We start from the raw sequence: 56,087 nt of genomic DNA on the forward strand, positions 1-56,087 counted from the left end.
GACCGGCCACCGAACCGCGCAGGTTGTCTCACAACCCCACACGCTGCCCGTCCCGCAGATCCAGGACCAACCCGACGCACCGATCACCCCCAAAGATCCACATGTGCGGAAAACGGGGCTAGCGGACGCGTTCGCGCCACATGCGCAGGCCCAGCAGCCCGGCGCCGACGGCGGCTCCGCCGAGGAAGCCGCCGAGGACGGTGAGCGGGGACCCGTCCAGCGCGAGGAACGCCCACGCGACGGTGAGGAGGACGAGGAAGGCGATGTAGGACGCGATGAAGAGCTGGAAGCGCCCGCTCAGGAAGGTCCGCCGGGCGGGGGCCTCCGGCGGCAGGTCGACCTCCCCCTCCAGGCCGAGCATGACCGCCTTGGGCCGCTTGAAGTACTCGAAGTGGAACCAGGTGCCGCACGGCTCCCAGCCGTCCGGGGCGAGGCGCTCCGCGACGGCGGCGCGGGTGCGGGGCAGCGCGAGTTCCCGGCGGTACTCCCAGCGCAGCGGGTGGTCGCCGTCGCGGTGGCTGACGAAGCGGCCGACGGCGTCGACGCGCTCGACCTCCCACCCCTCGTCCCCGTAGCGGTTGAGCACCTCGCGCTCGTGGAAGGCGTCGGCCCGCCACGTCCACGTCTCGCCCGATTCCGGGGGGACGGCGCGCGGCCCGCTCCCGGGCTCCAGGTCGCCCTCGCCGGCCCGCGCGAGCTGCGCGGCGAACTCCTCCGGGGTGCCGAACTCGCGCACCGGATCGCTGCCGGACTCCGCGGTGAAGGCCGCCAGGTCGTCCACGGTCCTGGCGACCTCGGCCGCGGGGAGGCCGAGCCCGCGCAGCCGTTCCCGCAATGCGCCGAAGTAGGGGTTGTCGGGGTTGTCGGGGTTGTCGGGGTTCGTCATCGCTCGACTCCCTCGGTGAGCATCTTCCGGACTGATTCGTCGAACTCCAGCCACAGGCCGCCCTGCTCGGCGAGCGTCGCGCGCCCCGCGTCGGTGAGGTGGTAGTAGCGGCGGCCGGGGCCGCGGTCGGCGACGCGGAACTCCGCGGACACGAGCCCGGCCGCCTCCAGCCGGTTGAGGACGGGATACAGCGTGCCGCCCTTGATCTCGCCCAGGCCCGCCCCCGCGAGCGTCTTCGCGATCTCGTACCCGTAGCTCTCGCCCGCGGTGAGGCCGGCGAGCACCAGCAGGTCGAGCACGCCCTTGAGCCAGCTGGCACGGCGGTCGGCGGACATGGCGGTCATCCTCGTGGTCTCGTGGCCGGTGGGAGGGCCGGCACCGGCCCGAGAACCGAGAAGTCCGGCGAAATCTCCATGCCCGTCACACTCCGTCTGGTCAGCTCAACGGTCTAGACCGTAGAGCAATCTAGTTAGCATCACAACCTAGATAGCGGAGGCGGCGACGCCCGCGACCGGAACCGGACGCGGATAAACGGAACGATCACTCGGAATAGCGAGAAGGATCTTGCGGTTGCAACTACCGTGCGAACACCGGTGATCCGGGTAGCACCCATGTCCACGACCCATGGAGGTGAACCGTGCCGAGCAGCATCCCCCGCACCCGTCCGAACAACAGACGCCCGCACGTGAAGACCACGTCGCTGCGCGCCCTCGCGGTGGCGGCCCAGCTGGAACGCAACCACGCCCCGGAGGGTCCACCGGGCAAGGTGGACGGCCGGGAGGAGTCCAGCCCAGACCTGCTGGCGCCGACCCGGCCTGACCTCGACCCGGCCTGACCCCGGCCTCGCCCCATCCTCAGGACGCGAGCCCCCGCACGCACCCGCCCGGTGCGCACGGGGGCTTCGCCGTTCCCGGGCCGCCGTTCCCTGGCCGCCGGGCCTAACCGCCGGCCGTGTCGAAGAGCGCGTGGACGGCGGCACGCGCGCGTTCCCGCCCCACGCTCTCGACCATCGCGGTGAGGTGCTCCGCCCCGAGGACGGCGAGAAGCGCGTGCGCCGCGGCCTCGCCGTCCGGGACGGCCCCGCCCGTCCGGTCGAGGAGGATCATCAGGTGCCGGTGCCAGAACCCGTAGGCGCCGATGCGGTACCGCGCCCCGGGCGAGGCGGTCTCCGACATGCGCACAAGGGACATGTGGTCGAGCACGTAGTCCAGGTAGGCGTCGGCGAACGCGTGCAGACGGTCGGACGGCGGGACGGTCTCGTCCCCCTTGCCGGGGCCGAGCGGCGACGGGCCCGACAGGATCGCGTCCTGCAGGTCGCGTTCGCGCTGGTTCAGGAGGGCCGCCGCCAGCCCGGCCTTGTCGCCGAACCGGCGGAAGAGGGTTCCCTTGCCGACGCCCGCCGCGGCGGCGACGGCGTCCATCGAGACGGATTCGACCCCGTGCCGGGCGAAGAGGGCGGCGGCCGCGTCCAGCACCTTCGCGCGGTTGCGCGCGGCGTCGGCGCGCTCCTTGGGCGGCGGCGTCCGCATCAGCTCCAGGTCGACGCGCCGCCCGCCCGCGGCTCCCCGCTCCATCGGCGCCTCCCTGGCATCGGAACAAGCGGACTATAGTCCCGTTCAACTCCGGCCGCCAACCCGGCGGGAGGGCCTACCATCGTTTGCCCATAGCCTTGCTGGACGATCTTGGACACCGGAAGCGACGGGGAGCGAGTGGTGTGACGGACAGGACGATGCCGGACGCCCTTCCACTGCGGTCGGGCGACCCCACCGAACTGGGCGGATACGAGATCCTCGGCCGTCTCGGAGAGGGCGGGCAGGGCGCGGTCTTCCTGGGCAGGCGGGCCGGCGAGACCGGGACGGTCCGCACCGCCGACCACGTCGCGATCAAGCTGCTGCACGGCGGGCTCACCGGCGACGAGTCCGCCCGCGCGCGCTTCGTCCGCGAACTGGAGGTCGCCAAGCGCGTCGCGCGGTTCTGCACCGCGCAGGTGCTCGACGCCGACGTCGCGGGCGACCAGCCCTACATCGTCAGCGAGTACGTGCCCGGCCTGTCCTTGCACCACGTCGTCCGGACGGAGGGCCCGCGTACGGGCGGCGCGCTGGAACGGCTCGCGATCAGCACGCTGACCGCCCTCACGGCGATCCACCAGGCCGGGATCGTCCACCGCGACTTCAAGCCCCACAACGTGGTGCTGGGCCCGGACGGGCCGCGCGTCATCGACTTCGGCGTGGCGCGCGCGCTGGGCGCGGCGGGCGAGACGCAGAACGTCGGTACGCCCGCCTACATGTCGCCCGAGCACTTCACCGGCGGCGAGGTCGGCGCGGCGGCCGACATGTTCGCCTGGGGGACGACCATGGCGTTCGCCGCGACGGGACGTCCCGCGTTCGGCAACGACGAGATGGCCACGGTCATGCACCGCATCCTGACCGGCGAGCCCGACCTCGGCGACCTGCCCGACCCGATGCGCACGCTGGTCCTGACGTGCCTGTCCAAGGAGCCCGCGCGGCGCCCGACCGCACGCGAGGCCCAGGAGCGCCTGGTCGGCGCGGCCAGCGGCACGTCCCCAGCCGGGTCGCCGGTGCCGCCGCTGCCCGCCTTCCCCGGGCTGCCGGCCGACGCCGGCGCGTCCTGGCCTGCGGGTGCGCCGCGGAGCGCCACCGACCCGCACGCCTCCCCGCCGGTGATGGCGGGCGCCGTGCTGCCTCCCGACCACGCCACGGACCCGTCCGGCGTCCGGCACCGGACGGCGCCGCAGCCGCCGCCCTACGAGGCGGCGACGCCGCCTCCGGACGCCCCCGGCCAGACGCACGGCACGCCCCCGCCCGCGCCTCCCGGTCCGCCGCACGGCCAGGGGCCGGACGGCAGGAAGCGCGGACGGCTCCTCGTGCCCATCGCGGCGGCCGCGGCGGTCGCGATCGTCATCGGCGGCGGCGTGGCCTGGGCCGCGACCCGGGGCGGGGACGGGAAGGGCGGCGACCAGCACGTCGCCGCCGCCGACCAGGACCAGGGCGCGGAGGGCCCCGCCGGGACCGCGGACGGCGGCGCGGGCAGTGCCGCGCAGAACCCGGCCAGGAAGAAGCCAGGGCAGCCGCAGAGCGACAAGAGCGGGGACCCCTCGTCCCCGACCACGTCCAAGACGCCGGGGGCACCCCAGCAGCCGGGCGGGTCGAATCCCACGCAGGGCACAGGGGGCGGCGGTGGCGGCGGAGGCACCACGACCCGTCAGGAGCCGGCCAACAAGTACACCCCGCAGCAGGTGTGCAACAGCGGCGGCCACGCAGGCGGGTACTACGTGCAGCGCTCCCTGAGCGTCTCCGGCGGCGTGGCCTATCTGCTCTACAACAGCTCCGGCTACAACTGCGCGGTCACCATGAAGACGGCGAACGTCGGCCAGAAGTCCGCGGTGTCGACATGGATCCAGAAACAGGGCGGCAGTTCCATCGCCGACAGCGGATCGTTCGCGTGGTACGCGGGGCCGGTGTACGTGCAGGCGCCGGGGGCGTGCGTCCGGTTCGGCGGCAACGGCCGCAGCGCGCCCTACGGCAACTGCGGCTGACCCAGGCCGCCGCCGCTCCGGGGCGTCCGCGGCCGGAAACCGAAAGGCCACCCTCGCGCCGGGGTGGCCTCTGTCCTGTCCGGCGGTCGGGCCGACGCTCGGTGTGTCCGAAGCCGACCCGTCGCCGTCCTATCTGGTGGCGGTTTTCCTGGATGGATTCAGTTGCGGGAGGCGATGAGATGGTCGAAGTCGCCGTCCTTGGCTCCAAGGATCAGCGCCTCGATCTCAGGGCGGGTGTAGATCAGTGCGGGTCCGTCGGGATGACGGGAGTTGCGCATCGCCACCTGCCCGCCGGGCAGTTCGGCGATTTCCACACAGTTCCCCTGGGAGTTGCTTCGCCGGGACTTCAGCCACTGCGCCCCTTGCAGGTCGGCGGCCGGGGTCCCGTTGTCGTAATCGGTTTGGAGCATCATGTCTCTCTGAGAAGATCACCGAGAAGCTCGACGGTGCGTTCCGGGGTCGCACTGTCGACGCACAGGCGTTCCATCGCCTGCAGATAGGTGTCGACGTCGTCGCGCTTGTCCAGGTACATCGCGCCGGTGAGGTTCTCGACGTAAACCACGTCCGGCAGGTCCTGCTCGGGAAAGCGCAGGATGGTGAAGGCCCCTCCCTCGGCGGCGTGGCCGCCGAACCTGAACGGCATGATCTGGATGGTGACGTTGGGCAGCTTGGACATCTCGATGAGGTGCTCGAACTGGCCCCGCATCACCTCCGGACCACCGATGGGACGCTTGAGCGCCCCCTCGTCCACCACGGCCCACAGCCGCGGCGCGTCCGGGCCCGTCAGGCGTTCCTGTCGTTGCATGCGCAGTTCCACGCGCTGGTCGATCTCGTGTTCGGCGGCTCCGGCGTTGCCCAGGCGGATCACCGCTCGCGCATACCCCTCCGACTGCAGCAGTCCCGGGACGAACTGCAGTTCATACGTGCGGATCAGCGCCGCCGACTCCTCCAGGCCCACGTAGGTCTGGAACCAGCCGGGCAGCACGTCGTTGTACCGGTGCCACCAACCGGGGGTGTTGGCCTCCCGCGCAAGCTGTAGCAGCGCCTCGCGTTCCGTCTTGTCGCTGACGCCGTACAACGTGAGCAGGTCGTCCACGTCGCGTTCTTTGAAGCTGACCCGTCCGAGCTCAAGGCGGCTGATCTTCGACTCCGACGCACGGATGACGTAGCCGGCGTCCTGACGGGTCACGCCCTTCTGCTCGCGCAGACGGCGAAGCTGCGACCCGAGCAGGATCCGACGAACCGTCGACCCGCTTCCCGGCGTCTCTGGAGTCACGCCCAACCTCCCGGCTATTCGGCGGACAGCGAACCTAGTGTGCCACTGGCCTGAGTGTCCTGCGGTTACCTCCGTTCACCCGCGCGCAATCCGCGTCGCCCCACACCCTCACAACCCGGATGCACGTGCATTGGGCCTTGCATTCGCACGCTACGATGCGCAGGATAACGCACGAGACTTCCGAGCCACGGCTGCACAACGAGAACACTCTGCGGGGTCCGGTGGAATGACGTCACGCCACGCGCACGACGACACGCGGTGGGAGCTCGGCCCCGTCGCGGGGCCGGCCGACCCACGGGACCACGCTGGGCGTTCGACGCCCGTCCCCGAGTCGGTTGATCTGCCGCCGCGGCTGGACACGGCCGTCACGGCGCTGACCGAGATGCGGGGCTCCACGGTGTCGTTCACCGTCGACCCCGATCCGGAGTCGGTCACCGCGGCCCGGCACTTCGCCGTCAGCAGGCTCGCCGAATGGAGTCTCTCCGAGCTCACCGACGACGTCGCCCTCGTCGTCTCCGAACTCGTCACGAACGCGCTGCGGCACAGTGGAGGGGTGAACTCCGGCGGGCGGCCGGGCGTCGACGTGCACCGCGAGGGCGTGTACGGCGACCCGGCCGACCCGCTGGGCTCCGCGCCGGCCGCCATAAGGCTGCGCCTGGGGCACGAGGCCCCCTGGCTGCTCTGCGGGATCATCGACACCAGCCGCACCGCGCCCCGCCGCAAGGAACCCGACTACATCGCCGAGACGGGGCGCGGCCTGCACCTCGTGGAGTCGTTCAGCGTCCGGTGGGGGTGGCGGGCGCTGCACCACGGCAAGGTGGTGTGGGCGCTGTTCCGCGCCCCGTGAAGCCCGTGAACACGGCCTCCGTGCCCTCTGGGCGTAACGGCGCGCGACGGGGGTAGCTATCCATTTCCCCCGGCGGGCGCCCCCCGAGGCCCCGGCGAGACGAGCGCACGAGAGGAGCACCCGTGGACTTCGCCGTCGAGCATCGCGTCGAGAAGGGCCTCACGGTCGTCAAGATCAGCGGTGAGATCGACGTCTTCACCAGCCCCCGGCTGCGGGAGGCGCTGCTCGACATCATCGACAACGGCGGCACGCACCTCGTCATCGACCTCGGCGAAGTGACGTTCCTCGACTCCACGGGCCTCGGCGTGCTGGTCGGCATCTACCACCGGCTCCGCGCGCGCGACGGCTCGATGTCGTTCATGGGCGTGAACGACAGGGTGCGGCGGGTCTTCCACGTCACCCAGCTCACCAAGATCTTCATCCTGCACCGGTCGCTGGAAGACGCGATCGCGGCGCACGAGGCCGCCACCTCCTGACGCTCCCCCGCCCTCCCGCCCTGATGCTCCCCGCCCTCCCCTCCCGAGGCTCCCGCTCCCCGTTTCGCATCCTCTTCGCCCGCCCTCGTACCGCTTTGCGAAGCGGGTTATCCACAGGTTGGCGTGAAGGCGACCGCGGCCGGACGTAGCCGGTACGGTGAGAGCCGAGATCAAGCCCGCCGCACGGGCACGTCCCGCCGACGCGCGCGGTGCTGTCCGCAACTCCGAAACGGACGGGAGCGCTCCGTGGCAGAACAGCCGCTGCATGAGCACACGCTCGGCAATGGCCTGCGCGTGGTGGTCTGCGAGGACCACGTCGTACCTCTGGCCGCCGTGAACATCTGGTACGGGGTGGGCTCGCGGCACGAGCGGGCCGGCCGCACCGGGCTCGCCCACCTCTTCGAGCACCTGATGTTCCAGGGCTCCGCGAACGTCGCCGAGGGCGAGCACGCCGCCCTGCTGGAGAGCGCGGGCGCCGCGTTCAACGCCAGCACGTCGTTCGAGCGCACGAACTACTACGAGACGGTGCCGGTCAGCCACCTGGAGCTCGCGCTCTGGCTGGAGGCCGACCGGATGGGCACGCTGCCCGCCGCGCTCACCCAGGTCAACCTCGACAACCAGCGCGACGTCGTGAAGAACGAGCGCCGCCAGCGCTACGACAACCAGCCCTACGGGACGGCGTTCGAGCGGCTGTGCGCGCTGACGTTCCCCGAGGGCCACCCCTACGCGCACACGCCGATCGGCTCGATGGACGACCTCGACGCCACCACCCTCGAAGACTGCGCCGACTTCTTCGGCACCTGGTACGCGCCAGGCAACGCCGTCCTGTCCGTCGTCGGCGACGTCGACCCGGCCGCGACCATCGAGGCCGTGGAGCGCTACTTCGGCGGCCTTCCCCCCGGGCCGGAGAAGCCCGCGTCGCGTCCCGGCGAGCTCGGGCCGCTGACCGGCGTCCGCGACGAGACGCTGCGCGAGGACGTCCCCTCCCCCGCCTACTTCGCGATGTTCACGCTGCCGGCCGACGGCGGCGACGACATCGAGGCCGCCGAGCTGGCGGTCGAGATCCTCGGCGGCGGCTCCGGCTCCCGCCTCTACGACCGGATGGTCCGCCGCGACCAGATCGCCACCGAGGTGTGGGCCGGGGTGACGCGGCTCGCGTCCGGGCAGTCCCTGGCGATCGTCGACGCCATCGGGCCCGAGCCCGACAAGATCGCCGCCGTGCTGGACGAGGAGCTCGAACGGTTCGCCGCGCAGGGGCCCGACGCCGACGAGACCGCGCGCGCCACCGCGCAGGCCGAGCGCGGCTTCCTGGAGCAGACCGAGACGGTGACCGGCCTGGCCAACGCGCTGTCGCAGAACGCCACCCAGTTCGGCGACCCGGCCCGGGTCTTCACCGCCCCCGGCCGCGCCGCCGCCGTCACCGGCGACGCGATCAAGCAGATGGCGGGCCGCTGGCTCGCCCCGGGCGGCCGCACCGCCCTGACCTACGGAGGCGCCTCGTGAGCAGCGGACTGCAACTGCAGCCCCGTCCCGTCCCCGGCCCGGTCCCGGCCTGGGCATTCCCGGCCGGCACCGAGGGCCGCGTCCCGGCCGGCCCGGCCACGCTCCGCTGCGACCTGCCCGGACGCCGGCTCGCCGCGGTCCGGCTCGTGCTGCACGCGGGCGCGGGCCGCGAACCCGCCGGCCTCGACGGCGTCGCGACCCTCACCGCGCACACGCTGATGGAGGGCACCGAGCCCGGCGGCGGCACCGCGCTGACCGCCGCGTTCGAGCGGCTCGGCGCCAGCTTCTACGCCACGGCCGACCTGACCGCGCTGCGGATCGCGCTGGACGTCCCCACCTCCCGGCTCGGCGCCGCCCTGGAACTGTTCTCCGAGGTCGTGCGCCGTCCCGCGCTCGACGACGCGGACGTGCGGCGGCTCGTCCGCGAACGCCTCGAAGAGATCGCCCAGGAGGACGCCGACCCCGGCTCGCGCGCCATGCGCGAACTGCGCACGGTGATGTTCCCGGCCGAGGCCCGCGCGTCCCGTCCGACGGGCGGCGACCGCACCTCGGTCGGCGCGCTGCAGGGGTCCGACATCCGCGCGTTCTACGGCTCCGTCGTCCCCGCCGAGGCCACCGCGGTCGTCGCCGGCGACCTCTCCGGGACGAACGCCGACGCGGCCCTCGCGTCCGCCCTGGAGTCCTGGGCGGCCACCGGCGAGCCGCTGCCCACCGCCGACCGCGTGCTGCCCGAGTCAGCGGCCCGCATCGTGGTCGTCGACCGTCCCGGCTCCGTCCAGACCTACCTCAGCTTCGGGCACGGCGTCCCCGACCGCTCGCACCACGACTGGCCGTCCCTGACGGTCGCGGCGCACGTGCTCGGCGGCGGCCTCACCTCCCGGCTGAACGCGGTGCTGCGCGAGGAGAAGGGCTACACCTACGGCATGCGGGCCGGGCTGCTCCGCATGCGGCACTGCGGCCTGTTCATCGCCCAGGGCTCCGTGCACACCGAGGTCACCGCCGACGCGGTCGCCGACGCCCTGACGGAACTGCGCAGCGTCGTGTCCCGCGGCATCGACGCCGACGAGCACGGCCTGTCCGTCCGCGCCCTCGCCGACCGGGCCCCCGCCGAGTACGAGACGGCCCGCGCGGTCGCGGCCGAACTCGCCGACGCGTCCGCGAACGGCCTGGGCCACGGCTACCCGAGCGCCTACCTCGCCGCCGTGCGCGCCTCCACCCCCGACGGCGTGGCCCGCGCCTACCGCAAGCACGTCGACCCCGAAGCCCTCACCGTCATCGCCGTGGGCGACGCCGCCCAGATCCGCGAACCGCTGGAAGCCCTCGGCTACGCCACCGTGACCGTCACCTCCAAGGAGGACTGACCCCACCGGCCGGCCGCACTGACGAGACACCACCGTCCGAGCCGCTCAACTCCCGGACCGCCCGCCGCGCGACCAGGTGACCCGACGCGCGACCAGGTGACGCGGCGCTGCGCCCCGGCGGCCGGTTCGTCGGCGAACTCGGCGGCGCCGGGAACCGCGCCGAGCTGATGGGCGATCACGTGGCCCGGTGGGCGGTCGGACGGTCCGGTGCGCGATCGGACGGTCCGGTGCGGGAGCGGGTGCCAGTGGGTGATCGGGGGTCCGGTGGGTGGTTTTCGGTGATGGTAAGGAAATTGGGTCGGGTTTCCGCTTCGGAAGTGAACCGATGACATGGTGGAGTAGGTCTAACTTGCGTGGCCCAGGGCGCGCGGGCTGAGGAAGGCGGGGCGGACGTCCCCGCGGTCGGAAGAAGGGAACGGCCGGTGTCCTACGGGCAGATGGCGGGTGGCGGTCCGTCCGTCGACACAATCCTCGCGGAGCCGAACTGCAAACCCGGCGGCGTGGTCGCGGGCAAGGTTCATCTGCGCGGCGGTTCCGGGTCCGTGGAGATCCGGCACGTGACGCTGGCGCTGATGCCGCGCATGCAGAACGGCTACGGCGGCGAGACCGCGGGGCCCGAGGTGTACCGGGGCGCGCTGACCCGCGGCTTCCGGCTGGACGCGGCGCAGCAGCGCGACCTCTCGTTCTCGATCCCGCTGCCGTACGAACTGCCGTTCACGACCGTCCTCGGCCACGAGCTGCCCGGCTTCACGATCGGGATGTGCACCGAGATCGACGCCGTGGGGCAGCCCGACCCGGGCGACATCGACCCGATCTCGGTGGAGCCGCTGGAGTCCCAGCAGTGGGTGCTCGCCTCGATCGCGCAGCTCGGCTTCCAGGTCACGAACGTGACGTTCGAGGAGTCGAAGCTGCGCGGCGTCGCCCAGCAGCTGCCCTTCCACCAGGAGATCCACCTCAACCCGCCGGTCGCGTACCAGGGCCGGATCGACAAGGTCGGGCTGAGCTTCGTGGCCAGCCCGCGCAGCATGGCCTTCGTCCTGCGCGCCGAAGACCGCGAACCGCACCGCGACGAGTCGTTCGGCGTCTTCCAGGTCTCGCACGCGGAGGCCGCCGAGACCGACTGGAACACCAAGATCGGCGAATGGCTGGAGGCCGCCGCCGGGCTGCCCCGCGCCCAGGGTTCCGCGCAGGGCCAGGCGCCACTCCCGCCTCCCGGCGGCGCGTTCCCACCTCCGCCGCCGTCGCGGGGCGAGCCGCCCGCGTCCTACGGGCAGCAGGGCAACGCCCAGTTTCCGCCCCCGGCGCCGGGCCCCGGTGAGGCACCGAGCCCCGCCTACGCGGGAGCCGCCTACTCCACCCCGCCCATGCCCGGCCACGGCACCACCCCGCCACCGCCCCCCGGCGCACACAACCCACACAACCCACACAGCCCGCACGGGACGCCGCCCCCGCCCGGCGGCCCGACCCCGTACGGGACGCCCCCGCCGCCCCCCGGCGGCCAGGCCCCGCCCGGGATCACTCCCCCGCCCGGCGGGCCCTTCGCCCCCGGCCACGGCGGGCCGCCGCCCGCACCGGGCCATTACGGCACCACGCCGCCGCCCGCCCCCGGACACGCGGCCCATCACTCGGCCCATCACGCGGCACCGCCGCCGCCATTGCCCGGCGGGCCGCCGGTCCCCGGCCACGCGGGCCCGCCGCCCGCGCCGGGGCAGGTCCCGCACGGCGCACCGCCGCCCGCGCCCCCCGGGCCGGGCGGGATGGCCACTCCCGGCCACGCGGGCCCACCGCCGGCGCCCGGACAGGTTCCGCACGGCGCACCGCCGCCCGCACCGCCCGGGCCGGCGGGCTACCCGCCCGCGGCCTACGGTCACCCCGGGCCGCCGCCCGTGCACGTCCACCACGGCCCGCCCGGCTACCACGGGCATCGCGGGCACCACGGCGCCGTCGCCGCGGCCGGACTGGTCGGCGGCGCCGCGGCGGCCGGTGTCGCGGGCGCCATGGCCATCGGCGCCATGGGCGACGCGGCCGGGTACGCCGCGAACGCGGCGGGCTACGTCGCGGGCGCCCCGGTGGACGCGTTCGGCAACGCCGTCGCCGGATACGCCGGCAACGTCGCCGGCAACATGATCGCCGACGCGGCCGGCGGCGTCGCCGGGGACATCGCGGGCGACGTGGCCGGGGAACTCGCCGGCGGCGCCGCCGAGATCCTCGGCGGCCTCCTGGGCGGCCTCTTCGGCTGACCCTCCGAAAATTGCGGGACGTTTCGGACGAGATCCGCCGCCTCCTCGTCCAATCCGGCCACGCACGGTTATCGTCGAGAGCGCAGCCGCTTCCCGAGGAGTCACATGACCACCGTGATCCTGGTCCTGCTCTGCCTTGCGATCGCCGGACGCGAGCTCTACCTGGCCTCCGACAAACGACTCCCCCGCGCCCAGGCCGAGCTGCGCCAGCTCAGCCGGCAGCTGGACGACCTCGCCAGGGACCACCAGACCCTCAAGACGGTGGTCGACGAGGCGACGGAGCCGGCCGGCATCCCCATCCCGCCGCAGCCGGAGGGGCCGCCCGCCGAGGTCCTCGAAAGGCTCGACTCCGTCACCGGACGGGTGGAGCGGCTGGAGAAGCAGTTCGGCGACATCTCCGAGGAACTGGCCGGCACCGACCTCGACCGCGAAGCCCAGCGCGCCCTGGCCCGCTCCCTCGACGCGGTGGAGCAGAACGTCCTGGAACTGCACCGGGAGATGCTCGACCGGCTGGACCGCGAGGAGGGCGTCGTCACCGGCGTCCTGCTCAGCGAGGAGGGCGAGGGCGAGACGCTGCTCGCCGAGGCCTACGAGAAGTGCGCGACCGAGTGCGGGCTGCGCGTCCGCATCCGCGACCAGCGGTCCGCGCAGGCGACCGGCACCTACTGGGGCACCGTCTACCACATGTCGGGGCGGCGCCCCGACGTCCTCGCCGAGGACCTGTTCTCCTACGTCCGCGGCCTCTACGACCCGCAGGACGCGTCCGCCGTCAACGCGCTGCTCACCGAGCTGGCGTCGCTGCGCGGCGGCGGCATCGCGCAGTTCGGCCCGTTCGTCGCGGTGAGCACGCAGAGCGCGCTCCTGTGCGGTGTCCTCCCGGACGACGAGAGCACGCCGCCGACCGAGCCGTGGCAGCTCGTGGACCACATCCGCGAACTGCCCGCCGACCGGCAGCGCGACCTGTCCTGGCTGCGCTCCGACGACTGATCACGGCCGGACGAACCGCGGCGCGCCGCCCTCGTCCACTCCGAACGCCAGCAGGCACCGCGGGACCCGCGCAGCGTCGATCTGCAGGCACACCCCGAGCCGCAGTTCCGGATCGACGAGCACGACCCGCCGCAGCGCCCACAGCGCCCTCCGCGCACGCGCCCGCGTCTCGGGCCGCCCCGGTTCGCGCAGCGTCCCGGTGACGACGCGGCCCGCGTACCGCCACAGCGCCGCCGAGTCCAGGACCCGCACGCCCGCGTCTGTGAGGTTCGCGACGATCACGACCCCGCTGTCGTCCTCCTCGGCCCCGGACGGGACCCGCAGCGCACCCTCCCCCGGCAGGTCGCGCGGCGCCTGCGGCCCGCCCACCGCCCGGTGGTAGCGCAGCGGATCCAGCGTGTCGATGACGAAGGCCCCCGCGTAGGGCCTGGACGCGCGCGGCGGAACCGTCCGCCCCCGCCCCGGCCGCACCGTGCGGACGCCCAGCTGTGCGCTGAGATCGAACACCATGCCCGCTTCGTCCCGCCACGCGGGCACCCCGAGCTTCGCCGCCGCCTTCCGGTCGAGCACGTGCATCGCCACATCGCTGCGCCGCGAAAGCGCCGAGGCCATCCCCAGCCCCGGGAACGCGCTCTCCAGCACCGCGAGCATCGCGCGCCACGTCGTGCTGCCGGCGAACTCGTCCACGAACGCGTCCACCGACCCGCCGCGCCGCGCGGGGCCCGTCATCGCCGGCGCACCTTTCGGAGGCTCCGCCGACAACCCCTTCCGGGGCAGGAACGGCTCGTCCGCTCCCGACGTCTCGGGTCGGGCGGCTTCACCGGCGGCGGACGGCTCCGAAGATCCGGATCCATGCGGCGCCCACGACACTCCCTCGGCCCGGGACGCGGCCTCCTGCTCAGCACCGGGGTCGTACGGCGTCCAAGCCTCACCGGAGGCGGGCGATTCCTGCGACGGCGTCCGCGCGGGTGGTTCTTCGCCCTCACCCTCCTGCGACGCCCAAGACTGCGCGGCGGCAGGCGGCACGGCCCCCGCCGACTGCGACAACGACGGCTCACCGGACACGCTGCCGCCCTCTGCCCCGTGCGGCGTCCATGGCTGGGACGGGCCGGACGGCGCGGCACCTTCCGGGCGCGGTGCCCCCTGCGGGGCCCCCTGGGGTGACGGCTCGCTCGGCGGCATGCTCCCGGCCTCATACGGCGTCCACGGTGCCGATGGCTCGGTGTCCTGACGCGGCGTGCCGGTCGCCTGACCGCCAGCCGGGGGTGCCGGACGGCCACGCGAACCGCCGCCCGGCTCGCCCGGCGTCCACCGCTGCGCCTCGGACTGGGACGCGTCGCCGACCGCACCTGACGACGCGCCCAAGGACTCGGGGTCATGCGGCGCCCACGGAGCTGCCTCAGGCCGGGGCGCGGCCCCTTGCTCGGCAGTCGAGTCGTCGGGCGCCCAAGCCTGCGCGGGAGCGGGCGACGCCGCGTCCGTCGGTTGCGGCGACGGCGGCTCCCCGGACGCGCCTCCGCCCTCTGGCCCGTGCGGCGTCCATGGGTGGGACGAGGCGGACGGCGCGGCACTCGCCGGGGGCCGTGCCTCCTGTCGTGGCGGCTCGGTGGACGGTCCGCTGTCCGCCTCGTAGGGCGTCCAGGGCGTCGTCGATGGGTGGTCTTGCCGGCGCGGTGCGGCGGTCGGCCGGTGCCCGGTCGGGGTCACTGGGCCGCTGCCCGGCTCACTCGACGGCGGCTCGGGGCGGGGGGCCTCGCCGGATGCCGGCGCGGATGGGCCCGAGGAGCCGGATTCGTGTGGCGTCCACGGCGCGGTCTCCTGGTCGGCGCCGGGGGCGTACGGCGTCCACGACTGGGACGAGGCTGGCGGCGTGGGGGCCGGCGGGCGCGGCGGCTCCGGCGGCGGGGGCTGTTCGGAGGGGCCCCTCGCCTCCGTCCAGGGCTGGGCGGGCGGGGCGTTCTCCGGCTCGTAAGGGGTCCATGACGCGCCTGGGGGCCTCGGCCCGGGGACGGACGACGGGGGGCCGCCGGGTGAGTCGGGCGCCGTCCACGGTGGTGAGGGTTGGTCGCTCGGGGTCGGCTGGGCCTCGCCGCCTGGTTCGGGTGGCGTCCACTGCGGTGGCGGGTTGGGGGTGTGAGGGGTCCAGGGTTGCGTGGGGGGCGGCGGGTGCGGGGTCCAGTCGGTCGTGGTCTTGCCTGCTACGTGGATGTCTCCGGGATGGGGGACCTGGACGGGGGTCTCCGGGGGCGGAGGGTCGCCGGGGTCCTCGGGGCTGGGACGGTCACGCGGGCCGATTCTCACGGTCTCGATCCTGCGCTCTCATCAAGATCATCGGCAAGTTCGGCCGCCGAAGAGGGCGGCGCACAGGGTGTCGAGGCGGTCCGGTGCGGCGCCCGCGGTGAGGACGGGGCCCGGGTCCAGGCGGAGCCGGACGGAGACCTCGCGGCGCAGCGGCTCGTCGGTGCCCTGGGCGGCGGCGATGTCGCGCAGGCCGACGGTGACGGTCTCGGGGATGTCGACGGTCAGGGGCTGCTCACCGGCGGGCAGCGCGTCCAGCCACAGGTCGAGGACGCGGCGGGCGAGGCCGTTCAGGAGGCGGCCCCAGGGTTCGACCAGGTCGGGCGGGACGTTCTCGGTCTGCAGTTCGGGGAGGCCGAACCGGGCCAGGCCCTTGGTGGTGACGAAGAAGCCGTCCGCGGAGGACGTGTGCGGGAGGAGCATCCAGTCGGTGAGGCGCGGGGCGCCCTCCGGGCCGGGCAGTGAGCGGAGCAGGCGGGCCGGGGTCAGGACCTGCGGGGTGAAGACGTCGATCACCGGGGAGCCCGTGGCGGCTCCGAGGGCGCCGGCGACGGCGCGGGACGCCCATTCGTGGGCGGGCGGGCGGCCCGGCCGGTAGGCGGCGCGGACGGCGACGACGAAAGGGGCCGCCGCGATCGCCTCCAGGTCCGCCGCGGCGGCGCCGTAGGCGGCGAGGAGGTCGGCGGGCAGCGGGGGGAAGTCGGCGGCGGGACGCTGGTCGAGGGTCAGCATGGGGCTTCCGAGCATGCCGCGGACGAGGTCGCGGAGCGGCGGCGCGGTGTGCCGCGTCACGTGCTCGTGGGCGAGGGCCGCGGGGTCGGCGAGCGGTTCGGCCAGGGCCACGGCGTAGGTTCCGTAGAGGGTCTCCGGAACGGGCAGCGTCAGATTCTCACCCAAACTCGTCCCCCGGGGGTAGTCGGCACCCTTCGATCAGAGCCGATGGGGACGTCGGAAAGTATCTGGCGACAACGGGACATTTACCTCCCAAACCGGGGAGACAGGCCCACGATCAGCGCGGCAGCCGCTGCTCGACCCACACGATCTTGCCGGAGCCGGTGCGGTGCGTGCCCCAGCGGGCGGCGAGGTGGCTGACGAGCTGGAGGCCGCGGCCCGACTCCTCGGTGGCCTCGGTGTACCGGAGGTGCGGCAGGTCGGTGCCGTCGTCGTGCACCTCGCACAGCAGCGTCCGACTCTTGATCAGGCGGACGCCGAGCGACCCGGCGCCGTGCACGAGGGCGTTGGTGACGAGCTCGCTGACGAGCAGCTGCGCGGTGTCGATCAGGGCGTGCAGGTCCCAGCCGGCGAGCCGGGCGGCGACCTGCGCGCGGATCCACGGGACGCTGTTCGGCTCGGGTTCGAGCTCCCAGGTGACGACCTCGTCCTTGGGGATGCCGTCGAAGCCGACGGCGACGATGGCGATGTCGTCGGCGGGGGTGCCGGCGGCGAGCGTGTCGAGCAGGTCGTCGCAGGTGCCGTCGAGATCGGGGGACGCCCCGGCGAGCCGGGCGCGCAGCTCCTCCAGGCCCTCGTCGATGTCGCGGTCGCGGCGTTCGAGGAGCCCGTCGGTGCACAGGACGAGCTGCGAGCCGTCCTCGACGTCGACCGCCATCGTCCGGAACGGCTCGCCGCCCACCCCGATCGGCACGCCGGGCGGGACGGGCAGCACGCGGCTGGCGCCGTCCGCCGCGACGAGGACCGGCGGGACGTGGCCCGCGTTGGCGAGCGTGCAGCGCCGCTCGACCGGGTCGTACACCGCGTACAGGCAGGTGGCGAGGTAGTCCTCGCCGAGCCGGCGGGCGAGCCCGTCGAGCTGGCGCAGCAGCCGGTCGGGCCGCATGTCCTCGGCGGCGAGGGTGCGGACGGCGGTGCGCATCTGCCCCATGATCGCGGCGGAGGTGAGGCCGTGCCCCATCACGTCGCCGACGACGATGCCGAGCCGGCAGCCGGGCAGCGGGATGGCGTCGAACCAGTCGCCGCCGACCTGCGCGGCCTGCTCGGCGGGCCGGTAGCGGTAGCGGACGCGGGCCCCGGCGACGTCCGGCGGGTCGTCGGGGAGCATGCTGCGCTGCAGCTTCTCGGCGACCTGGACCTCGCGCCGGTACAGCCGCCCGTTGTCGACGCACAGCGCGGCACGGCGGGCCAGCTCGTCGACCATGGCGAGGTCGAGGTCGCCGAACCCGGGCCGGTCGGGCTTGCGGAGCAGCTTGAAGGTGCCGAGGACCCGCCCGCGCGCGATCAGCGGGACGACGAGCAGCGCCCGCCCGGTGAACAGCGGGCTCAGGTCGCGGTCGCCGAACGCGGCGGCGAGCCGGGCGGCCTGCGCGGACGTGACGCGCCGGATGTGCACCGGGCGCCCGGTCCGCATGGCCTGGACGAACGGCGTGCCGGACGGCAGGAACAGCGCCTCGCCCTCGGGGACGGCCTCGTCCCAGCGTCCGGCGTCGTCGTTGTGGGCGACGGCGACGCGGCGCATCAGCGTGGTCTCGTCGACCTCGGCGGCGGGCGGCGCGGAGTCGGCGACGACGCGTTCGAGCAGTTCGACGGCGGCGAAGTCGGCGAGCCGCGGGACGAGGACCTCGGCGAGCGTCCGGGCGGCCTGCAGGTGGTCGAGCGAACTGCCGATCTGCTGGCCGGCCTCACCGAGGTAGGCGAGGGGCTCCCAGGCGGCGGGGACGTCCCGCCGGGCGGGCCGCGGCCGGCGGGACGGGACGGGCGGGGCCGGCGGCGCGGCCGGGCCGCCGCCGGTGTGCGGGACGAGCGGCAGCCGGATCGTCAGCCCGAGCGAGAGGGCCGGGCAGCCGAGCCCGAGCACCCGCGCGGTGATCTTCTCGGCCGCGGCCGGGTCGAGCGCGGGCAGCAGGTCGGCGAGCCGTCCGGCGAGCGGGCCGGCGGAGGAGTCCGGCAGGTCGGCGGCCGGGGCGGTGAGCGCGGGCTCGATGCGCAGCAGCCGGGCACTGGCCGGGCGGCGGTGCGCGGCGCCGGCGCCGGCGGGCCCGTCGGGCGGGGCGAGCAGCAGGTCGCCGATGGTGATGCCGATCCCGTGCCGGCGGAGCCGGCGCAGGTCGGCGGCCAGCGCGAGCACGCTGACACCGTGTTCGCCGTGTGCACCGGGCTCGCCGGGCTCGCCGGGAGCCCGGTCGATCGGGTAGACCCACCAGCCGACCTCGGCCGGTTCGCCGGTGTCGACGCGCGCCAGCGTGCAGGCGCCGCACCAGACGTGCCCGAAGGCCTTCGGCTCGAAGGCGCCCCGGTGCTCGCGGGGCAGCCGCAGCAGCGCGGCGGGCGGGCGGCCGAGGGCCCGTGGCGGCCCGACCCCGAACAGGTCGGCGGCCGTGTCGTCCCAGTGGCTGATGCGGCCACGTCCGTCGAGCGTGATGGCGGCCATCTTCGCCACCCCCAGCAGGTCAGTGATGACCATGCGGTCCCCCTCCTCGGACGAAGGACGCCCGAAGTCCCCCCGGCAACGCGCGGTAAGGGGGACGTTACATCGTGTTAGAGAGACGCGCCGCGACAATCCGAAAATGCATCGGGTGAGTGCTCACTCAGCCTCCGCCGGCTGCTAGCGTCCACGGCGGAAGGGGAGGTGAGACGGGCTTGGCAGCACGGAGGGAGCCGATGCGCGAGCGGATTCTGGCGGCGGCCGTGACGGTGATCCGGGCGCGCGGGATCACGGCGGCCACGACGAAGGAGATCGCGCGCAGCGCGGGCGTCTCCGAGGGCAGCCTCTACAACCACTTCGCGAACAAGACGGCGCTGTTCGCGGCGGCTCTGGCGGAGGTCACGGGGACGGCGCGGACGGCGATGACGACGCTCGCCGGGTCGGTCGGGCAGAACACCGTGGAGGAGAACCTCGTCCGCCTGGCCGCCGAGATGGTCCGCTTCTATGGCGAGTTGCTGCCGATGACGGGGCCCGTCCTGGCCGATCCTGAACTGATCGCGTGGCTGCGTGACAACGGCCCGGTCAAAGCACAGGACGATGCCGCCGCCAAGGCGCGCGCGCGGACCAGAGGCGGCCAGGACGGCGGTGCGCCGCCGCCCGGTGCCCCCGGCGGTCCCCCGGCCGGCCCTCCCGGCGGCTCGGCGGCAGGTCCGGTGCTGGGCCACGCCGCCCTGATCGGCTACCTGGAGGCGGAGCGGCACGCGGGACGGCTCGGACCGGACGCGCCGATCCCGTTCATCGCGGCGGCCCTGCTCGGAGGCTGCCAGCAGCACGCGTTCCTGACGCGGCTGGCCGGTCCGGAGGCGGTGGCCGCGGGGGCCGGGCTGCCGGCCGCGCCGGAGGAGTTCGCGGCGCCGCTCGTGCGCGCGGTGCTGGCCGGGCATCTCCCGGCGCGATGACCTAATGCGGGCATAGCCGAGGGCGAAGCAAAGAACACTGTGACTAGCAACACCCTGGTCAAGGCAACCTTTTGGCACCCTCCAGGCGTCTTACTGGGAAGGAAGACCACCGGCGGGTGGTCTAAGCGCCGATCGGGCACGGCCCGCGACGTCCCGGAAGACGGGGTCGCCCTGGCATCGCCGATCCGCGCAGATCCTCGGCCCACTCTCCATGCGAGGCCGGGTTGCCCGAACCCGCCGGGAACGGTGGCACGTACCACTCAACGGGGGGCGGCTCGTCCGCCCGGTCCGCGCGTGCCCCCGACCACGCGCCATGCAACCGGCCCCTTTCGCCGGGGCCCTACCCACGGGGAGCGACGATGACCGCTGTCACCACGCCCGTTCTGGACAACGGCCGCGACGCCAGCCGCGCGAACGACCGCGCGAAGAGGAGCATCACGAACATCGAGAGCACCCGGCGCTACGAGCGCGACGTCCTGCCGCTCGCCGACCCGCTCTACGCCAGCGCCGTCCGGATGACCCGCAACACCGCCGACGCCGAGGACCTCGTCCAGGAGACGCTGGCCAAGGCCTACGTGAACTTCCACCAGTTCCAGGAAGGCACGAACCTCAAGGCGTGGCTGCACCGGATCCTCACCAACAACTTCATCAACACCTACCGCAAGAAGCAGCGCGAGCCCCAGCGCGCCGGCTCCGAGGAGCTGGAGGAGTGGCAGCTCGCGCAGACCGAGGCGTCCTCGTCCGGTTTCCGGTCCGCCGAGTCCGAGGCGCTGGACCGCATCCCCGACTCGCAGGTGATCGGCGCGCTGCGCGCCCTGCCGAAGGACTTCCGGGACGCCGTCTACCTCGCGGACGTCGAGGGCTACCCCTACAAGGAGATCGCCGAGATGATGGGCACCCCCATCGGCACGGTGATGTCCCGCCTGCACCGCGGCCGCAAGCAGCTCCGCGAGCTGCTCGCCGACCACCGCCGCGCCGCGCACACCCTCGCGGCGTAACCCGGCCGCCCCGGCGCTCGCCCGGCGACCACGAACGCGTTCCCGCAGCTGCCCCGTGGCTGCGGGAATGCTCATTTTCCTGCACGTTGAGTGTCCGCATCGATACGATGAGCGATGACCCCTCCAGACGTCGGGAGCTCTCGTGCCGAATCTCGTCACAGGCGTCATCGCGGGTGCGTTGATCGCCCTCATGCCCACCGTCCCCTCGGAGACGGGGACGTCGCTGCGGCTCACGCTCACCCATCCGGACAGGAACACGTCCGGGACCAGGACGGTGACCCTGCGGTGCGACCCGCCGGGAGGCGGGCATCCCGAGGCGGCGCGGGCCTGCGCCGAACTCGCGGAGTCGGACGGCGGGTTCGCCCACCCGCCGGACGGCCGGATGTGCACCGCCGTCCACGCGCCGGTCGTCGCCCGCGCGGAGGGCCGGTGGCGCGGTAGGCCCACGCGGTTCCGGGCCGAGTTCGGCAACGACTGCGCGATGCGGGCGCGGACGGGCTTCGTTTTCGCCTTCTGAGCACGGCGAACGGGACGAAATGACGGCAGCATCCGAAACCGTCCGAATAGGCGCGCCGACCGTGGGTAAGGCGCGCACACGGGCCACGCGAGCCGTCGGCGATTCGGGAGGATGTGCGCGCGATGCCACCAAGGGTCAGCGACGTGATGACGGAGGCTCCGCTGTCGCTGCCACTGGACGCCACGCTGTACGAGGCGGCCCGTGTGATGCGTGACGAGGGGATCGGCGACGTGCTGGTCACCTATGCCGGACGGCTGTGCGGGGTGGTGACCGACCGCGACATCGTGGTGCGCGCCGTGGCGGAGAGCCGTGACACGTCGCTGACGCCGCTCGGGGACGTGTGCACCGCCGAGCTGACCACGGTGCAGGCCGACGACGACACGGCGACCGTGGCGCGGCTGATGTGCGAGCAGGCCGTCCGGCGCCTTCCCGTCGTGGACGCCGCGCAACGCCCGGTGGGCATCGTGTCCATCGGCGACCTCGCGGTGGCGAACGGCGACGCCGGGCCGCTCGGCGAGATCAGCAAGGCGCCCCCCAACAACTAACCCGAAGCGACCGCCGCCCGACGACCGACGACCGACGACGAGGACCCCCCGACGACCAGCCCTCCGCAGCCAGAACCCCCGTAAGGCACCGCTCATGACGCAGCACCGACGCGGCGCGGCGGGCAGCACGCCGCAGCCGCCCGGCCAGGATAATCTCGGAGGGATGACGCCCACCGAAACGGTTCTGACGGACCAGCTCGCGCTGGAGATCGCCCGCCTCGGCATGGTCGGGGCCTCCTCCGACGTCGGCACCCTGCACCGGGTGACCGAGCTCGCCGCGCGGGCCGTCCCCGGCTGCGCGGGCGCGGCGAGCGTGCGCTGGGCGCTGCCCCGGGCCGCCGTGGCCGACACCGGTTCGGCGTGGCCGCCGGCCGCCACCGTCCCGGTCCCGGACACGGGCCGGGAGACCGGCGTGGACGTGGGGACGCTGGACGAGTCGCGCCCCGAGCCGCTGGCCGCTGCGGCGAGCCACCCCGACCTCGCCGAGGTGACCGACCGGCAGCTGTCCCGCGGGCACGGGCCGATCTTCGACGTGGTGCGGGAGCGCCGGCCGCTGGCGTCCGACGACATCCTCGCCGAGACACGCTGGCCCGAGTCGATGTCGGACATGCTGCGCCGCGGGGTGCGCTGCTTCACCATGACCCCGCACCTGAACCCGCCGGTCCTGGTGACGCTGACGCTGTTCGGGGTGACGCCGAAGTCGCTCGGCCACGGCCGGCACGCGCTGGCGTCGCTGCTGATCGCGCAGGGCACGGCCGCGGTGTCCAACACCCAGCAGTACGACGACGTGCACCGGACGGCCGTCCAGCTGCAGGAGGCGGTCGAGGCGCGCGCGATCGTCGACCAGGCCAAGGGCATTCTCATGCACGCGCTGGGGTGCGACGCCGACGAGGCTTTCGCCGAGATGCGCCGGATCTCACAGACGCGTCATGTGAAGCTGACCGCACTCGCACAGCGTATCGTCGGTGATCAGGGCCTTCCCTAGGCCGCACGTACAGACGCATGAAGGGGATGCGAATAGGCTGCTCGAAGCGGCCCCGCGGATCGTGGTCCGGCCCGGTCCGGGCGGGAGCCGAGCTGGTTCCACCGTGTGACGCGGACGAGAGGGAGACCAGATGCACGATCAGCCCGACCAGCTCGAACCCGAGACCCTGCTGAGGGAGATCGCGGACCTCGAAGGGCGTATCGGCGAGCTGCGCCAAGCCGCCGGTGTCCCGGAACCCGACCTGCGCGCCACCCTGGACGCCGCGCTGGTCGAGCTGGAGCTGGCGCTGACCGTGCTGCGCACGATGGGCAACGAGCAGACCGGTGAGCAGGGCGGGTCGCCCGCCGCCGCCGAGAACGAGCGCCGGGTGCTGCGCACCGTCTTCCAGGACGCGCCCGTCCCGCTGTTCCTGCTCGACCGGACGACGAGCGTCCGCCGCGTCAACCGGCAGGCCGCGATGCTGCTCGGCACCTCGTCCGGATACGTGTCGGGCAAGCAGTTCACGGCGTTCTGCGACATGGCGACCCGCGCGGCGGTGCGGTCGCAGCTGGCCGCGGTCGTCCGGACGGGGCGGCGCCGCCGCGTCAACGTCCGGTTCCTCGGCAGGGACCGTCCGGTCGACGCCGTGGTGACGATGGCGCGGGTGTGGATCCGCGGCGAGCCGGACCCGATGGTCGTGGTGGCCGCCGGCCCGACGACCACGCCCACCGACGACAAGCCGCACCGGGGCGCCCCGCGGGGCCGGGCGCGGACGGCGCAGAGCGCGCCGGCCGACGACGAGGCCGTGGCCACGATCGTCCACCGGATGGACGTCCTCGCCACCGCGAGCGAGTTGCTGCTGGACGAGCCGGTCTTCAACGAGACGGTGGCGGTCCGCCGCTGCGCCCGGCTGCTCGCCGCCGAACTGGCCGACTGGGCGTTCATCGACCTGACCGGCCAGAACGGCGGCCCCGGCGGGCCGATGCAGGGCGGCATCCACGCGGCGGGCGCGGGGCAGGAGCTACGCCGCCAGGTGGTGATGGGGCCGGAGGACGAGCATTCCGTCGACGCCGCGCGGATGCTGGAGGAGGTCGAGCCGGCGGAGGGCACGCTCCCGCACACGGTGTTCGTCACCCGGCAGAGCGCGCTGCGGCCGCACGTGGAGAACCTCGACGTGCTGGGCGTCTGCCCGGACGGGCAGCCCGTCTGCGCCAAGATCGGCGCGACGTCGGTGCTGAGCGTGCCGATCGAGGACGGCGACCGCGCCATTGGAACGATCACGCTGGCGGCGAGCGGCGAGTACGGCCCGTTCGACCTGATGGACCTCGGGGTCGTGCAGCGGCTCGGCCGGTACCTGGCCCTGGTGATCCGGGCGGCGCGACTGTACCGGCGGCGCGCCGAGGTCGCGGACACGCTGCAGGCGGGGCTGCTGCCGAAGCGGCTGCCGAAGATCCCGGGCGTGCGCGTGGCCGCGAAGTACCTGACGTCGACGCACGGTTCGGACGTGGGCGGCGACTTCTACGACGTGTTCCGCACGGAGAACGGCTGGGGCCTCGTCCTCGGCGACGTGTGCGGCAAGGGCGAGGACGCGGCCGCGGTGACGGCCACGGCGCGGCACTGCGTCCGGCTTGCGTCGCGGTGGAAGGCGGCCCCGGGGGACGTCCTCGGCGTCGTGAACGAGGCGCTGCTGGACGAGGACCGGTTCGTCACGGCGGTGATGGCGGGGCTGACGCTGGAGACCGAGCGGATCATCGTCTCGCTGGGCACCGCGGGCCATCCGCCGGCGATCGTGGTGCGCGCCGACGGGGTGATCAGGTCGGCGTCGCGGGGCGGCGTCCCGCTCGGCCTCTTCGAGGACTTCGAGGCGGGGCTGGACACGATCGACCTCACCGTCGGCGACACGCTGATCCTGCATTCGGACGGCGTCCTCGAGGCGTGCGACATGATGCGGAAGGAGTTCGGCCAGGAGCGGCTGCTGGAGGCGCTCGCCGGGCACGCCGGCGACACTCCGGAGGGCATGCTCGCCGGGGTGGAGGCGGCGCTGCTGGACTACTGCGACGGCGACCTGCGCGACGACGTGTCGATGCTGGCGCTGCGCGTGGAACCGCCCGCCCTCGACTAGGACGGCACGCGGCATTCGCCGGTATGCGCCGGGGATGCGGCGAATGCCGGGATGTTGATCGTCCGTCGGGGTAGATCGGGAGCATGACCGTCGATCCCGCGGACAAGCCGCGCAACGAAACCGAGCACGAGCGGCTCGACCGTCAGCTGATGGAGCTTCTCCAGGGTTTCCGGGTCGCGACGACGGGGGTGCAGGTGCTGTTCGCGTTCCTGCTGACCGTCCCGTTCTCCGCCGGTTTCGACAAGGTGGACGGCACCGGAATGGTGCTGTTCTACCTGGCGCTGTTCGGTGCGGCGGCCGCGTCGATCTGCTTCATCGCCCCCGCGTTCCAGCACCGGATCCTGTTCCGGCTCGGGCAGAAACATGTGCTGATCAAGCGCGCCAACCGGTACGGCATCGTCGGCGCGTTCGCGCTGGCGATCTCGATCACCTCGGCCACGATGCTGATCGTCGAGTCGCTGTCGGAGCGGATGCTCCCGGTCGTCCTCACGGCCGTGGGCGTCCTCGGGCTGGCCGGGTGGGTGTGGTTCGTCCAGCCCTACCTGACGCGGATGACGGCGAACGCCCGCGCGACCAGGGCCGGGGACGGCTGATCGCGCGGGCGCGGCGGCGGCTCAGTAGGCGCGTCCGAAGATGACGCGCTTGCCGTAGGCGGACGGACGGCCGCACTTCACACAGGTGCCGGTCTCCTCGGGCGCGTCCGCCGGGATGACGCGCGGCGTCGCGGCGGTGTCGGCCTTGATCGCGTCCTCGCACTCGGTCTCGCCGCAGTGGAACGCGCGCGCCCACCCGGAGGCGACCTGCGCGGCGAACGCGTCCCAGCCGTCCACGACGGCGGTGTTGCCCTCGCGGAACTCCTCGGCCCTGGCCAGCAGGAACGCCTGGAAGTCGGCGAGCATCCCGGGCAGCAGCTCGGTGACCTTGTCGAGCGGGATCTGCTCCTTGCCCTGCCCCTCGACGGTGGGGAGCCGCCGGGCGACGGTCGCGACGCCGCCCTCGATGTCGCGCATGCCCAGTTCGATGCGGATCGGGACGCCGCGCATCTCCCACTCGTTGAACTTGAAGCCGGGCGACAGCTGCGGCCGGTTGTCGTCCACGTGCACGCGGACGCCCGCCGCCTTGATCGCCGCGCCCAGCCTGCGGGCCTCGGCGGCGGCCCGCTCGCCCTGCTCCTTGCGCCCGATCGGGACGATCACGACCTGGTACGGCGCGATGTTGGGGGGCAGCACGAGGCCCTTGTCGTCGCCGTGCGTCATGATCACGCCGCCGATCATGCGGGTGCTCATGCCCCAGGACGTGGTGTGGGCGTGGGTGAGCTTGCCCGCCTCGTCCTGGTACTGGATCTCGAACGCCTTGGCGAAGTTGGTGCCGAGGTAGTGCGACGTGCCGGCCTGCAGTGCCCGGCCGTCCCGCATCATGCCCTCGATCGTGTACGTGCGGACGGCGCCGGCGAACCGCTCACCGGGCGTCTTCTCCCCCGCCACGACGGGCATCGCGGCGAGGTCGCGGGCGACGTCGGCGTAGGCGTCGAGCGCCCACATCGTCTCGCGCATCGCGTCGTCCTCGTCGACGTGCGCGGTGTGGCCCTCCTGCCAGAGGAACTCGGTCGTGCGCAGGAACATGCGGGGCCGCATCTCCCACCGGACGACGTTCGCCCACTGGTTCAGCAGCAGCGGCAGGTCGCGGTGCGAGTCGATCCACTTGGCCATGTACTCGCCGATGACGGTCTCGGACGTGGGCCGCACGACGAGCGGCTCCTCCAGGTCCTTGCCGCCCGCGTGGGTGACGACCGCCAGCTCCGGCGAGAAGCCCTCGACGTGCTCGGCCTCGCGCTTGAGGTAGGACTCCGGGATGAACATCGGGAAGCAGGCGTTGTCGTGCCCCGCGTCCTTGATGCGCCGGTCCAGGTCGGCCTGGAGCAGCTCCCACATCCGGTAACCGTACGGTCGGATGACCATCGTGCCGCGAACCGGGCCACGGTCGACGAGCTGGGCCTGCACGACCACCTCGTTGTACCAGGCGGAGAAATCCTCGCTCTGCGGCGTCACACCTTCTCGACTCACGGCAAACAAGGGTACTGACCATCCGCATCGGTCCGGGCACCTTCGCTACTCTCGCCGGATGCGCTGGTCCCAGATGTTCGTGCCGACGCTCCGCGAAGACCCCGCCGAGGCGGAGGCGCCGAGCCACCGGCTGCTGCTCCGCGCGGGCTTCGTCCGGCAGCTCACCGCCGGCCACTACTCGCTGCTGCCGCTGGCCGTCCGCGTCCGGGCGAAGATCGTCCAGATCGTGCGCGAGGAGATGGACGCGATCGGCGCGCAGGAGATGCTGCTGCCCGCGCTGCATCCGGCGGAGCCGTGGCGGCGGTCGGGCCGCTGGGAGCTGATGGGCGAGGAGATGTTCCGGCTCCGCGACCGGCGCGGCGCCGACCTCGCCCTCGGCATGACGCACGAGGAGATCTTCGCGACGGTCGCCCGGGAGCTGAGCTCCTACAAGCAGCTCCCGCAGCAGTGGTACCAGTTCCAGACGAAGTTCCGGGACGAGCCGCGCCCCAAGGGCGGCCTGATGCGGACCCGCGAGTTCACCATGAAGGACGCCTACAGCTTCGACGTCGACCGTCCCGGCCTGGACGCGTCGTTCGACGCCTACCACGGCGCCTACACGCGGATCTTCGCCCGGCTGGGGCTGCCGGCGCTGCCGTGCGAGGCGTCCAGCGGGACGATGGGCGGCTCCGGCTCGACCGAGTTCATGTGCCCCGCCGACGTCGGCGAGGACCTCGTCGCCCACAGCCCGGCGTGCGGGTACGCGGCGAACATCGAGCGGGCGACGTCGGCGCTGCCCGCCGCGTCCGACGGGCCGGGCCTGCCCGCGCCGGAGCGCTTCGACACGCCCGGCGTCCGCACCATCGAGGATCTGCTGGCCTACGACGCGCCCGGCGACCGCCAGATCAAGACGCTCGTGTACGTCCTGGACGGGACGCTCACGCTCGTCCTGCTGCGCGGCGACCACCCCCTCAACGAGCAGAAGCTGGTGGACGCGACGGGCGCGGCGGAGATCCGCGCCGCCGAGCCGGCGGAGATCCGGACCGCGCTGGGCGCGCTCCCCGGCAGCCTCGGCGCGGTCGGCGTGTCGCTCCCGGTGATCGCGGACGAGGCGCTGCGCGGCCGGCGCGACATGTTCACCGGGGCGAACACCGACGACGTCCACCTGCGGGGCGTCGACGTCGACCGCGACATCGAGGTGGGCGCCTGGGCCGACCTGCGCGAGGTCGGTGCCGGGGAGCCCTGCGTCAACTGCGGCGAACCCCTGCGGATCGTGCGGGCGATCGAGATCGGCCACATCTTCAAGCTCGGCGACCGCTACGCCCGCGCCCTCGGCGTCGAGGTCCTGGACCCGGACGGCAAGCTCGTCCCGGTCATCATGGGCAGCTACGGGATCGGCGTCGAGCGCGCGATGGCCGCGATCGTCGAGACGCACCACGACGACCGCGGCATCGTCTGGCCGCTCGCCGTGGCTCCGTTCCAGGTCGCGGTCGTGCCGGCGCAGTCCAACGACGCGAACGTGGCCGAGGCCGCGGAGGACCTCTATGCCGCGCTGTCGGCCGCCGGGGTGGAGGTCGTGATCGACGACCGTCCCGAACGCGCGGGCGTGAAGTTCCGCGACGTGGAGCTGACCGGCATCCCGTTCCGCGTGACGATCGGCCGCCGCGGCCTGGCCGAGGGCGTCGCGGAGGTCACCGTCCGCGCCACCGGCGCGACGTCCGAGATCGCCCTGGACGCGGTCGCCGCGCACGTCGAGTCGCTGCTGGCCGAGGCGGTCTGACGCGTCACAGCAGGGTGCCGCCCAGCTCCCCCGTCTTGACCACCACCAGCACGACCAGCAGGACGAACACCGCCGCGGCCGCGCCCGCCTGAACGAGCAGGCGCCGGTCCCGCGGCGCGTAGGCGAAGGCCAGCGCGACCGCGCCGCCCGCCAGGAGACCGCCGAGGTGCCCCTGCCAGGAGGCGATCCCGGCCGAGACGACCAGCCAGATCAGGGCGAGCACGACGAGCCGGTTCGCCTCGTCCATGCGGTGCCCGAGCCGGCGCATGAAGACCCAGTAGGCGGCGGTGAGGCCGAAGATCGCCCCGGACGCGCCCACCGCGTTCATGCCGGGGTCGATCAGGTAGCCGAGCACCGAGCCGCCCAGCGCGGACAGCAGGTACAGGGCGAGGAACCGCCAGCGGCCGAGCATCTCCTCGGCCGGGCGGCCGAGCCGCCACAGCCACCACATGTTGAACACGATGTGGAGGATCCCGAACCCGCCCTCCGTCGGCGGCAGGTGCACGAACGCCGACGTGATCAGCCGGTACCACTCGCCGTGGGCCACCCCGACGGACTCGAACCCGGCGTATGCCGTCCCGTCGGCCACGAAGAGGTCGCCGTCCGGCCCGACGAGCCCGATGCCCAGCGATCCGAGCTTGTCGACGAGATCGGGCTTGGCCAGCTCACCGAGGTACACCAGCACGCTCACCGCGGTGAGCACGTACGTCACCCACGGTGTGACCGAGACCGTCCCGCCGAAGACCGTGCGCCCCTGCCGGACGGTCTTGTTGCCTTCCCGCACGCACTCGACGCACTGCTGGCCCACCGCGGCCGTGCGCATGCAGTCGGGGCAGATGTAGCGGTCGCACCGCGAACAGCGGACGTACGTCTCGCGCTTGGGGTGCCTGTAGCACGCGGGGGCCTCTTGTGTCGCCGTCATCGTCCAACCTCTCCGAGAGCCGGAGATCATAACCGCAACGGCCGACACGCCAAGGGAAAACCGTTTGACGGCCCCGCCATCGCCTCCCGAGACTCGGTGGGTCATCGAGGGGGAACCGTGGGACACGTCGAAGTCGGCCATATCAGCCATGTGCTGCCGGACGGCCGCACGCTACTGGACGACGTCTCCTTCCGCGTCGGCGAGGGCGTCACGGCCGCCCTCGTCGGCCCGAACGGCGCCGGCAAGACGACCCTCCTGCGGCTGATCGCCGGGGACCTCGCCCCGCAGTCCGGGACGGTCGGGCACAGCGGCGGCATCGGCGTGATGCGCCAGTTCATCGGCAGCATGCGGGACGACACCTCGGTGCACGACCTGCTGCTCTCCCTGGCGCCGCCGCGCGTCCGGTCGGCGGCCGAAGCGGTCGAGGCGGCCGAACTCGCGATGATGGAGCGCGACGACGAACCGACCCAGCTCCGCTACGCCACGGCCCTCGCGGGCTGGGGCGACGCGGGCGGCTACGAGATCGAGGTGCTCTGGGACGCGTGCTGCGTGGCCGCGCTCGGCGTCTCCTACGACGGGTGCCGCTGGCGCGAGGTCCGCACCCTCTCGGGCGGCGAGCAGAAACGCCTCGCCCTCGAAGCCCTGCTACGCGGCCCCGACGAGGTCCTCCTCCTGGACGAGCCCGACAACTACCTCGACGTCCCGGGCAAGCGCTGGCTCGAAGAAAGGCTGCGCGAAACCCCCAAGACCGTCCTTCTCGTCTCCCACGACCGCGAACTCCTCGACCGCTCCGCCGACCGGATCGTCACGGTGGAGGCGGCCCGCGTCTGGATCCACGGCGGCCGCTTCTCCACCTACGCCGCCGCCCGCCGCGACCGCAACGAACGGCTCGAAGAACTGCGCCGCCGCTGGGACGAGGAGCACGCGAAGCTGAAGGAACTCGTCAACACCCTCCGCACCAAGGCGACGGTCAACGACGGCTTCGCGTCCCGCTACCGCGCGGCGCAGACCCGCCTGCGCAAGTTCGAGGAGGCGGGCCCGCCCGAGGTCCCGCCCCGCGACCAGAACCTCAGGATGCGCCTGCGCGGCGGACGCACCGGCAAACGCGCGGTGATCTGCGAGAACCTGGAACTGACGGGCCTGATGAAGCCCTTCGGCACCGAAATCTGGTACGGCGAACGCGTCGCGGTCCTGGGGTCGAACGGCTCCGGCAAATCACACTTCCTGCGTCTTCTCACGGCCATCGCCGAAGCACTCCCCCGAGGCGCGACCCCGGTCGAGCAGGTCGCCCACACTGGCGTGGCCCGCCTGGGAGCCCGCGTCGTCCCGGGCCTGTTCGCGCAGACGCACGCCCGTCCCGACCTGGCCGGACGCACACCGTGCGAGATCGTCATGACCGAGCACGCCCGGCTCCGCAACGACGCCATGAGCGCCCTGACCCGCTACGAGCTGAACGTGTGCGCGGAACAGCCCTTCGAGACCCTCTCCGGCGGCCAGCAGGCCCGCCTCCAGATCCTGCTCCTGGAACTGGGCGGCGCCACGCTCCTCCTCCTGGACGAGCCGACCGACAACCTGGACCTGGCCAGCGCCGAAGCTCTGCAGGAGGGCCTGGAGTCCTACGAGGGAACGGTCGTCTCGGTGACCCACGACCGCTGGTTCGCCCGCGCCTTCGACCGCCACCTGGTCTTCGGCTCGGACGGCACCGTCTACGAGTCCCCCGAACCCGTCTGGGACGAGACCCGCGTTGCCCGTCCCCGCTGAACGGGCGGCTCCTCGAAGTAGGCGGCGCTCTCCGCGTCGGCCGGGTAGTACGACTCGATCGCGACCTCGTCCAGCGTGATGTCCATCGGGGTGCCGAACGTGGTGATGGTCGAGAAGAGGCGCATCTCCCGTCCGTCCAGGCGGAGGATCATCGGGATCACGACATCGAATTCGGCCGACGGGCCTTCGGGACCCGGCTCAAAAGCTCCTCGTAGAGCGCGGCGAGTTCCGCATCGGGAGCGACCGCGAGACGACCACCTCCGTTGACCTGCGGCGTGTTGTTGGTTTCGGCCTTGCCATAACAACAACACGCCGCAGGTCAACGGGGGCGGGGGACTCGACGCGATCGTGCTGGCGCGGGCGAGTCTGGAACGGCTGGGCTTCTGAACCTGGTGCGGCTGCTGGACGACGAGGACATGCGGCGGTGTGTGAGCGCCGAACGGGCGATGCTGCACGGACTTCAGGGGCACTGCAACAGCCCGATCGCCGGTCATGCGCGGCTGGAGCGGGACGGACGGCTGTCCCTTAGAGGCATGGTCTTCACTCGTGACGGGGCCGAGTTCGTCCACTCGCATGAATGGTCGGGGCCGAACGAGGGCGAGAGCTTGGGCGCGTATGTGGCGGGTGATCTGCTGCGTAAGGGGGCGGGTGACCTGCTCGGAGGAATTTCGCGCTGAGGGGCGATGAGTTTTGTCGGGGTGGGGGGTCGGTATCGGGGCAGGCATGCCGGTAGAGCGCTCGGAGGGAGCAGCCATGAGCGGAGTGCGGGTTCTGGTCGGGACGCGGAAGGGCGCGTTCGTCCTCACCGCGGATGGGACGCGCAAGGACTGGACGGTCAGCGGGCCGCACTTTGGCGGGTGGGAGATCTACCACGTCGCCGGGTCGCCCGCCGATCCGGCGCGGTTGTACGCGTCGCAGTCCACCGGGTGGTTCGGGCAGCTGATCCAGCGGTCGGACGACGGCGGCGCGACGTGGCGGCCGGTGGGCGGCGAGTTCGCCTACGAGGGAGTGCCCGGCACGCACCAGTGGTACGACGGGACGCCGAAGCCGTGGGAGTTCAAACGGGTCTGGCATCTGGAGGCGTCGCCCGACGATCCCGACACCGTGCACGCCGGGGTGGAGGACGCCGCCCTGTTCCGGACGGACGACGGCGGGGCGTCCTGGCAGGAGCTGCCGGGGCTGCGCGAGCACGGGTCGGGGCCGTCCTGGCAGCCGGGCGCGGGTGGGATGTGCCTGCACACCGTCGTGCGCGACCCCGTGGACGCGGCCCGGATGTACGCGGCCATCTCGGCGGCCGGGGTGTTCCGGACGGACGACGCCGGCAAGACGTGGAAGGCGATCAACCGGGGACTGCGGTCCGAGGGCATTCCCGACCCGGACGCCGAGGTCGGCCACTGCGTGCACCGCATCGCGATGCACCCGTCGCGGCCCGAGGTGCTGTTCATGCAGAAGCACTGGGACGTCATGCGCAGCGACGACGCGGGCGAGACGTGGCACGAGATCAGCGGTGACCTGCCGAGCGACTTCGGGTTCCCGATCGCCGTTCACGCGCATGAGCCCGACACCGTGTACGTCGTCCCGATCAAGAGCGACTCCGAGCACTACCCGCCGGAGGGGAGGCTGCGCGTGTACCGGAGCCGCGCGGGCGGGCACGAGTGGGAGCCCCTGACCGCGGGGCTGCCGCAGAGCCACTGCTACGTGAACGTGCTGCGGGACGCGATGGCCGTCGACTCGCTCGACTCGTGCGGCGTCTACTTCGGCACGACGGGCGGGCAGGTGTACGTGTCGGCGGACGCCGGTGACACGTGGGAGCCCATCGTCCGCGACCTGCCGGCCGTCCTGTCGGTGGAAGTCCAGACGCTGCCATGATCCGGGTCGTGCTGCCCGCTCACCTGCGGGTGCTGGCGCACGTGGGGGGCGAGGTGGAGCTGGACGTGCCCGCCCCGGTCACGCTGCGCTCCGTCCTGGACGCGCTGGAGGCGCGCTATCCGGTGCTGCGCGGGACGATCCGCGACCGCGCCACGGGTCGTCGGCGGGCGTTCGTCCGCTTCTACGCCTGCGAGGAGGACCTCTCCCATGACCCGCCGGAGACCGTTCTGCCCGCGCGTGTCGCAGCGGGGGCCGAGCCCTTCATGGTGGTCGGCGCGATGGCGGGCGGGTGAGGGGCCGGGGGCGGCGGACCGCCCCGGCCCCCGGCCCGGTCAGCAGTGGTGGACCTTGCCCTTCACGATCTTGACGTAGGCGCCCGAGACGTAGTCCTTCGGGCTGCTGTAGCCCATGCGGTACCAGACGCGGGTGTGCCGGATCTTCTGGCCGCGCGTCCAGCACTTGATGGAGAACCTCTGGCCGGGCTTCAGCCAGCCGACCCGCTTCGAATGCGTGGTCGGCTTCGACCGGATCGCCAGCTTGTGGCGGCTGGTCACCTTGCCCGTTGCGTACTGGTACGCGGCGGACGCCGACGTGGCCTCCGGCGAGGTGGACGCGTGCGCGGCGGGCGGACCGGTGAGGCCGGCGCCGACGGCGCCCGCGAGCAGCAGGGTTGCGAAACTATGGCGTAGTTTCACGAACTCTCCTTTTCAATGGTGTGTTGACAGGCATGACGGTCCTGCCCGTATGTGACCGCCAACTAACCCTAAGTAACGACAGTGGACGGCCAGGTTCTCTCCATCCGCCACGACGGGCCACTGGGTGAAGGGATCGTCACCGAGATCCCCTGGGACCTGATGGACCGGGTGCGGGAGGTGCCCGGTCAGTGGTTGCTCAGCGGACGCTCCTTCTGCGTGGCGCTTCCGAAGCGCGCCGTGCCGCCGGAGAGGGCGGCCGAACTGGGCGGCTTCCTCCGCTCCATGGCCGATCGACGTCCCGGTGATAGTCCTGGTTGAGCCGGGACGAGAGCCCTGTCCGGGTTCGGTGTCCTGCGGATAAAGTGCCCGCGTGCGGGTGATCGTCACGGGTGCTGCGGGGTTCATCGGGAGCCATGTCGTCGACGCGTGCTCGGCGGCGGGGCACGAGGTGCTCGCGGTCGACGCGCCCGCGCGGTCGCTGTCTCCGGAGCTCGCGCGGCGGACGTGGGCGCAGGTCGCGGCGCGGCCGGGTGTCGTCGCCGCCGACGTCGATCTCGCGGTGGACGAACTGGACGCCGTCGCCAAGGCGGACGTCGTCCTGCATCTGGCCGGGCGGCCCGGCGTGCGGGACTCGTGGGGGCCCGGACGGGCCGTGGCCGAGCGGGACAACGTGACGGCGACGCGGCGGCTGCTCGCGGCGTGCACGGCGGCGGGGCGCAGGCCGAAGGTGGTCATCGCGTCGAGTTCGTCGGTGTACGGGTCGGCGGGGCGGCGGCCGAACCGGGAGGGCGACCCGCTGCGGCCGGAGAGCCCCTACGCGGTCAGCAAGGTCGAGGTGGAGCGGCTCGCGGGCCTCGCGGCGGACGCCGGGCTCCGCGTCGCCGTGCTCAGGTACTTCTCGGTGTACGGGCCCCGGCAGCGGCCCGACATGGCCTTCCACCGGTTCGTGGAGGCGGCGCTGGACGGGCGTCCGCTGCCGGTGTTCGGGGACGGGCGCAGGTCGCGCAGCTTCACGCACGTCCGGGACGTGGTGGCGGCGACGCTCGCCGCGGCGGCGGCGGAGCTGCCTTCGGGGATCGCGATCAACGTCGGCCATCCCGAGCATGTGGCCGTTCGGGACGCGATCGCGATGCTCGTCGGCGCGCTGGGCGTCCAGGCGGAGATCCAGCGCGAGACGCCCGTGGCAGGTGACGCCCACCGGACGTGGGCCGACACCGGACGCGCCCGGGAGCTGCTCGGCTGGGAGGCCGCGATCGGCCTCCGGGACGGGCTCGACGACCAGATCGCCTGGCATCGGGCCCTGGCGGAGGTGCGGGTCGGATGAGGCACAGAGCGGCCTATGTCGCGTTCGACCGGTTCCCGTCCAGCAAGGGGTCGGCGGTGCACATCGCGCAGATGGCCGACGAGCTGTTCGACCGGTACGGCGGCGGGCTCCTCGGCGTGATCGGCGGCGGTGACCTGCCCCGCTACCAGCGGGAGGGGACGCGGGAGATCGCACGGTTCGACGGGCGGGTCCCGAACCTGATCGACCGGGCCGAGGCGTTCTCCGGCTGGGTGGCCGACCATCTGGAGCCGCACTGGGAGACGCTGGAGATCTGCCATGTGCGCGACCCGTGGAGCGCGCTCCCTGCGGTCGCCGACGGGCGCCGCCACAAGGTCGTGTACGAGGTCAACGGCCTGCCGTCCATCGAGATGGGCCACACGTGGCCGTGGGCGGCGCCGAGCACGCTCGGCAAGATCCGCGAGCTGGAGCGGTTCTGCCTTGAGCGCAGCGACGCGGTCGTGGTGCCGTCGCGGGTGATCGGCGACGCCGTCCGCGCGCGGGGCGTCCCGGAAGGCCGGATCCACCTGGTGCCCAACGGGGCCGGCGTTCCCGGGGAGACCGAGCGGCCCGCCGATGCGCCTGAGCGTTATGTCATCTATGTCGGCGCGACGCAGCCGTGGCAGGGCCTGGACGTGCTGATGCGCGCGTTCGCCCGGCTCGCCGACCTGCCCGGGCTGCGGCTCGTGGTCTGCGCGTCCGTCCCGGAGCGGCGGGCGAAGCCGGTGCGCCGGCTGGCCGAGCGGCTCGGCGTCGCCGACCGGGTCGACTGGCGGTTCGCGCTGCCGCACCACGAGGTCGCCGCGTGGCTGGCGCACGCGGAGGCGTCCCTCGCCCCGCTGACCGGCTGCGCCCGCAACCTCGACCAGGGCTGCGCGCCGCTGAAGGTCATCGAGTCGATGGCGGCGGGCGTCCCGGTCGTCGCCTCGGACCTGCCGGCCGTCCGCGAGCTGATGGCGGACGGAGAGCACGGCCGGCTCGTCCCGGCCGACCGTCCCGCCGAGCTGGCGCGGGCCGTCCGCATCCTCCTGGAGTACCCGGAGGAGGCCGCCGCGATGGGGCGGCGGGGCCGCGCGCACATCGAGGAGAGCCTGACCTGGGCGCGGTCGCGCGCCCGGCTGGCCGAGGTCTACCGCACGCTCACACCGGGCCGATAGGTGGTTCGTCATGTTCTACCGTAAGCAGAAGGCCGCCATCAGGCGGTTCCATCCGCTGCACCGGACGCTGACCCTGGAGCGGGCCTTCACCGTCTCGCTGCGGCGCGACGACTGGGAGCCGGTGATCCAGAGTCTCGCGCAGCACGGCGCGCACGTTCGGCGCAACAAGTGGCGGCTGCACGAGCGGGTCGCGGGCGTGCTGGTGCCGCTGCTGCGGGTGCTGACGGCCGACATGCCGCCCGACGGGGTGCTGTCGGTGGCCGCGGACATGCGCGGGTCGCGGGTCCCGGAGAAGAACGGGCCCAAGCAGGACCTGCCCTCCCGGCCCCCGATCTCGATGCTCAAGCAGTGGTACGCGCTCGACCCGTGGCTGCGGGTGCGGGCCGAGCTGCGCGACGGCAGCGTCGTCGAGGTGACGGTCACCGACCGGGTGCGCAACCGCAGCTACAACAAGCGGAACGTGCGCGGGAAGGTCAAGATGAAGCACAAGACGAAGACGGTGCAGTTCGTGCGCGTCACCCGGCGGCTGGCGAAGGACGCGGCCGTCCGGCAGCCGCCCTCCCCGCCGCCCGGCTGGGTGAGGGTCCAGGTCAAGCAGGGCAGGCGGCCGGTGATCCGCGCGAGCGCGAAGTTCCCCGGGGAGACCAACACGGGCCTGGTGGAACGGATCCTGCAGGTGTCGACGGAGCCCTTCCGGTGGACGCCCCCCGGTACGGCCGCGAGGAGGACCAAGTGACCCGCTGCGCCGTGACCACCGGTTTCTTCGTGCTCGGGCGCTGCGGCCAGGCGGCGGTGGCGGCCTGCCAGCAGTGCGGCAGGCCGGTCTGCGGCGCGCACGCCGGGCCGAACGCGCTGTGCCCCGAGTGCGCGGCGGCGCAGGGGTACGGGACGCAGGACCCGCACGACCCGGCCTGGGCGGGCGGGTACCGGCGCCAGTACTACCGGAGCAGCTCGCAGGCCTACAACGACGGCTACTGGTACTCCTCGTTCGACGAGTACGACCGGGGCGCGTTCAATCCCGGCGACGACTACTCCTACGGCGGCGACTGGGGGCCGGACGAGGACACCGGCTTCGTGGACAGCTGATGCCCCGCGTCCTGTGGATCACCGAGCACTATCCGCCGAGCCAGGGCGGCATGGCGCAGTCGTGCGACCGGATCGTGCGCGGCCTGCGCGGCGCCGGCGCCGAGGTCGACGTGGCCCACCTGACGCGCCGGGCCCGTCCGTGGGGCGTGCGGCGGGAGCACGGCGGGCGGCTGCTGACCGCCCCGCTCGGCGACGACTCCGAGCACGCGCTGCGCCGGCTGTGGACGACGATCACCGCCGAGGGCCTCACCGGCTACAGCCATGTGGTCGCGTTCGGCGGCGTGTACGCGATGCTGGCGGCGCCCGTCCTGTCCGCGCTGCTGGACGCGCCGCTCGTCACGCTGCTGCGCGGCAACGACATCGACGTCGGCGCCTTCTCGATGCGGCGGCGCGGAGTGCTGGCGGACGCGCTGCGCGCCTCGTCCCGCGTCTGCGTCGTGGCCCGGTCGCACGCGCCGCTGGTGTCGGCGCTGGCCCCGGACGCCGCCGTCACGTTCGTCGCGAACAGCGTCGACACCGCGCAGTGGCGGGTGCTGCCGTCCGAGCGGGCCGAGGGCCGGGCGTGGCGGGACGCCAACGTCGAGCCGGGCCGCCGGACGATCGGCCTCATCGGGCAGCTCAAGGTCAAGAAGGGCGTCGGCTTCCTCCTGGACGCCCTGGACGCGTCCGGCCACGCCGGCGCGTTCCACCTGCTGCTGGCCGGCGAGGTCGAGGAGCCGGTGCGGGAACGGCTGGCCGGGGCGGAGATCCCGCACTCGTTCCTGCCGTTCATGGAGCGCTACGACCTGCCGGCCGTCTACGCGAGCTGCGACCTCGTCGCGCTGCCGTCGTTCTACGACGGGATGCCGAACGTGGCGCTGGAGGCGGCGGCGCTCGGCGTGCCGCTGCTCGCCTCGGACGGTGGCGGGCTCGCGGACGTCGCGGACGACGAGATCGGGTTCACGTTCACGGCCGGCGACCCGCACGGCTGCCGGGCGGCGATCGACCGGGCCGCGCGGGCGGGCGCGGACGAGCTGGCGAAGCTGGGCGCGGCGGGCGCGGAACGGATCCGCCGCGACTTCACGCCGGCCGCCGAGACCGCCGGGTACCTGGCCGTCCTCGACGCCGTCCGGTGATCGTCTGCTACGCGGCCGGCGACGGGCTGGGGCATCTGACGCGGCTCCGGTCCGTCCTGCACACCCTGCGCCTGAACGGGGCGCGCGCGGAAGGCCCGGTGACGGTGGTGACCGGGTCGCCGTTCGCGCGCGATCCGCGCGTCGCGGACGGCTGGCAGGTCGTGGAGACCCCGCCCGGCGCGCCGCCGGACGAGGTGATCGTGGACGCGTTCCCCGCCGGGCTCAAGGGCGAGCTCACCCGTTTCCCGTCCGGCACGAGGGTCACCCATCTGGCGCGGCTGCTGCGCTGGGACGCGTACGCGCCGCGGCTTCCCGCTGATCCGCCGCGCTTCGACCGCACGTACGTCCTGGAACCCCTGGACCCGGCCCACGACGCCTATCTGCGCGAGGTCTCCCGCGAGGTCTCACCTCTGGCCTTGACCGATCCTCCCTCAGAACCGATCGACGTGGACGGCTGGCTCGTCGTCCACAGCGGCCCCGCGCCAGAGACGCTCGAACTCGTCGCCTACGCGCAGGACATGGCGTCCGCCGAACGGGTCGGCCCGCCCATCACCCTGGTGTCGCCCCACCGGCCGGACGGTCTGCCGCCAGGCATCGCCCACCTGGACGTCTATCCCGCCTGCACGCCCGGCCCGAACGTCGAACGCATCATCACCGCGGCCGGTTTCAACGCCGTCCGACAGTACGCGCCCTGGCGCGAACGGCACCGCATGATGCCGTTCCCGCGCAGCCTGGACGACCAGTTCGCGCGCGCCGCCCGCGCTAGGCGGGAAGCTTGAGGTCGAACTCGACCTCGACGTCGTCGGCGAGCCGCAGCGCGCCGAAGAACGCCGAGTACGGTTTGATGCCCCAGCGGGTCTGCGTGACCGTCACCGAGCCCCGCACGCGCCCGTCCTCCAGCGCGGCGCCGATCCGCACCGGCTTCGTCCGGCCCATGATCGTCAGGTCGCCCTCGACGGCGTCGTCGCCGATCCCCGTCGAGACGAACGTGATCCGCGGATGGCGCCCCGAGTCCAGGGTCTTGCGCAGGTTCTTCCTGATCTCCGCACGGTCGTTGCCGGACAGCGGCATCGCGCCGCCCGTCCCCTCCCGGACCTCCAGCGCGTCCACCTCGACGGTCACCTCGACCGACGACGCGCTCAGCGGTTCGCGCGCCTCGACCACCGCCGACCACCGGGTCGCCTCGATGGTCAGGTCGTGCCCCGCCCGCCGGCCGAGGCCGCTGCGGCCCGTGCGGAGCAGCAGCCGCCCGTCGTCCGGCCCCAGCTGAAAATTTTCCTCCATACGTCCCACCCTGCCACGCGGCGGTCACGGCCCTAGCGGCACTCCACCTTCGGCTGCGGGCGGTACTCGGTGTGGAACTTCTCGCTGCGCACCTCGCGGCCGGCGGCGAACAGCGTCCGCCAGACGTCGATCTCGAAGCCCTCGCGGCCCGCCGTCGGAACGCACTTGCGGCCGTGCCCGACACCCGACCGGAACGGCACGAACCCGTACCGCTCGGACGTCCGCGACCGCACGTCGTACTCGCGCTCGCCCCACAGGGTCACCGTCAGCGACGACCCCGTGAACGTCACCTGGATGCGCACCGGACGGCCGGTGTCGTTCCTCCAGGTGAAATCGAGCTTGGGATAGGAGACCGCGGCCTCCCGCCCTTCCGGGTACTCCGGCATCCACATGGTGTGGGCGCGCGACTTCCGGATGTCGAGCCCGGCGCGGAACACCGCGTCGAACAGCGTCGTGGACACCTGGCAGATGCCGCCGCCCACGTCCTTCACCAGCCGCGCCCCCATGATCGCGGGCGCGGGCACGTAGCCGCGGCTCCTCGTGCGCGGGCCGACGACGTCGTTGAAGGAGAACGTCGTCCCGGGCTCGACGATGTGCCCGTCCAGGATCTGCGCCGCGATCTCGATGTTGCGGACGCGCGGCTCCCCCGGCGCGAAACGCGTCGTGTAGGTGCTCATCCGCCGCTCCGGGCCCGCCGCGTCCGGCCGCGGCGCGGTGGGGACGGCCAGCGTCGCCGACGCCCCCCGCTCGCGCGCGACCACCAGATAGGCGCCGAGCAGCAGCCCGGTCGTCGCGAGGGTCCCCGCCACGATCGGCCACCACCGTCGGACGCACTCGCGCAGTTCCGGCTGACGGCATCGCCGATACAGGCCCGGCCGGGTCCGTCCCACGACTCACACCCCCCGAAGATCCCCCACGGGACCCTGCACCGGAGCCTGCCGTGCCTCCCGGGCCGGCCCCCACGCCTTTACCGGAAGAAGACCGGCGCCCGGTCGAACACGGGTACCGGCTTTGACGTCCGGCCGCTAGCGGGCCGCTAACCGGCCGCGGGGCGGAACACCGCGAGGGCTCCGGCGTGCTTGCCGAACCGGACCGCGGGCGGCAGCGACGAGACCTCGCCGTCGCGCGCCAGGCGCAGGGCGCCGCCCGGGGCGACGACCTCCAGCCCGCCGGTCCGCCACTCCCGGTAGCCGGGCGTGACGTGCAGGTGCCCGGCCAGGATCGCGGCGACCGCGCGGACGCGCGGGACGCGCCGCCCGGTGACGATCATCCGGACGTCGAGCCGCCCGTCGTCGAGCCGGCCGCGCCAGGTCGGCGCGGCGCCCCGCGAGCCGAACACGCAGTTGCCGACGAACGCCAGCCAGACCCGCATGGGGCGGCCCTCCACGTGCAACTCGACCGGGTCGGAGCGCCGCAGCGTCCGGACGGCGGCGACGGCGAGCGCCGGCCACTTGCCGATCCGCCTCTCCAGGTGCTCGCGCAGGTCGACCAGATCGGTGTAGGCGCCGAAGCTCGCCGTGTTGAGGAACAGCCGCTCCTCGCCGCGGCCCGCACCGCCGCCGGCCGGGGTGACGTAGGCGACGTCGACCCGGCCGAGCCGGCCGCCGCGGTACGCGGCGATCGCCTGCGTCGCCGACTCCACGCCGAGCGCGCGGGCGAAGTGGTCGAACGTCCCGCCCGGGACGGTCAGCAGCGGGACGCCGTGCCGCAGCGCGGCGCCCGCCGCGGCGTTCACGGTGCCGTCCCCGCCCACGACGCCGAGCACGCCGGCCCGCTCGGCCGCCTCGTCGAACGCCTTGTCGAGGTCCGCGTCCGGCTCCAGCCGGACGATCTCCGCCGCCGGCAGCTCCCGTTCGAGCAGCGCGACCGCCACCTCCGGGCGGCCGGGCAGCGAGATGCCGGCGGCCTCCCCGCCGACCGCGCCCGAGCCGGTGTTGACGACCACGACGAGCCCGCGCCCGTCGCCGGCGACCTCGGCCCGCTCGTCCGACCGCCCGATCTCGGCCACCGGGGGGCGCGCCGGCCACACCAGGCGCGTCCCGAGCCCGGCGAGCGCGCCGATCCCGAGCCCGGCGAGGACGTCGCCCGGGTAGTGGGCGCCGGTGTAGACGCGGGCGAAGGCCACCGCGGCGGCCGTCGCCGCGACCGGGACCGCCACCGGGCGCGGCGCCTCCAGCGCCACGCCGGTCGCGAACGCGGCGGCGGACGCCGAGTGCCCGGACGGGAACGCGTGCGAGGTCGGCAGCTTCCACCGGATCCGGATCGGCGGCACCAGGTCCACCACGGGGCGCTTGCGGCGGAACGCCTGCTTGCCGAGGATGTTCACGGCCGGGCTCGCCACCGCGATCGCGATCGAGCCGCGCAGCGCCGCGCGCCGCAGCCGGGCCCGTCCGGTGAGCCCCATCACACCGGCCGTCGTGAACCAGAGGACGCCGTGGTCGGCGAACCGCGACAGCCTCGGCAGGACGTACTCCAGCCCCCGCAGCCGGGCCGCCGCCACCTGGTCGAACGCCCACCGGTCGGCCCGTCCGAGCCGGCGCAGCAGGCCGGACCGGTGGTCGGGGGCCGGTCGGCGGCGCCATGGCACGGGGCGTGACGGCGAAGTGCTGTTCCGTGAGTGGTTGACCCGCATGATCGGGGTATCCCCAAGGACGCCGACATGATTCCTTTACCGGCCCCTCCTCCCCGGGAAGGAGGGAATCCCTACGGGCCGCGACACAGCAAGATCTCAAATGGGGGTCACATGCGGGCGAACGTCACTCTGGACTCATCGACTGCAATAGGCTTCGCCCCATGAGTCACCCGGAACGGCTCGGTTCCCCGGGTGGCGAGTCGGTCGACACGATCGCGGAGCCTCTTCACGTGAACGAGACCCTGGCCGACTACGCCGCACGATACGGGCTGAGGCAGAGCGCTGCGCGCCCCCCGCTGCGCAAATACATCCAGGATGTGTGGGCTCGCCGGAACTTCATCTGGGCATTCGCGTCCGCCAAGAACATCTCGATGTACACCGACTCGCGGCTGGGTCAGCTGTGGCAGCTGCTGACGCCGCTGCTGAACGCGGCGGTGTACTACCTGATCTTCGGCCTGCTGCTGAACACCAGCCGCGGCGTGCCGGACTTCATCCCGTTCCTGGTGACCGGCGTCTTCCTGTTCGGCTTCACGCAGCGCTCCGTCACGTCCGGGGCGAAGTCGGTCGGCAACAACCTCTCGCTGATCCGGGCGCTGCACTTCCCCCGGGCCACGCTGCCGCTCGCGATCGCGATCGTCGAGCTCCAGCAGCTGCTGCTCGCGCTGGTCGTGCTGTTCGCGATCATCTTCGCGTTCGGCGAGCCGCTCACCTTCGACATGGCCCTGTTCGTGCCGGTCGTGGCGCTGCAGCTCATGTTCAACGTCGGCATCAGCCTGGTGATGGCGCGGCTGGGCGCGTTCAACCGCGACATCACCCAGCTCCTGCCGTTCGTCATGCGGACGTGGCTCTACATGTCCGGCGTCATCTTCAGCCTGCCGTCCCTGATGAAGCCGGGTTCCCGGCTCGCCGAATACCCGATCCTGGGCGAGCTGCTGAAGGCCAACCCGGCGTACGTGTACGTCGAGCTGAGCCGGCACGTCCTCCTCGGGGAGTACCGCGACCACGTCGAGAACGACCTGGGAATACACTCGACGGGCCAGTTGTGGCTGTACGCCGTCCTCTGGGCGGCAGTGATGCTGGTCGGCGGATTCACGTTCTTCTACCGTGCCGAGGAGCGATACGGCCGTGGCTGACACGAAGGTGCGCATGAACCCCGCCACGAACAAGGTGCAGATCGACCCGTCCCGGGAACCGATCGTCGTCGTGAACGACCTGCACATCGTCTACCGGGTCTACGGCGCCGGCGGGAAGGGCAACGCCGCCTCCGCGTTCTCCCGGGTCCTGCGCCGCAAGCACCGTCCGACGATGACCGAGGTCCACGCGATCAAGGGCCTGTCGTTCGTCGCCTACCGGGGCGAGGCCATCGGCATCATCGGCACCAACGGCTCCGGCAAGTCGACGCTGCTGAAGGCCATCGCCGGGCTGCTGCCCCCGCACCGCGGCGGCGTCTACACCCACGGGCAGCCGTCCCTGCTGGGCGTGAACGCCGCCCTGATGAAGGACCTCACCGGCGAGCGCAACATCGTCCTCGGCTGCCTGGCCATGGGCATGTCCCAGGCGGAGACCAAGGCCAAGTACCAGGAGATCGTGAACTTCGCCGGGCTCAAGGAGGGCTTCATCCAGTACCCGATGCGGACGTACTCGTCCGGCATGGGGGCCCGGCTCCGGTTCGCGATCGCCGCGGCCAAGACCCACGACGTGCTGCTGATCGACGAGGCCCTCGCCACCGGCGACGCCAAGTTCAAGCGCAAGAGCAAGGCCCGGATCGACGAGCTGCGCAAGGAGGCCGGCGCGGTCTTCCTGGTCGCGCACCAGCTCGACACGGTCAAGGAGATGTGCGACCGCGTCATCTGGATCGACGAGGGCCGCATGCACATGGACGGCGACCCCGAAGAGGTCATCGCCGCCTACATCGAGGCCACCGGCAAGTAGCGCGACCGGTAACACGGGTGCGGCGCCGGGGCCGCTGGTGCCGGTGAGACTGAAGTGACGCAGAGTTACCGGATCGTCTCTGGATGAGGCGTCCTCGCCGATCTACCTTCGAGGGGAGACCTTCAGCGGCGAGGGAGACCCCCATGGCCGAGCGGCGTGCCCCCCGAGGGGGGACGACCCCCCACAGCCCGCGGACCGACTCCGCCGGGTTCAGCAGAAGAGGCTTCCTGTCCTCCACGGCGCTCGCGGCGGGCGCGTACGGTGCGCTGGCGGGATGCGCCAGCGAGTCCAGCGGCCCGCAGGCGAAGAGCACCGGGAACGCCCCGAAGGAGGTGTTCACCGCCCCCGCGAAGAAGCTGAGCGGCTCGCTCAGCATCCTGATGTGGAGCCACTTCGTGCCCCGGCACGACAAATGGTTCGACGCGTTCGTCTCCGACTGGGGCAAGAAGGTCGGGGTGGACGTCCGGGTCGACCACATCAACACGGTGGACGTCCCGCGGCGGGCCGCGTCGGAGATCCAGGCGGGGCGCGGCCACGACCTGATCCAGCACATCGCGCCGTTCTCGCAGTACGAGCCGTCCGTCCTCGATATGACCGACGTCGTGCAGGAGGCGACCCGGCGGTGGGGGCAGCAGCTGGAGCTGTGCCGCAAGTCGAGCTACAACCCCAACACCAAGAAGTTCTACGCCTACTGCCCCGGCTGGGCACCCGATCCCGGCGACTACCGCAAGTCGATGTGGCAGAAGGTCGGCATGCCGAACGGGCCCGCGAGCTGGGACGACCTGCTGCGCGGCGCCGCCGAGATCAAGAAGCAGACCGGGACGCCCTGCGGGATCGGGCTGTCGCCGGAGACCGACTCGAACATGGCGGCGCGGGCGCTGCTGTGGTCGTTCGGCGGGTCCGTCCAGGACCAGAACGAGAAGGTCGTGCTGAACTCCGACGCGACCGTCGCGGCCGTGGAGTACATGGCGCGGCTGTTCAAGGAGGCGGAGACCAGCGAGGTCTTCTCCTGGACGCCCGCGTCCAACAACCAGGCGCTCATCGCCGGCAAGTCGTCCTACATCCTCAACTCGATCTCCGCGTGGCGCACCGCGATGGGCACCAACCGGACGATCGGCGACGACATCTTCTTCGTGCCCGCGCTGCGCGGCCCGAAGGCGGCGATGGCGGCGCAGCACGTGATCCAGCAGTGGATCGTGCCGAAGCACGCGGGCAACGCGGACGCGGCCAAGGAGTTCCTGCTGCACTACACGGCGAACTTCCCATCGGCGACGTACTTCTCGGAGATGTACGACCTGCCGGGCTGGCCGTCGATCGTCCCGCAGCTGAACGGCTGGCTCGACGACGACCCGTGGGGCGCGAAGCCGGCGAACAAGCTGGGCCTGCTGAAGACGGCGACGTCGTGGAGCGCGAACATCGGCTATCCGGGCCCGTCCAACCCGGCGATCGGCGAGGTCTTCAACACCAACATCCTGCCGACGATGTTCGGCCGCGCCGCGCGCGGCCAGGCGTCCCCGCGGCAGGCGGTCGCCGACGCCGAGGGCGACATCAAGAAGATCTTCGAGAACTGGCGTGGCCGCGGTCTCGTGGGCGGCTGAGCGCATGAAGACGCGAGCGGGCGCGAGGCAATGAAGACGGTCGAGGTCAAGGGGCTGGTGAAGACCTTCGACGGGCATGTGCGGGCGCGGCGGGGGCGGGCCGAGCACGTGCGGGCGCTGGACGGCGTGGACCTCGCGGCGGAGCCCGGCGAGTACCTGGTGCTGCTCGGGCCGTCCGGATGCGGGAAGACGACGCTGCTGCGCACCATCGCGGGCCTGGAGCAGCCCACGGAGGGCGAGGTGCTGATCGACGGGAACGTCGTGAACGGGCTCCCGCCGCGGGTGCGGCAGATCGCGATGGTGTTCCAGTCGTACGCGCTCTACCCGCACAAGACGGTGCTGGACAACATCGTCTTCCCGCTGCGCGCGGAGGGCATGGCCCGGGACGAGCGGGAGAAGAAGGCCCGCTGGGCGGCCGAACTGCTGGAGATCGAGCCGCTGCTGGGCCGCAAGCCGCGGCAGTTGTCGGGCGGTGAGCGGCAGCGGGTGGCGCTGGCGCGCGCGCTCGTCCGCGACCCGGCGGTGTTCCTGCTGGACGAGCCGCTCTCCAACCTCGACGCGAAGATGCGCGCGACGGCCCGCGACGAGCTGAAGCGCTTCCAGGAGCGCGTCGGCACCACCACGATCTACGTCACGCACGACCAGGCGGAGGCGATGGGGCTCGGCGACCGGATCGCGGTGCTGGAGCACGGCCGCGTCCGGCAGATCGGGACGCCGCAGCAGGTGTACGACGACCCGTCCGACACGTTCGTGGCGACGTTCATCGGGTCGCCGCCGATGAACCTCGTCGAGCGCGGCGACGTGCTGGTGGGGTTTCGTCCCGAGCATCTGCTGCCCGTCGAGAACGTCGCATCGCGGGCGCGGCTGGCGATGCCGCTGCGGGTGGAGCGGATGGAGTACCTGTCCGGCGACCGGCACGTGTACGGGACGGTGACGGGCATCGGCGCGGAGACCCGCGTCATCGCCCGGCTCCCCGCGACCGTGGGCACGCCGCTGGAGGCCGGGGAGACGCACGAGTTCGCGGTGCCGTCGGAGCGGCTCCGGTTCTTCGACGCGGCGGCGGGCACGCGGCGGGCCGCCGTCCCGATCGAGGGTCCGGGGGGCGCCCCCCGGGAAGGCAGGACGCCGTGACGCAGGCGCGGACGGCCCCGAAGGACGCCGCCGCGTCGGCGGTGGAGGCGAAGGCGGGCCTGGCCGACCGGGACGGGTTCCTCGCCTGGGTGATGCTGCTGCCGTCGGTCGTCTACATCATCGCGCTGGTCGGCGTCCCGTTCCTGCTCGCCATCGCGTTCGCGTTCTCGGACGTGACGACCGGCGACCCGTCCTTCGACTGGGTCGGGTTCCGGAACTTCGACGCGATCTTCGCGGACGGCGTGTTCTGGCGGTCGCTGCGCAACACGCTGGTCTTCACGCTGATCAGCATGGTGCTGATCGTCCTGTTCGGGAAGATCCTCGCCAACATCCTGGTCGCCGACTTCCGCGGCAAGTGGTTCGTCCGGTTCCTGGTGCTGCTGCCGTGGACGACGCCGGTGGCGCTGTCGACGATCTCGTGGCTGTGGTTCCTCGACTCGATCTACTCGCCGGTCGACTGGGTGCTGCGCCAGGTGGGGCTGATCGACGCGAACATCGTGTGGCTCGGGAAGCCGGGCACGGCGATGGCGTCGGTGATCGCCGTGCAGACGTGGCGGCTGACCCCGCTCGCCGCGGTGATCGTGATGGCCGGGCTGGTCGCGATCCCCCGCGACATCGACGAGGCGGCGCGGATCGACGGCGCCGGGTTCTGGCGGCGGATGTTCGAGGTGACGATCCCGCTGACGCTCCCGGTGATCGCGGTCGCCGGGCTGTTCGGCGCGATCATGACGTTCACCGACATGACCGTCCCGTACGTGCTGACGCGCGGCGGCCCGACGCACTCGACGGACGTCCTCGCCTCGTGGGCCTACTTCCGCGGCATCGAGGGCGGCGACGTCGGCCAGGGCGCGGCGATCGCGCTCTTCCTGTTCCCGCTGCTGCTCGCCGGCGCGGTCGCGATCCTGCGCGCCGTCCGGCGTCTGGAGGCCGGATGACCGAGCGCGGCGAGCGGAGTGAGGGCATCCGGCGGCGGTCGCCGGGGGGTGTGGGGGGTCACCCCCCACAGGGTGAAGGGATGACGACGACGGCGGGGCCCCCGGTGGAAGCGCTGCGGCGCAAGTACGCGCGGCGGCACGCGGCGGCGCGGTGCGGGGTGTACGGGGCGGCGGTCCTGGCGGCGCTGGTGTGCGCGCTGCCGTTCCTGTGGAGCGTGATCAGCGCGTTCAAGCAGAACCAGGACCTGTACGACCCGGAGAGCAACCCGTTCTTCTTCAACAAGCCGGCGACTCCCGACCATGTGACGTTCCTGTTCACCGATACGCCGTTCCTGACGTTCGTGGTCAACACGCTGATCGTGGGCGCGGCGGTGGTGGCGGTCACGCTGGTGCTGGCGTTGCCGGCCGCGTACTCGCTCGCGCGGCTGGACCGGCCGTGGGGCACCCCGATGGGCATCGCGATCTTCATGGTGTACCTGGTGCCGCCGTCGCTGCTGTTCCTGTCGCTGACCCGGGTCGTGGTGGCGCTGCACCTGGAGGACTCGCTCTGGTCGATGATCGTCGTGTATCCGACGATCACGATCCCGGTGTCGGTGTGGCTGCTGATCGGGTTCCTGAAGGCCGTCCCGAAGGACGTCGAGGAGCAGGCCATGGTGGACGGCTACAGCCGTCTCGGCGCCTTCCTGCGGACCGTCCTGCCGCTCGTCTTCCCGGGGATCGTCGCGGTCGTCGTGTTCAGCTTCACGCTCACGTCCAGCGAGTTCGTGTACGCGCTGGCGTTCGTGTCGGCGAGCCCGGAGATGGTCGTCAGCACGGGGGTGCCGACGCAGCTCGTCCGCGGCGACGTGTTCTTCTGGCAGTCGCTCCAGGCGTCGACGGTGATCACGGCGGTGCCGATCGCGTTCCTGTTCAACCTGTTCCTGGACCGTTTCGTCACCGGGTTCACGATGGGCGCCGTCAAGACCTGATCGTCCTGATAGAGATGGAGGGACACGCACTTCCTGATATAGGAGACCGCCATGGCCAAGCCTCCGCTTCCGAGCGAGTACCTGCCCGAAGTCCCGTCGTTCACCGTCACCAGCGAGGACGTCACCGAGGGCGAGATCTTCGGTGACAAGCACGTGTTCAACGACTGGGGCTTCAGCGGCGAGAACCTGTCCCCGCAGCTGAGCTGGTCGGGGTTCCCGGCCGAGACCAAGAGCTTCGCGGTGACCTGCCACGACCCGGACGCGCCGACCGGCAGCGGCTTCTGGCACTGGCTGCTGTTCGACATCCCGGCGGACGTCACCGACCTGCCCACCGGCGCGGGCACCGCCGACAGCAAGATCGGCGTGCACAGCCTCAACGACTTCGGGACGAGGGAGTGGGGCGGCGCCGCCCCGCCGCCCGGCGACCCGCACCGCTACGTGTTCACCGTCCACGCGCTGGACGTGGAGTCCCTCGGCCTCGGCTCGGACGCGATGCCCGGCGCCGTCGGGTTCAACATCACGGCGCACACCCTGGCCCGCGCCACGATCATCCCGCTCTTCGGCGTCTGACCGGGGTCATCCCGCCGAGGCGTCCGGGACGATCATCGGGGTGCCGGTGACCGGGTCGGGGACGATCACGCAGGACAGGTCGAACACCTCCTTGATCAGCGCCGTGTCGACGATGTCGGCGGGCGCCCCCTCGGCGACGATCCGGCCGGCCCGCATCGCGACGAGGTGGTCGGCGAACCGGCACGCCTGGTTGATGTCGTGCAGGACGGCGACGATCGTGCGGCCCTCGTCGCGCAGCCGGGCCAGCAGCGCGAGCAGCTGGTACTGGTGGGTGATGTCGAGGAACGTGGTGGGCTCGTCCAGGAGCAGGTAGGACGTCTCCTGGGCGAGCACCATCGCGACCCACGCCCGCTGCCGCTGCCCGCCGGACAGGCTCTCCACCGGGCGGTCGGCCAGCCCGGTCACCCCGGCCGCCTCCATCGCCGCGGCGACGGCCCGCTCGTCCTCGCGCGACCAGGTCGACAGCAGCGCCTGGTGCGGGTAGCGGCCGCGGGCGACGAGCTGGCGCACCGCGATGTTCTCCGGGGCGACGAGCCCCTGCGGCAGGAACCCGACCTCGCGGGCGATGGCCTTCGGCCGGTAGTCGCGGACGTCCCGCCCGTCGAAGCTCACCCGGCCGGACGACGGCGCCAGCAGCCGGGCGAACGAGCGCAGCAGCGTCGACTTGCCGCAGGCGTTCGCGCCGACGACGGCGGTGAACGCCCGGTCGGGGACGTCGAGGGTCAGGTTCGCCGACACCGTCCGGTCGCCGTAGGCGAGGGTGACGTCGGCGGCGGACAGGCGTGCCGTCACGGCCGCCTCACCTCCATGATCAGCAGCCAGATGAGGTAGCCGCCGCCGAGCGCCGTGGTGACGACCCCGACGGGCAGCTGCACGGGGGCCAGCAGCGTCTGGGCGGCGAGGTCGGCGGCGATCAGCAGCAGCGCCCCGGTGAGCGCGGCGGGCAGCGCCGGGGCGCCGGCCGCGCCGGCGATGCGGCGGCCGATCTGCGGCGCGGCGAGCGCGACGAACACGATCGGCCCGGTCGCGGACGTGACGGTCGCGGTGCAGCCCACCCCCGCGAGGACGATCAGCAGCCGGTACCGGCCCAGCGCGACGCCCGACGTCGCGGCGACGTCGTCGCCGAGCGCGGCCTGCCCCATGGTGTGCGACAGCGCCGCCACCAGCACCGCGAGCACGGCGACGACGATGAACGGCACGCGCACCTCGTCCCAGTCGAGGCCGTTGAGCGACCCGGCGCTCCAGCCGGTCGCGACGATCGCCACGTCCAGTTCGGCGCGCAGCACGATCCAGGAGTTGACGGCGGTCAGCATGGCGTTCACCGCGATGCCGATCACGACGAGCCGCAGGCCGCTGAGGCCCGACCGCAGCGACAGCGCGTAGACGGCGGCCGCGGCGGCGAGCCCGCCGGCGAGCGACCCGGCCGCGAGCCCGCCGGCGGTCCCGCCGAACACGGTGATCGCGAGGAGCACGCCGGTGTAGGCGCCGGCGTCGAGCCCGATCACGTCCGGGCTGCCGAGCGCGTTGCGGGTGATGTTCTGGAAGAGCGACCCGGCGATGCCGAGGGCCGCGCCGAACACGAGCGCGGCGGCCACCCGGGGCAGCCGCCACTCCCGGACGATCATCGCCGCGTCGCCGTGTCCGGCGAGCCCGGCCAGCACCTCGCCGGGCGGGTCCCAGGCGTCGCCGCGGCAGAGCGCGGCCACGGCCACGGCGAGCGCGGCGGCGGCGAGCGCGAACGACGACACGGCCGTCCGCCGTTCGACCAGGGCCGAGAACCGGCCCACCCGGACCGGCCAGGGTGCGGTGTTCACAGCGCCACCGCCCCGTACCGCCGGACGACCCAGATCAGCGCGGGCCCGCCGAGGAACGCGGTGACGACGGCGACCGGGACCTCGCCGGTCGGCAGCAGCACCCGCGACCCGATGTCGGACACGAGCAGCAGGATCGGGCCGAGCACCATCGTGTAGGCCATCAGCCACGGGATCGAGCCGCGGGCGGCGCGCCGCGCCAGGTGCGGGACGATCAGCCCGACGAACGCGATCGGCCCGGCCACCGCCGTCGCCGCCCCGGCGAGGACGGTGACGAGGGCGAGCACCGCGACCCTGATCCGGGTGACGCGGGCGCCGAGCGCGTGCGCGACCTGCTCGCCGAGCGCCAGCCCGGCCAGCGGGCGGGCGGCGAGCAGCGCCCCGGCGAGCGCGACGACGATCACCAGCAGCGGCAGGGCGAACGGGGTCTGCTCGCGCCCGGCGAGCGAGCCGACCGACCAGAACCGGTACCGGTCCAGGACGTCCGGGTACACCATCCGCAGCCCGAGCGAGAGCCCCGACAGCACGAAGGTGAGGGCGACGCCCGCGAGGACGAGCCGCAGCGGCATCGTCCGTCCGACCCCGTACACGAGCAGCGCCGCGAGGACGGCCCCGGCCAGCGCGAGCGCGAGCCGGGCCGGCTGCGACCCGGCCAGCCCGAGCACCGTGCCGGCCGAGATGGCGAAGCCGGCGCCCGCCGTCACCCCGAGGATGCCGGGCTCGGCGAGGGGGTTGCGGGTCAGCGTCTGCACCAGGCTGCCGGACATGCCGAGGGCCGCGCCGACGCAGACGGCGAGGATCGTCCGCGGCACCCGGATGTCGCGGACGATCACCTGCGCGTCGGTGCCCGCGCCGCCGGTGAGCGCCGCCCAGATCTCGTGCGGCGGGACGGTGCCCGCCCCGACGGCCACGCTCGCGCCCGCGAGGACGGCCGCCAGCAGCACTCCCCCGAGCAGGACCGCGGCCCGCCGCGTCGCCTCACTCCTCAAGCCCGGCGACCCCGCGCTTCCAGTAGCCGGTGAACAGCGCGTCCATCCGGTCCCCGTGCTCGCGCGCCCAGGACCGCAGCGGTTTGATCGCGCCCGTCTCTCCGGCGGCGAACAGGAACGTCCGCGCGGCGGGCGCGCCGGCCGCCCGGACGGCGCCGGCGAGCCGGGACCGGTCGCCGTCCGGGGTGAGCCAGGTGACCTCGACCCCGTCGCGGGCGGCGAGCGGGTAGGCGTGGTCGGCCGCGTCCGCGGTCTCGATCACCAGCCGCGCGGACACGTCCGGCGGGGACTCCTCCAGCCACCGCGCGGCGGCGGGCAGCGCGGTGGCGTCGACCGCGAACACGTAGTGGTCGTAGTTGTGCGGGAACGCCTTGGCACCGGGCGGCCCGGCGACCGCGACGTCCTGGCCCGGCCCGGCGTCCGCCGCCCACGCCGAGGCGAGCCCGCCCGCGTGCAGGACGAAGTCCATGTCGAGTTCGCCGGCGTCCGCGTCGTAGCGGCGGATCGTGTAGCGGCGGCTGGGCGGCGACGGCTTCGGCCAGTCCAGGTCGAGGTCCGGGGTGGGGACGGGGAGGCGGACGGCGCCGTCCCCGTCCGGAAAGATGATCTTGATGTGGTCGTCGGCCTGGTAGGTGTGGAAGCCGTCCAGCTCCGGGCCGCCCATCGTCAGCCGGACGATGTTCGGCGTGACCTCTTCGCGGCGCAGCACCTGGAGGGTCCGGATGCCGATCGGGTACCCGATGCGGCGGATCTCCGCGCCCGTCCGGTGGTGCTCCAGGACGCGGCCGCGCGGGTCGTGCCGTTCGATGCGCATGGTGCCCGTCCCCTACTTCTTCAGGAGGGGTGCGAACACGGTGTCGATCTCGTCCAGCGTCCTCATGGCGGACCCGTAGGTCGCCGCCTCGGTGTAGCGGAGCGGGAAGACCTTGCCGGCCTTGACGGCAGGCAGGTTCTTCCACAGCTTGGAGTCGAGCACGTACTGGACCTCGGGTGCGGGCTTGCCGTCGGGCTGCAGCGTGTAGGTGATGGCGTCGGCCTCGCCGAAGCTGTCGGGCAGTTCCTCCAGGGACGGGGTCTCGCTGACGTCGTTCGAGCCGCCGCCCTTCTTCTTGACCTGCCCGTAGTACGTGGCGCCGACGTCCTGCGGGATGTTGGTGCCCCACGAGTCGGCGAACTCGCGCAGGAACGTCCCGGCGGACCGGTCGCCGTAGGCGCCGAGGTGCCCGAACTTCAGCCCGGCGAGGGCGTCCGCGTACTTGGCCTTCAGCTCCCCGGCCTTCTTCTCGTAGGCCGCCTTCGACTCCGCGAGCCGTCCGGCCCGGCCCGCCGCGTCGGCCTGGCGACTCGACAGCGTCCGCCACGAGTTCGGCAGCGTTGGGCCGACGACCGCGACCGGCGCGATCGACTGGAGGCGCTTCATGTCGAGGTCGCCGAGGACGGGCATCGGGACGCCGACGACGATGAGGTCGGGCCTGGTCTTGGCGATCGCCTCGTAGTTGGTCTCGGCCGCCGCCTCACCGGCGATCTTGGTGAGCCCGTCGTAGGTCCTGCGCTCCTCGGCGCTCATCATCGCCAGCCCGCGCTTCCAGGAGGAGATCCCGACCAGCTTCGCCTCCGCCTCGATGAGGACGGGCACCGCGTACCCGGTCGCCACCACCCGCTGCGGGTCGGCGGGGATCGTGACCTTGCCGTTGTCGGCCGCGAAGACACGGGTCCCGGCGGAGCCGCCGGACTCGGAGTCCGGGCCGGCGGAGCCGCAGGCGGTCGCGAGGACGAGCGCGGCGGCCAGCGCGCCGGCGAGTCTCCAGGGCTTACGAGAGTGCATGGTCGCGTTCCTTCACGGGTTTTCCAGGGATGCGCGGGGCCGGAGCCCCGCTGACATGGTCGAACGTCGAGTTAGGTTAGCCTTACTTAATCCGGAGTCATATCGCTGGGAGGACAAGCTGTGCCGGTGACGAGTCACCACGGGCAGGACCCGGAGAGCTGCGAGGAGTACGGCTACGGCCTCGGCGCCCCCGACGGGATCCTCGTGCTCAAGTACCGTTCGGCGGGCGGGCTGGCCCTGGGCGAGAATCGGCAGGACTTCCTGCACCAGCTCTACTGGTCGCCCGACGGCCCGCTCGCGACGATGCACGGCCCGTCCGTCCGCTTCGTCGGGCGCGGCGAGGGGTTCTGGGCGGCGCGCGCGGTGAGCCACGACGTGCGCGCGGGCGACCGCCAGACCGTCTACCGGATCTGCCTGCGCGAGGTGCCGCCCGCCCTGGACGGCCTCCGCGCCGCCGCGGTGTCCGTCGGCGCCGAGGCCGCCCGGCTGATCCCGTCGATCGCCCGCCGCGGCTGCGACGAGACGACCGCGCTCGCCGCCCGCCGCCGCATCCTGGCCGGGCTCGCCGCACCGTCCGCCGTCCCGCCGCCGGACGTCCGGGGCGCCGGTTTCGCGCTCACCGTCGCCCGCGCCCTCGCCCACGACCCCGCCGACCCGACCCGCCTCGACGAGTGGGCCGACCGGCTCCGGGTGAGCGCCAAGACCCTGCAGCGCGACTTCCAGCGCGAATACGGCATGCCGTACACGCGGTGGCGGACCCGCCTGCGGCTGCGCGCCGCCCGCGTCCTCCTGGACTCGGCCCCCGTGACCAAGGTCGCCCACCAGGTCGGCTACGCGAGCGCGTCCGCCTTCATCACGGCCTTCGCCAAGGAGTACGGCACGACCCCGGGCGACTACACGACCCGGGAGGCGCCGGCGAGAACGTCCCCGACACCCGTCCGCCTGTAGAGCACGGACCGGCCGCTCCGCTCCCGCGTCACCAGCCCGGACGACCGCAGCACGGCGAGATGGCCGCCGACCCCGCCGACGCTCATCCGGAGCCGGGCGCTCAGCCAGGTCGTCGTGGCGGGCTCGGCGAGGAGGCGCAGCAGGTCGGCGCGCGTGCGCCCGATCAGCTTGGCGAGGGCGTCCGCGTCGCGCGGCTCCCGGCTCTCCCAGAGGGCCGCCACCCCCCTGGCCCGGTACATCAGCGTGTACGGCCAGTCCTGGTCGAGGGCCGCGCCGAGTTCGGAGAAGACGACGGGCACGAACGTCAGGCCGGCGCCGCCCAGCCGGTAGGTGGCGTCGGCGTGGATGCCGGCCTCGATCACGCCGTCCCGCCAGCGCACCTGGCGGGACAGGCCGTCCAGCGCCTCGGCCCAGCCGTAGGCGGCGAGCCGTCCCGCGCGGTGGACGATGTCGCGTTCCAGGATCGACCGCACCACCGCCCAGTCGGGCGCCAGCAGGGCGCGCCAGGCGGCCTCCAGCCCGGCGGCGAGCCGCTCGACCATGTCGGGCGCGTCCAGGACGTCCCGGACCGTCGCGTCCGGCTCGGGCAGGCCCTTCAGGTTCCGGGCGATCTCCCGGCGCGCCTGGTCGAGCCCCGTCGCGCGCACGGTCGCCAGCTGCTCGGCGACCGTGAGGTTCGGACGCGCGGGCGGCGGGACGACGAAGTCGGCCATGTAGCCGTGCGGGCGCCGCAGGAAGGCCAGCGCCCGGACGGCCGGGTCGCCCGCGATCTCCCGGTACGCCGGGCGGGCCCGCTCCACCC

At 73.1% G+C, this 56,087-nt stretch carries 56 protein-coding genes (1 of these 56 running past the window's edge); 35 read left to right on the forward strand and 21 right to left on the reverse strand.

Translation table 11 applies throughout. The annotated features are described in order from the left end of the window. Nucleotides 1-118: 118 nt before the first annotated feature. Nucleotides 119-886, reverse strand: coding sequence for a hypothetical protein (locus SM611_RS30715; RefSeq protein WP_371953808.1), 768 nt, complete (start codon nucleotides 884-886; stop codon nucleotides 119-121). Next, a complete protein-coding gene (locus SM611_RS30720) occupies nucleotides 883-1,221 on the reverse strand; it encodes a PadR family transcriptional regulator (RefSeq protein ID WP_371953809.1) in 339 nt (112 codons plus the stop codon). The genes SM611_RS30715 and SM611_RS30720 overlap by 4 nt, the downstream gene beginning before the upstream one ends. Nucleotides 1,222-1,523: 302 nt before the next feature. On the opposite strand from SM611_RS30720, the gene SM611_RS30725 reads away from it, so the two are divergent. Then, complete coding sequence (locus SM611_RS30725; RefSeq protein WP_371953810.1) at nucleotides 1,524-1,721, forward strand: hypothetical protein; 198 nt, start codon at nucleotides 1,524-1,526, stop codon at nucleotides 1,719-1,721. A gap of 103 nt (nucleotides 1,722-1,824) precedes the next feature. On the opposite strand, the gene SM611_RS30730 is transcribed toward SM611_RS30725, so the two are convergent. Beyond that, a complete protein-coding gene (locus SM611_RS30730) occupies nucleotides 1,825-2,460 on the reverse strand; it encodes a TetR/AcrR family transcriptional regulator (RefSeq protein ID WP_371953811.1) in 636 nt (211 codons plus the stop codon). 140 nt (nucleotides 2,461-2,600) lie between these two features. Here SM611_RS30730 and SM611_RS30735 point away from each other — a divergent pair, with 140 nt between their 5' ends. After that, nucleotides 2,601-4,442, forward strand: coding sequence for a serine/threonine protein kinase (locus tag SM611_RS30735; protein WP_371953812.1), 1,842 nt, complete (start codon nucleotides 2,601-2,603; stop codon nucleotides 4,440-4,442). 158 nt (nucleotides 4,443-4,600) lie between these two features. Here SM611_RS30735 and SM611_RS30740 read toward each other — a convergent pair whose 3' ends face one another. Together SM611_RS30740 and SM611_RS30745 are read right to left on the reverse strand one after the other, a co-directional pair. Continuing rightward, nucleotides 4,601-4,855, reverse strand: a complete 255-nt coding sequence (locus tag SM611_RS30740; protein WP_371953813.1) for a DUF397 domain-containing protein — start codon at nucleotides 4,853-4,855, stop codon at nucleotides 4,601-4,603. Next, on the reverse strand, nucleotides 4,852-5,718 hold the full coding sequence (locus SM611_RS30745; RefSeq protein ID WP_176404948.1) for a Sco1979 family transcriptional regulator: 867 nt from the start codon (nucleotides 5,716-5,718) through the stop codon (nucleotides 4,852-4,854). Before SM611_RS30745 ends, SM611_RS30740 begins: the two co-directional genes overlap by 4 nt. A gap of 226 nt (nucleotides 5,719-5,944) precedes the next feature. Between SM611_RS30745 and SM611_RS30750 the strand changes: the two genes are divergently transcribed. The 6 genes from SM611_RS30750 to SM611_RS30775 all read left to right on the forward strand — a co-directional run bounded on the left by SM611_RS30750 (nucleotide 5,945) and on the right by SM611_RS30775 (nucleotide 13,132). Beyond that, complete coding sequence (locus tag SM611_RS30750; RefSeq protein ID WP_371953814.1) at nucleotides 5,945-6,565, forward strand: ATP-binding protein; 621 nt, start codon at nucleotides 5,945-5,947, stop codon at nucleotides 6,563-6,565. A 122-nt stretch (nucleotides 6,566-6,687) separates the two neighbouring features. Continuing rightward, complete coding sequence (locus SM611_RS30755) at nucleotides 6,688-7,041, forward strand: STAS domain-containing protein (RefSeq protein ID WP_371953815.1); 354 nt, start codon at nucleotides 6,688-6,690, stop codon at nucleotides 7,039-7,041. Nucleotides 7,042-7,287: 246 nt separating this feature from the next. Next, a complete protein-coding gene (locus SM611_RS30760; protein WP_371953816.1) occupies nucleotides 7,288-8,544 on the forward strand; it encodes a M16 family metallopeptidase in 1,257 nt (418 codons plus the stop codon). Next, entirely contained in the window at nucleotides 8,541-9,905 is a 1,365-nt protein-coding gene (locus SM611_RS30765) for a M16 family metallopeptidase (protein WP_371953817.1), read from the forward strand. The genes SM611_RS30760 and SM611_RS30765 overlap by 4 nt, the downstream gene beginning before the upstream one ends. A 422-nt stretch (nucleotides 9,906-10,327) precedes the next feature. Further along, nucleotides 10,328-12,145: a sporulation protein gene (locus tag SM611_RS30770; RefSeq protein ID WP_371953818.1), complete on the forward strand. Its 1,818-nt coding sequence runs from the start codon at nucleotides 10,328-10,330 to the stop codon at nucleotides 12,143-12,145. A 105-nt stretch (nucleotides 12,146-12,250) separates the two neighbouring features. After that, on the forward strand, nucleotides 12,251-13,132 hold the full coding sequence (locus SM611_RS30775; protein ID WP_371953819.1) for a hypothetical protein: 882 nt from the start codon (nucleotides 12,251-12,253) through the stop codon (nucleotides 13,130-13,132). Here SM611_RS30775 and SM611_RS30780 read toward each other — a convergent pair whose 3' ends face one another. The 3 genes from SM611_RS30780 to SM611_RS30790 form a co-directional block, all read right to left on the reverse strand. After that, a complete protein-coding gene (locus tag SM611_RS30780) occupies nucleotides 13,133-13,861 on the reverse strand; it encodes a hypothetical protein (protein ID WP_371953820.1) in 729 nt (242 codons plus the stop codon). 1,599 nt (nucleotides 13,862-15,460) lie between these two features. Beyond that, nucleotides 15,461-16,327, reverse strand: a complete 867-nt coding sequence (locus SM611_RS30785) for a hypothetical protein (protein ID WP_371953821.1) — start codon at nucleotides 16,325-16,327, stop codon at nucleotides 15,461-15,463. Nucleotides 16,328-16,439: 112 nt separating this feature from the next. Continuing rightward, entirely contained in the window at nucleotides 16,440-18,848 is a 2,409-nt protein-coding gene (locus SM611_RS30790) for a SpoIIE family protein phosphatase (protein WP_371953822.1), read from the reverse strand. A gap of 197 nt (nucleotides 18,849-19,045) precedes the next feature. Between SM611_RS30790 and SM611_RS30795 the strand changes: the two genes are divergently transcribed. The 7 genes from SM611_RS30795 to SM611_RS30825 all read left to right on the forward strand — a co-directional run bounded on the left by SM611_RS30795 (nucleotide 19,046) and on the right by SM611_RS30825 (nucleotide 25,507). Continuing rightward, nucleotides 19,046-19,768, forward strand: a complete 723-nt coding sequence (locus tag SM611_RS30795; protein WP_371953823.1) for a TetR/AcrR family transcriptional regulator — start codon at nucleotides 19,046-19,048, stop codon at nucleotides 19,766-19,768. Between the two features lie 359 nt (nucleotides 19,769-20,127). Beyond that, nucleotides 20,128-20,766, forward strand: coding sequence for a sigma-70 family RNA polymerase sigma factor (locus SM611_RS30800; protein WP_371953824.1), 639 nt, complete (start codon nucleotides 20,128-20,130; stop codon nucleotides 20,764-20,766). Nucleotides 20,767-20,908: 142 nt separating this feature from the next. Further along, nucleotides 20,909-21,283, forward strand: a complete 375-nt coding sequence (locus tag SM611_RS30805; protein WP_371953825.1) for an SSI family serine proteinase inhibitor — start codon at nucleotides 20,909-20,911, stop codon at nucleotides 21,281-21,283. Between the two features lie 122 nt (nucleotides 21,284-21,405). After that, nucleotides 21,406-21,828, forward strand: coding sequence for a CBS domain-containing protein (locus tag SM611_RS30810; protein ID WP_371953826.1), 423 nt, complete (start codon nucleotides 21,406-21,408; stop codon nucleotides 21,826-21,828). Nucleotides 21,829-21,991: 163 nt separating this feature from the next. Continuing rightward, a complete protein-coding gene (locus SM611_RS30815) occupies nucleotides 21,992-22,813 on the forward strand; it encodes an ANTAR domain-containing protein (protein ID WP_371953827.1) in 822 nt (273 codons plus the stop codon). A gap of 130 nt (nucleotides 22,814-22,943) precedes the next feature. Then, a complete protein-coding gene (locus SM611_RS30820) occupies nucleotides 22,944-24,914 on the forward strand; it encodes a SpoIIE family protein phosphatase (RefSeq protein ID WP_371953828.1) in 1,971 nt (656 codons plus the stop codon). An 83-nt stretch (nucleotides 24,915-24,997) separates the two neighbouring features. Next, nucleotides 24,998-25,507 carry a DUF6328 family protein gene (locus SM611_RS30825; protein ID WP_371953829.1) on the forward strand — a complete coding sequence of 170 codons (510 nt, stop codon included), beginning with the start codon at nucleotides 24,998-25,000 and terminating at the stop codon, nucleotides 25,505-25,507. Between the two features lie 21 nt (nucleotides 25,508-25,528). Here the strand turns inward: SM611_RS30825 and proS are convergent, their stop codons facing one another. Further along, complete coding sequence (gene proS, locus SM611_RS30830) at nucleotides 25,529-26,977, reverse strand: proline--tRNA ligase (RefSeq protein WP_371953830.1); 1,449 nt, start codon at nucleotides 26,975-26,977, stop codon at nucleotides 25,529-25,531. A 58-nt stretch (nucleotides 26,978-27,035) separates the two neighbouring features. On the opposite strand from proS, the gene SM611_RS30835 reads away from it, so the two are divergent. Then, on the forward strand, nucleotides 27,036-28,736 hold the full coding sequence (locus SM611_RS30835) for a proline--tRNA ligase (protein WP_371953831.1): 1,701 nt from the start codon (nucleotides 27,036-27,038) through the stop codon (nucleotides 28,734-28,736). 4 nt (nucleotides 28,737-28,740) lie between these two features. Here the strand turns inward: SM611_RS30835 and SM611_RS30840 are convergent, their stop codons facing one another. Next, nucleotides 28,741-29,658 carry a rhomboid family intramembrane serine protease gene (locus SM611_RS30840; RefSeq protein WP_371953832.1) on the reverse strand — a complete coding sequence of 306 codons (918 nt, stop codon included), beginning with the start codon at nucleotides 29,656-29,658 and terminating at the stop codon, nucleotides 28,741-28,743. Between the two features lie 117 nt (nucleotides 29,659-29,775). Here SM611_RS30840 and SM611_RS30845 point away from each other — a divergent pair, with 117 nt between their 5' ends. Next, nucleotides 29,776-31,419 (forward strand): ABC-F family ATP-binding cassette domain-containing protein, encoded by a 1,644-nt coding sequence (locus SM611_RS30845; RefSeq protein WP_371953833.1) that lies wholly within the window; start codon nucleotides 29,776-29,778, stop codon nucleotides 31,417-31,419. On the opposite strand, the gene SM611_RS30850 is transcribed toward SM611_RS30845, so the two are convergent. Further along, entirely contained in the window at nucleotides 31,365-31,580 is a 216-nt protein-coding gene (locus tag SM611_RS30850) for a hypothetical protein (RefSeq protein ID WP_371953834.1), read from the reverse strand. The genes SM611_RS30845 and SM611_RS30850 overlap by 55 nt on opposite strands. Before the next feature lie 231 nt (nucleotides 31,581-31,811). Between SM611_RS30850 and SM611_RS30855 the strand changes: the two genes are divergently transcribed. From SM611_RS30855 to SM611_RS30865, 3 genes are all read left to right on the forward strand, one after another. Continuing rightward, nucleotides 31,812-32,096: a hypothetical protein gene (locus tag SM611_RS30855; protein ID WP_371953835.1), complete on the forward strand. Its 285-nt coding sequence runs from the start codon at nucleotides 31,812-31,814 to the stop codon at nucleotides 32,094-32,096. 76 nt (nucleotides 32,097-32,172) lie between these two features. Beyond that, nucleotides 32,173-33,288: a WD40/YVTN/BNR-like repeat-containing protein gene (locus SM611_RS30860; protein WP_371953836.1), complete on the forward strand. Its 1,116-nt coding sequence runs from the start codon at nucleotides 32,173-32,175 to the stop codon at nucleotides 33,286-33,288. 8 nt (nucleotides 33,289-33,296) lie between these two features. Continuing rightward, entirely contained in the window at nucleotides 33,297-33,581 is a 285-nt protein-coding gene (locus SM611_RS30865; protein ID WP_371953837.1) for a MoaD/ThiS family protein, read from the forward strand. A gap of 39 nt (nucleotides 33,582-33,620) precedes the next feature. Here the strand turns inward: SM611_RS30865 and SM611_RS30870 are convergent, their stop codons facing one another. Then, on the reverse strand, nucleotides 33,621-33,983 hold the full coding sequence (locus tag SM611_RS30870; RefSeq protein ID WP_371953838.1) for a hypothetical protein: 363 nt from the start codon (nucleotides 33,981-33,983) through the stop codon (nucleotides 33,621-33,623). An 81-nt stretch (nucleotides 33,984-34,064) separates the two neighbouring features. Here SM611_RS30870 and SM611_RS30875 point away from each other — a divergent pair, with 81 nt between their 5' ends. The 7 genes from SM611_RS30875 to SM611_RS30905 are packed head-to-tail and all read left to right on the forward strand — an operon-like array spanning nucleotide 34,065 to nucleotide 39,441. Continuing rightward, the gene (locus tag SM611_RS30875; protein ID WP_371953839.1) at nucleotides 34,065-34,301 is read left to right on the forward strand and encodes a YcxB family protein; all 237 of its coding nucleotides are present in this window, start codon (nucleotides 34,065-34,067) and stop codon (nucleotides 34,299-34,301) included. A 52-nt stretch (nucleotides 34,302-34,353) separates the two neighbouring features. Then, the gene (locus SM611_RS30880; RefSeq protein ID WP_371953840.1) at nucleotides 34,354-35,307 is read left to right on the forward strand and encodes an NAD-dependent epimerase/dehydratase family protein; all 954 of its coding nucleotides are present in this window, start codon (nucleotides 34,354-34,356) and stop codon (nucleotides 35,305-35,307) included. Continuing rightward, nucleotides 35,304-36,461, forward strand: coding sequence for a glycosyltransferase family 4 protein (locus tag SM611_RS30885; RefSeq protein WP_371953841.1), 1,158 nt, complete (start codon nucleotides 35,304-35,306; stop codon nucleotides 36,459-36,461). Before SM611_RS30880 ends, SM611_RS30885 begins: the two co-directional genes overlap by 4 nt. 10 nt (nucleotides 36,462-36,471) lie before the next feature. Next, nucleotides 36,472-37,197, forward strand: coding sequence for a hypothetical protein (locus SM611_RS30890; protein ID WP_371953842.1), 726 nt, complete (start codon nucleotides 36,472-36,474; stop codon nucleotides 37,195-37,197). Continuing rightward, nucleotides 37,194-37,547 carry a hypothetical protein gene (locus tag SM611_RS30895; RefSeq protein WP_371953843.1) on the forward strand — a complete coding sequence of 118 codons (354 nt, stop codon included), beginning with the start codon at nucleotides 37,194-37,196 and terminating at the stop codon, nucleotides 37,545-37,547. The genes SM611_RS30890 and SM611_RS30895 overlap by 4 nt, the downstream gene beginning before the upstream one ends. Further along, nucleotides 37,547-38,662, forward strand: coding sequence for a glycosyltransferase family 4 protein (locus tag SM611_RS30900; protein WP_371953844.1), 1,116 nt, complete (start codon nucleotides 37,547-37,549; stop codon nucleotides 38,660-38,662). Before SM611_RS30895 ends, SM611_RS30900 begins: the two co-directional genes overlap by 1 nt. Next, on the forward strand, nucleotides 38,659-39,441 hold the full coding sequence (locus tag SM611_RS30905) for a hypothetical protein (protein ID WP_371953845.1): 783 nt from the start codon (nucleotides 38,659-38,661) through the stop codon (nucleotides 39,439-39,441). Before SM611_RS30900 ends, SM611_RS30905 begins: the two co-directional genes overlap by 4 nt. Here the strand turns inward: SM611_RS30905 and SM611_RS30910 are convergent. From SM611_RS30910 to SM611_RS30920, 3 genes are all read right to left on the reverse strand, one after another. Then, nucleotides 39,425-39,946 carry a YceI family protein gene (locus SM611_RS30910; RefSeq protein WP_371953846.1) on the reverse strand — a complete coding sequence of 174 codons (522 nt, stop codon included), beginning with the start codon at nucleotides 39,944-39,946 and terminating at the stop codon, nucleotides 39,425-39,427. The genes SM611_RS30905 and SM611_RS30910 overlap by 17 nt on opposite strands. Before the next feature lie 32 nt (nucleotides 39,947-39,978). Then, a complete protein-coding gene (locus SM611_RS30915; RefSeq protein ID WP_371953847.1) occupies nucleotides 39,979-40,755 on the reverse strand; it encodes a VanW family protein in 777 nt (258 codons plus the stop codon). Nucleotides 40,756-40,982: 227 nt separating this feature from the next. Further along, a complete protein-coding gene (locus SM611_RS30920) occupies nucleotides 40,983-42,533 on the reverse strand; it encodes a bifunctional phosphatase PAP2/diacylglycerol kinase family protein (protein WP_371953848.1) in 1,551 nt (516 codons plus the stop codon). Between the two features lie 275 nt (nucleotides 42,534-42,808). Here SM611_RS30920 and SM611_RS30925 point away from each other — a divergent pair, with 275 nt between their 5' ends. From SM611_RS30925 to SM611_RS30955, 7 genes are all read left to right on the forward strand, one after another. Continuing rightward, entirely contained in the window at nucleotides 42,809-43,711 is a 903-nt protein-coding gene (locus SM611_RS30925; protein WP_371953849.1) for an ABC transporter permease, read from the forward strand. Nucleotides 43,712-43,724: 13 nt separating this feature from the next. Next, the gene (locus SM611_RS30930) at nucleotides 43,725-44,510 is read left to right on the forward strand and encodes an ABC transporter ATP-binding protein (protein WP_371953929.1); all 786 of its coding nucleotides are present in this window, start codon (nucleotides 43,725-43,727) and stop codon (nucleotides 44,508-44,510) included. Between the two features lie 143 nt (nucleotides 44,511-44,653). Beyond that, complete coding sequence (locus SM611_RS30935; protein ID WP_371953850.1) at nucleotides 44,654-46,108, forward strand: ABC transporter substrate-binding protein; 1,455 nt, start codon at nucleotides 44,654-44,656, stop codon at nucleotides 46,106-46,108. Between the two features lie 30 nt (nucleotides 46,109-46,138). Continuing rightward, entirely contained in the window at nucleotides 46,139-47,239 is a 1,101-nt protein-coding gene (locus SM611_RS30940; RefSeq protein WP_371953851.1) for an ABC transporter ATP-binding protein, read from the forward strand. Next, nucleotides 47,236-48,174, forward strand: coding sequence for a carbohydrate ABC transporter permease (locus SM611_RS30945; RefSeq protein ID WP_371953852.1), 939 nt, complete (start codon nucleotides 47,236-47,238; stop codon nucleotides 48,172-48,174). The genes SM611_RS30940 and SM611_RS30945 overlap by 4 nt, the downstream gene beginning before the upstream one ends. Before the next feature lie 80 nt (nucleotides 48,175-48,254). After that, nucleotides 48,255-49,142, forward strand: coding sequence for a carbohydrate ABC transporter permease (locus SM611_RS30950; protein ID WP_371953853.1), 888 nt, complete (start codon nucleotides 48,255-48,257; stop codon nucleotides 49,140-49,142). A 51-nt stretch (nucleotides 49,143-49,193) separates the two neighbouring features. Then, nucleotides 49,194-49,712: a YbhB/YbcL family Raf kinase inhibitor-like protein gene (locus SM611_RS30955; RefSeq protein WP_371953854.1), complete on the forward strand. Its 519-nt coding sequence runs from the start codon at nucleotides 49,194-49,196 to the stop codon at nucleotides 49,710-49,712. Between the two features lie 6 nt (nucleotides 49,713-49,718). Here SM611_RS30955 and SM611_RS30960 read toward each other — a convergent pair whose 3' ends face one another. The 5 genes from SM611_RS30960 to SM611_RS30980 are packed head-to-tail and all read right to left on the reverse strand — an operon-like array spanning nucleotide 49,719 to nucleotide 54,337. Then, entirely contained in the window at nucleotides 49,719-50,504 is a 786-nt protein-coding gene (locus tag SM611_RS30960) for an ABC transporter ATP-binding protein (protein ID WP_371953855.1), read from the reverse strand. Next, nucleotides 50,501-51,526, reverse strand: a complete 1,026-nt coding sequence (locus SM611_RS30965; RefSeq protein WP_371953856.1) for a FecCD family ABC transporter permease — start codon at nucleotides 51,524-51,526, stop codon at nucleotides 50,501-50,503. The genes SM611_RS30960 and SM611_RS30965 overlap by 4 nt, the downstream gene beginning before the upstream one ends. After that, nucleotides 51,523-52,512 (reverse strand): FecCD family ABC transporter permease, encoded by a 990-nt coding sequence (locus tag SM611_RS30970; protein ID WP_371953857.1) that lies wholly within the window; start codon nucleotides 52,510-52,512, stop codon nucleotides 51,523-51,525. The genes SM611_RS30965 and SM611_RS30970 overlap by 4 nt, the downstream gene beginning before the upstream one ends. Continuing rightward, nucleotides 52,502-53,326, reverse strand: a complete 825-nt coding sequence (locus tag SM611_RS30975; protein ID WP_371953858.1) for a siderophore-interacting protein — start codon at nucleotides 53,324-53,326, stop codon at nucleotides 52,502-52,504. Before SM611_RS30975 ends, SM611_RS30970 begins: the two co-directional genes overlap by 11 nt. Before the next feature lie 12 nt (nucleotides 53,327-53,338). Further along, a complete protein-coding gene (locus tag SM611_RS30980; protein ID WP_371953859.1) occupies nucleotides 53,339-54,337 on the reverse strand; it encodes an ABC transporter substrate-binding protein in 999 nt (332 codons plus the stop codon). 126 nt (nucleotides 54,338-54,463) lie between these two features. Here SM611_RS30980 and SM611_RS30985 point away from each other — a divergent pair, with 126 nt between their 5' ends. After that, nucleotides 54,464-55,285, forward strand: a complete 822-nt coding sequence (locus SM611_RS30985) for a helix-turn-helix transcriptional regulator (RefSeq protein ID WP_371953860.1) — start codon at nucleotides 54,464-54,466, stop codon at nucleotides 55,283-55,285. Here SM611_RS30985 and SM611_RS30990 read toward each other — a convergent pair. Beyond that, nucleotides 55,231-56,087, reverse strand: partial view of an ArsR/SmtB family transcription factor gene (locus SM611_RS30990; protein WP_371953861.1) — the 3' portion only. It continues 127 nt past the right edge of the window; only the last 857 of its 984 coding nucleotides appear in the window; its start codon lies off the right edge, out of view — the gene reads right to left on this strand; it ends in the stop codon at nucleotides 55,231-55,233. The two genes, SM611_RS30985 and SM611_RS30990, sit on opposite strands and share 55 nt — an antisense overlap.

Source organism: Actinomadura monticuli (assembly GCF_041463655.1).
GTDB lineage: Bacteria > Actinomycetota > Actinomycetes > Streptosporangiales > Streptosporangiaceae > Spirillospora > Spirillospora monticuli.

Bases quoted from the DNA above. Each gene is read 5' to 3' on its own strand.
- SM611_RS30715 (WP_371953808.1), bottom strand. From the start codon at position 886: ATGACGAACCCCGACAACCCCGACAACCCCGACAACCCCTACTTCGGC.
- SM611_RS30720 (WP_371953809.1), bottom strand. From the start codon at position 1,221: ATGTCCGCCGACCGCCGTGCCAGCTGGCTCAAGGGCGTGCTCGACCTG.
- SM611_RS30730 (WP_371953811.1), bottom strand. From the start codon at position 2,460: ATGGAGCGGGGAGCCGCGGGCGGGCGGCGCGTCGACCTGGAGCTGATG.
- SM611_RS30740 (WP_371953813.1), bottom strand. From the start codon at position 4,855: ATGATGCTCCAAACCGATTACGACAACGGGACCCCGGCCGCCGACCTG.
- SM611_RS30750 (WP_371953814.1), top strand. From the start codon at position 5,945: ATGACGTCACGCCACGCGCACGACGACACGCGGTGGGAGCTCGGCCCC.
- SM611_RS30775 (WP_371953819.1), top strand. From the start codon at position 12,251: ATGACCACCGTGATCCTGGTCCTGCTCTGCCTTGCGATCGCCGGACGC.
- SM611_RS30780 (WP_371953820.1), bottom strand. From the start codon at position 13,861: ATGACGGGCCCCGCGCGGCGCGGCGGGTCGGTGGACGCGTTCGTGGAC.
- SM611_RS30790 (WP_371953822.1), bottom strand. From the start codon at position 18,848: ATGGTCATCACTGACCTGCTGGGGGTGGCGAAGATGGCCGCCATCACG.
- SM611_RS30795 (WP_371953823.1), top strand. From the start codon at position 19,046: ATGCGCGAGCGGATTCTGGCGGCGGCCGTGACGGTGATCCGGGCGCGC.
- SM611_RS30800 (WP_371953824.1), top strand. From the start codon at position 20,128: ATGACCGCTGTCACCACGCCCGTTCTGGACAACGGCCGCGACGCCAGC.
- SM611_RS30810 (WP_371953826.1), top strand. From the start codon at position 21,406: ATGCCACCAAGGGTCAGCGACGTGATGACGGAGGCTCCGCTGTCGCTG.
- SM611_RS30815 (WP_371953827.1), top strand. From the start codon at position 21,992: ATGACGCCCACCGAAACGGTTCTGACGGACCAGCTCGCGCTGGAGATC.
- SM611_RS30820 (WP_371953828.1), top strand. From the start codon at position 22,944: ATGCACGATCAGCCCGACCAGCTCGAACCCGAGACCCTGCTGAGGGAG.
- SM611_RS30825 (WP_371953829.1), top strand. From the start codon at position 24,998: ATGACCGTCGATCCCGCGGACAAGCCGCGCAACGAAACCGAGCACGAG.
- SM611_RS30835 (WP_371953831.1), top strand. From the start codon at position 27,036: ATGCGCTGGTCCCAGATGTTCGTGCCGACGCTCCGCGAAGACCCCGCC.
- SM611_RS30840 (WP_371953832.1), bottom strand. From the start codon at position 29,658: ATGACGGCGACACAAGAGGCCCCCGCGTGCTACAGGCACCCCAAGCGC.
- SM611_RS30860 (WP_371953836.1), top strand. From the start codon at position 32,173: ATGAGCGGAGTGCGGGTTCTGGTCGGGACGCGGAAGGGCGCGTTCGTC.
- SM611_RS30885 (WP_371953841.1), top strand. From the start codon at position 35,304: ATGAGGCACAGAGCGGCCTATGTCGCGTTCGACCGGTTCCCGTCCAGC.
- SM611_RS30890 (WP_371953842.1), top strand. From the start codon at position 36,472: ATGTTCTACCGTAAGCAGAAGGCCGCCATCAGGCGGTTCCATCCGCTG.
- SM611_RS30900 (WP_371953844.1), top strand. From the start codon at position 37,547: ATGCCCCGCGTCCTGTGGATCACCGAGCACTATCCGCCGAGCCAGGGC.
- SM611_RS30910 (WP_371953846.1), bottom strand. From the start codon at position 39,946: ATGGAGGAAAATTTTCAGCTGGGGCCGGACGACGGGCGGCTGCTGCTC.
- SM611_RS30930 (WP_371953929.1), top strand. From the start codon at position 43,725: ATGAACCCCGCCACGAACAAGGTGCAGATCGACCCGTCCCGGGAACCG.
- SM611_RS30935 (WP_371953850.1), top strand. From the start codon at position 44,654: ATGGCCGAGCGGCGTGCCCCCCGAGGGGGGACGACCCCCCACAGCCCG.
- SM611_RS30940 (WP_371953851.1), top strand. From the start codon at position 46,139: ATGAAGACGGTCGAGGTCAAGGGGCTGGTGAAGACCTTCGACGGGCAT.
- SM611_RS30950 (WP_371953853.1), top strand. From the start codon at position 48,255: ATGACGACGACGGCGGGGCCCCCGGTGGAAGCGCTGCGGCGCAAGTAC.
- SM611_RS30955 (WP_371953854.1), top strand. From the start codon at position 49,194: ATGGCCAAGCCTCCGCTTCCGAGCGAGTACCTGCCCGAAGTCCCGTCG.
- SM611_RS30975 (WP_371953858.1), bottom strand. From the start codon at position 53,326: ATGCGCATCGAACGGCACGACCCGCGCGGCCGCGTCCTGGAGCACCAC.
- SM611_RS30980 (WP_371953859.1), bottom strand. From the start codon at position 54,337: ATGCACTCTCGTAAGCCCTGGAGACTCGCCGGCGCGCTGGCCGCCGCG.